The sequence below is a fragment of the Streptomyces sp. NPDC006510 genome (genome assembly GCF_040611955.1).
Lineage (GTDB): Bacteria > Actinomycetota > Actinomycetes > Streptomycetales > Streptomycetaceae > Streptomyces.
The window spans coordinates 1-53,754 of sequence record NZ_JBEXPH010000018.1; the positions used below are offsets into that span (position 1 = coordinate 1).

General features: G+C 69.5%; 57 protein-coding genes and 6 pseudogenes (1 of these 63 only partly in view). 36 read left to right on the plus strand and 27 right to left on the minus strand.

All coding sequences use genetic code 11. From position 1 onward, the window contains the following. The 7 genes from ABZY11_RS08535 to ABZY11_RS08565 all read left to right on the plus strand — a co-directional run. The coding region (locus ABZY11_RS08535; RefSeq protein WP_356478411.1) for a sugar ABC transporter permease at positions 1-870 on the plus strand (870 nt) is incomplete at its 5' end. Then, positions 867-1,733 carry a carbohydrate ABC transporter permease gene (locus tag ABZY11_RS08540; RefSeq protein WP_356478412.1) on the plus strand — a complete coding sequence of 289 codons (867 nt, stop codon included), beginning with the start codon at positions 867-869 and terminating at the stop codon, positions 1,731-1,733. The genes ABZY11_RS08535 and ABZY11_RS08540, both read left to right, overlap by 4 nt. Positions 1,734-1,855: 122 nt before the next feature. After that, positions 1,856-3,208, plus strand: coding sequence for an alpha-L-fucosidase (locus ABZY11_RS08545; protein ID WP_356478413.1), 1,353 nt, complete (start codon positions 1,856-1,858; stop codon positions 3,206-3,208). 45 nt (positions 3,209-3,253) lie between these two features. Then, the gene (locus ABZY11_RS08550) at positions 3,254-4,687 is read left to right on the plus strand and encodes a polysaccharide lyase 6 family protein (protein ID WP_356478414.1); all 1,434 of its coding nucleotides are present in this window, start codon (positions 3,254-3,256) and stop codon (positions 4,685-4,687) included. A 126-nt stretch (positions 4,688-4,813) separates the two neighbouring features. Continuing rightward, a complete protein-coding gene (locus ABZY11_RS08555; RefSeq protein ID WP_356478415.1) occupies positions 4,814-6,241 on the plus strand; it encodes a polysaccharide lyase 6 family protein in 1,428 nt (475 codons plus the stop codon). 110 nt (positions 6,242-6,351) lie between these two features. Next, positions 6,352-7,203 carry a TIM barrel protein gene (locus ABZY11_RS08560; RefSeq protein ID WP_356478416.1) on the plus strand — a complete coding sequence of 284 codons (852 nt, stop codon included), beginning with the start codon at positions 6,352-6,354 and terminating at the stop codon, positions 7,201-7,203. 70 nt (positions 7,204-7,273) lie between these two features. Beyond that, positions 7,274-7,915 (plus strand): SGNH/GDSL hydrolase family protein, encoded by a 642-nt coding sequence (locus tag ABZY11_RS08565; protein WP_356478417.1) that lies wholly within the window; start codon positions 7,274-7,276, stop codon positions 7,913-7,915. A gap of 372 nt (positions 7,916-8,287) precedes the next feature. Here the strand turns inward: ABZY11_RS08565 and ABZY11_RS08570 are convergent, their stop codons facing one another. Further along, complete coding sequence (locus ABZY11_RS08570; protein ID WP_356478418.1) at positions 8,288-8,863, minus strand: GNAT family N-acetyltransferase; 576 nt, start codon at positions 8,861-8,863, stop codon at positions 8,288-8,290. Here ABZY11_RS08570 and ABZY11_RS08575 point away from each other — a divergent pair. Then, positions 8,862-9,239, plus strand: coding sequence for a hypothetical protein (locus ABZY11_RS08575; RefSeq protein ID WP_356478419.1), 378 nt, complete (start codon positions 8,862-8,864; stop codon positions 9,237-9,239). The two genes, ABZY11_RS08570 and ABZY11_RS08575, sit on opposite strands and share 2 nt — an antisense overlap. Positions 9,240-9,288: 49 nt before the next feature. Here ABZY11_RS08575 and ABZY11_RS08580 read toward each other — a convergent pair whose 3' ends face one another. Continuing rightward, positions 9,289-10,071: a helix-turn-helix transcriptional regulator gene (locus tag ABZY11_RS08580; protein ID WP_356478420.1), complete on the minus strand. Its 783-nt coding sequence runs from the start codon at positions 10,069-10,071 to the stop codon at positions 9,289-9,291. 85 nt (positions 10,072-10,156) lie between these two features. Between ABZY11_RS08580 and ABZY11_RS08585 the strand changes: the two genes are divergently transcribed. Both ABZY11_RS08585 and ABZY11_RS08590 read left to right on the plus strand, forming a co-directional pair. Next, positions 10,157-10,960 carry a sulfite exporter TauE/SafE family protein gene (locus ABZY11_RS08585; protein WP_356478421.1) on the plus strand — a complete coding sequence of 268 codons (804 nt, stop codon included), beginning with the start codon at positions 10,157-10,159 and terminating at the stop codon, positions 10,958-10,960. Positions 10,961-11,318: 358 nt separating this feature from the next. Continuing rightward, entirely contained in the window at positions 11,319-13,328 is a 2,010-nt protein-coding gene (locus tag ABZY11_RS08590; protein WP_356478422.1) for an NB-ARC domain-containing protein, read from the plus strand. On the opposite strand, the gene ABZY11_RS08595 is transcribed toward ABZY11_RS08590, so the two are convergent. Continuing rightward, positions 13,325-15,070, minus strand: coding sequence for a translation initiation factor 2 (locus ABZY11_RS08595; protein WP_356478423.1), 1,746 nt, complete (start codon positions 15,068-15,070; stop codon positions 13,325-13,327). The genes ABZY11_RS08590 and ABZY11_RS08595 overlap by 4 nt on opposite strands. Before the next feature lie 112 nt (positions 15,071-15,182). On the opposite strand from ABZY11_RS08595, the gene ABZY11_RS08600 reads away from it, so the two are divergent. Both ABZY11_RS08600 and ABZY11_RS08605 read left to right on the plus strand, forming a co-directional pair. Beyond that, on the plus strand, positions 15,183-15,716 hold the full coding sequence (locus tag ABZY11_RS08600) for a hypothetical protein (RefSeq protein WP_356478424.1): 534 nt from the start codon (positions 15,183-15,185) through the stop codon (positions 15,714-15,716). 91 nt (positions 15,717-15,807) lie between these two features. After that, the gene (locus ABZY11_RS08605) at positions 15,808-17,376 is read left to right on the plus strand and encodes an isocitrate lyase/phosphoenolpyruvate mutase family protein (RefSeq protein ID WP_356478425.1); all 1,569 of its coding nucleotides are present in this window, start codon (positions 15,808-15,810) and stop codon (positions 17,374-17,376) included. Positions 17,377-17,479: 103 nt separating this feature from the next. Here the strand turns inward: ABZY11_RS08605 and ABZY11_RS08610 are convergent, their stop codons facing one another. After that, positions 17,480-18,664 carry a M20 family metallopeptidase gene (locus ABZY11_RS08610; RefSeq protein ID WP_356478426.1) on the minus strand — a complete coding sequence of 395 codons (1,185 nt, stop codon included), beginning with the start codon at positions 18,662-18,664 and terminating at the stop codon, positions 17,480-17,482. A 202-nt stretch (positions 18,665-18,866) separates the two neighbouring features. Here ABZY11_RS08610 and ABZY11_RS08615 point away from each other — a divergent pair, with 202 nt between their 5' ends. Continuing rightward, entirely contained in the window at positions 18,867-19,490 is a 624-nt protein-coding gene (locus ABZY11_RS08615; protein WP_356478427.1) for a TetR/AcrR family transcriptional regulator, read from the plus strand. 95 nt (positions 19,491-19,585) lie between these two features. Here the strand turns inward: ABZY11_RS08615 and ABZY11_RS08620 are convergent, their stop codons facing one another. Next, positions 19,586-19,741, minus strand: a complete 156-nt coding sequence (locus tag ABZY11_RS08620; RefSeq protein WP_356478428.1) for a hypothetical protein — start codon at positions 19,739-19,741, stop codon at positions 19,586-19,588. A 274-nt stretch (positions 19,742-20,015) separates the two neighbouring features. On the opposite strand from ABZY11_RS08620, the gene ABZY11_RS08625 reads away from it, so the two are divergent. Together ABZY11_RS08625 and ABZY11_RS08630 are read left to right on the plus strand one after the other, a co-directional pair. Further along, the gene (locus ABZY11_RS08625) at positions 20,016-20,930 is read left to right on the plus strand and encodes an NADP-dependent oxidoreductase (RefSeq protein ID WP_356478429.1); all 915 of its coding nucleotides are present in this window, start codon (positions 20,016-20,018) and stop codon (positions 20,928-20,930) included. Positions 20,931-21,093: 163 nt separating this feature from the next. Further along, the gene (locus ABZY11_RS08630; protein WP_356478489.1) at positions 21,094-21,339 is read left to right on the plus strand and encodes a hypothetical protein; all 246 of its coding nucleotides are present in this window, start codon (positions 21,094-21,096) and stop codon (positions 21,337-21,339) included. Here the strand turns inward: ABZY11_RS08630 and ABZY11_RS08635 are convergent. Together ABZY11_RS08635 and ABZY11_RS08640 are read right to left on the minus strand one after the other, a co-directional pair. Next, the gene (locus tag ABZY11_RS08635) at positions 21,294-22,937 is read right to left on the minus strand and encodes an amidohydrolase (protein WP_356478430.1); all 1,644 of its coding nucleotides are present in this window, start codon (positions 22,935-22,937) and stop codon (positions 21,294-21,296) included. The genes ABZY11_RS08630 and ABZY11_RS08635 overlap by 46 nt on opposite strands. A gap of 157 nt (positions 22,938-23,094) precedes the next feature. Next, on the minus strand, positions 23,095-24,648 hold the full coding sequence (locus tag ABZY11_RS08640; RefSeq protein ID WP_356478431.1) for an APC family permease: 1,554 nt from the start codon (positions 24,646-24,648) through the stop codon (positions 23,095-23,097). Positions 24,649-24,839: 191 nt separating this feature from the next. On the opposite strand from ABZY11_RS08640, the gene ABZY11_RS08645 reads away from it, so the two are divergent. Then, on the plus strand, positions 24,840-25,556 hold the full coding sequence (locus ABZY11_RS08645; protein ID WP_356478432.1) for a TetR/AcrR family transcriptional regulator C-terminal domain-containing protein: 717 nt from the start codon (positions 24,840-24,842) through the stop codon (positions 25,554-25,556). A gap of 15 nt (positions 25,557-25,571) precedes the next feature. Here the strand turns inward: ABZY11_RS08645 and ABZY11_RS08650 are convergent, their stop codons facing one another. Further along, positions 25,572-27,152, minus strand: coding sequence for a hypothetical protein (locus tag ABZY11_RS08650; RefSeq protein ID WP_356478433.1), 1,581 nt, complete (start codon positions 27,150-27,152; stop codon positions 25,572-25,574). A 140-nt stretch (positions 27,153-27,292) separates the two neighbouring features. Here ABZY11_RS08650 and ABZY11_RS08655 point away from each other — a divergent pair. Continuing rightward, positions 27,293-27,403, plus strand: a pseudogene (locus ABZY11_RS08655) (short-chain dehydrogenase); the annotation flags it as partial. A 200-nt stretch (positions 27,404-27,603) separates the two neighbouring features. After that, the gene (locus tag ABZY11_RS08660; protein WP_356478434.1) at positions 27,604-27,750 is read left to right on the plus strand and encodes an SDR family oxidoreductase; all 147 of its coding nucleotides are present in this window, start codon (positions 27,604-27,606) and stop codon (positions 27,748-27,750) included. A 105-nt stretch (positions 27,751-27,855) separates the two neighbouring features. Here ABZY11_RS08660 and ABZY11_RS08665 read toward each other — a convergent pair whose 3' ends face one another. The 3 genes and pseudogenes from ABZY11_RS08665 to ABZY11_RS08675 all read right to left on the minus strand — a co-directional run. Next, complete coding sequence (locus ABZY11_RS08665; RefSeq protein ID WP_356478435.1) at positions 27,856-29,349, minus strand: protein kinase; 1,494 nt, start codon at positions 29,347-29,349, stop codon at positions 27,856-27,858. Next, positions 29,346-31,385, minus strand: coding sequence for a serine/threonine-protein kinase (locus ABZY11_RS08670; RefSeq protein ID WP_356478436.1), 2,040 nt, complete (start codon positions 31,383-31,385; stop codon positions 29,346-29,348). Before ABZY11_RS08670 ends, ABZY11_RS08665 begins: the two co-directional genes overlap by 4 nt. A 171-nt stretch (positions 31,386-31,556) precedes the next feature. Next, positions 31,557-31,712, minus strand: a pseudogene (locus tag ABZY11_RS08675) (nitroreductase); the annotation flags it as partial. 152 nt (positions 31,713-31,864) lie between these two features. On the opposite strand from ABZY11_RS08675, the gene ABZY11_RS08680 reads away from it, so the two are divergent. Further along, complete coding sequence (locus tag ABZY11_RS08680; protein ID WP_356478437.1) at positions 31,865-32,596, plus strand: 2OG-Fe(II) oxygenase; 732 nt, start codon at positions 31,865-31,867, stop codon at positions 32,594-32,596. 37 nt (positions 32,597-32,633) lie between these two features. On the opposite strand, the gene ABZY11_RS08685 is transcribed toward ABZY11_RS08680, so the two are convergent. Both ABZY11_RS08685 and ABZY11_RS08690 read right to left on the minus strand, forming a co-directional pair. Then, positions 32,634-33,686, minus strand: a complete 1,053-nt coding sequence (locus tag ABZY11_RS08685) for a polyprenyl synthetase family protein (RefSeq protein WP_356478438.1) — start codon at positions 33,684-33,686, stop codon at positions 32,634-32,636. After that, on the minus strand, positions 33,683-34,768 hold the full coding sequence (locus ABZY11_RS08690) for a tetratricopeptide repeat protein (protein ID WP_356478439.1): 1,086 nt from the start codon (positions 34,766-34,768) through the stop codon (positions 33,683-33,685). The genes ABZY11_RS08685 and ABZY11_RS08690 overlap by 4 nt, the downstream gene beginning before the upstream one ends. A gap of 542 nt (positions 34,769-35,310) precedes the next feature. Here ABZY11_RS08690 and ABZY11_RS08695 point away from each other — a divergent pair. The 4 genes and pseudogenes from ABZY11_RS08695 to ABZY11_RS08710 all read left to right on the plus strand — a co-directional run. Beyond that, complete coding sequence (locus ABZY11_RS08695) at positions 35,311-35,691, plus strand: hypothetical protein (protein WP_356478440.1); 381 nt, start codon at positions 35,311-35,313, stop codon at positions 35,689-35,691. Positions 35,692-35,871: 180 nt separating this feature from the next. After that, positions 35,872-36,333, plus strand: a complete 462-nt coding sequence (locus ABZY11_RS08700; protein WP_356478441.1) for a hypothetical protein — start codon at positions 35,872-35,874, stop codon at positions 36,331-36,333. Positions 36,334-36,368: 35 nt separating this feature from the next. Further along, positions 36,369-36,560, plus strand: coding sequence for a DUF6381 family protein (locus tag ABZY11_RS08705; RefSeq protein WP_356478442.1), 192 nt, complete (start codon positions 36,369-36,371; stop codon positions 36,558-36,560). 97 nt (positions 36,561-36,657) lie between these two features. Continuing rightward, a pseudogene (locus ABZY11_RS08710) lies at positions 36,658-36,795 on the plus strand (LLM class flavin-dependent oxidoreductase); the annotation flags it as partial. Between the two features lie 556 nt (positions 36,796-37,351). On the opposite strand, the pseudogene ABZY11_RS08715 reads toward ABZY11_RS08710, so the two are convergent. Then, a pseudogene (locus tag ABZY11_RS08715) lies at positions 37,352-37,747 on the minus strand (caspase family protein); the annotation flags it as partial. A gap of 303 nt (positions 37,748-38,050) precedes the next feature. Here ABZY11_RS08715 and ABZY11_RS08720 point away from each other — a divergent pair. Genes ABZY11_RS08720 through ABZY11_RS08730 form a run of 3 tightly spaced genes read left to right on the plus strand, consistent with a single transcriptional unit; the run spans position 38,051 to position 38,861 of the window. Next, the gene (locus ABZY11_RS08720; RefSeq protein WP_356478443.1) at positions 38,051-38,233 is read left to right on the plus strand and encodes a hypothetical protein; all 183 of its coding nucleotides are present in this window, start codon (positions 38,051-38,053) and stop codon (positions 38,231-38,233) included. A 41-nt stretch (positions 38,234-38,274) separates the two neighbouring features. Continuing rightward, the gene (locus tag ABZY11_RS08725; protein ID WP_356478444.1) at positions 38,275-38,520 is read left to right on the plus strand and encodes a hypothetical protein; all 246 of its coding nucleotides are present in this window, start codon (positions 38,275-38,277) and stop codon (positions 38,518-38,520) included. Continuing rightward, entirely contained in the window at positions 38,520-38,861 is a 342-nt protein-coding gene (locus tag ABZY11_RS08730) for a hypothetical protein (protein WP_356478445.1), read from the plus strand. Before ABZY11_RS08725 ends, ABZY11_RS08730 begins: the two co-directional genes overlap by 1 nt. Before the next feature lie 232 nt (positions 38,862-39,093). Here ABZY11_RS08730 and ABZY11_RS08735 read toward each other — a convergent pair. The 8 genes and pseudogenes from ABZY11_RS08735 to ABZY11_RS08770 all read right to left on the minus strand — a co-directional run. Next, positions 39,094-39,410: pseudogene (locus tag ABZY11_RS08735) on the minus strand (integrase); the annotation flags it as partial. A 181-nt stretch (positions 39,411-39,591) separates the two neighbouring features. Next, the gene (locus ABZY11_RS08740; protein ID WP_356478485.1) at positions 39,592-40,515 is read right to left on the minus strand and encodes a GNAT family N-acetyltransferase; all 924 of its coding nucleotides are present in this window, start codon (positions 40,513-40,515) and stop codon (positions 39,592-39,594) included. A gap of 304 nt (positions 40,516-40,819) precedes the next feature. Then, on the minus strand, positions 40,820-41,233 hold the full coding sequence (locus ABZY11_RS08745) for a hypothetical protein (protein WP_356478446.1): 414 nt from the start codon (positions 41,231-41,233) through the stop codon (positions 40,820-40,822). After that, positions 41,230-41,445: a hypothetical protein gene (locus tag ABZY11_RS08750; protein ID WP_356478447.1), complete on the minus strand. Its 216-nt coding sequence runs from the start codon at positions 41,443-41,445 to the stop codon at positions 41,230-41,232. The genes ABZY11_RS08745 and ABZY11_RS08750 overlap by 4 nt, the downstream gene beginning before the upstream one ends. Beyond that, a complete protein-coding gene (locus ABZY11_RS08755; protein ID WP_356478448.1) occupies positions 41,438-41,911 on the minus strand; it encodes a hypothetical protein in 474 nt (157 codons plus the stop codon). Before ABZY11_RS08755 ends, ABZY11_RS08750 begins: the two co-directional genes overlap by 8 nt. Before the next feature lie 150 nt (positions 41,912-42,061). After that, positions 42,062-43,150: a hypothetical protein gene (locus tag ABZY11_RS08760; RefSeq protein WP_356478449.1), complete on the minus strand. Its 1,089-nt coding sequence runs from the start codon at positions 43,148-43,150 to the stop codon at positions 42,062-42,064. A 404-nt stretch (positions 43,151-43,554) separates the two neighbouring features. Further along, on the minus strand, positions 43,555-43,758 hold the full coding sequence (locus ABZY11_RS08765) for a hypothetical protein (protein WP_356478450.1): 204 nt from the start codon (positions 43,756-43,758) through the stop codon (positions 43,555-43,557). Positions 43,759-43,854: 96 nt separating this feature from the next. Continuing rightward, the gene (locus tag ABZY11_RS08770; protein ID WP_356478451.1) at positions 43,855-44,643 is read right to left on the minus strand and encodes a hypothetical protein; all 789 of its coding nucleotides are present in this window, start codon (positions 44,641-44,643) and stop codon (positions 43,855-43,857) included. Positions 44,644-44,823: 180 nt separating this feature from the next. Here ABZY11_RS08770 and ABZY11_RS08775 point away from each other — a divergent pair, with 180 nt between their 5' ends. From ABZY11_RS08775 to amaP, 5 genes are read left to right on the plus strand one after another with little or no spacing between them, the layout of a single operon-like run. Beyond that, positions 44,824-45,252: an Asp23/Gls24 family envelope stress response protein gene (locus ABZY11_RS08775; protein WP_266424206.1), complete on the plus strand. Its 429-nt coding sequence runs from the start codon at positions 44,824-44,826 to the stop codon at positions 45,250-45,252. A 41-nt stretch (positions 45,253-45,293) separates the two neighbouring features. Further along, positions 45,294-45,524, plus strand: a complete 231-nt coding sequence (locus ABZY11_RS08780) for a hypothetical protein (protein WP_356478486.1) — start codon at positions 45,294-45,296, stop codon at positions 45,522-45,524. Next, complete coding sequence (locus ABZY11_RS08785) at positions 45,521-45,973, plus strand: Asp23/Gls24 family envelope stress response protein (RefSeq protein ID WP_356478452.1); 453 nt, start codon at positions 45,521-45,523, stop codon at positions 45,971-45,973. The genes ABZY11_RS08780 and ABZY11_RS08785 overlap by 4 nt, the downstream gene beginning before the upstream one ends. Next, positions 45,970-46,650 (plus strand): DUF6286 domain-containing protein, encoded by a 681-nt coding sequence (locus tag ABZY11_RS08790; protein ID WP_356478453.1) that lies wholly within the window; start codon positions 45,970-45,972, stop codon positions 46,648-46,650. The genes ABZY11_RS08785 and ABZY11_RS08790 overlap by 4 nt, the downstream gene beginning before the upstream one ends. Before the next feature lie 8 nt (positions 46,651-46,658). After that, entirely contained in the window at positions 46,659-47,255 is a 597-nt protein-coding gene (amaP, locus tag ABZY11_RS08795; RefSeq protein ID WP_356478454.1) for an alkaline shock response membrane anchor protein AmaP, read from the plus strand. 276 nt (positions 47,256-47,531) lie between these two features. On the opposite strand, the pseudogene ABZY11_RS08800 reads toward amaP, so the two are convergent. Continuing rightward, positions 47,532-47,654: pseudogene (locus ABZY11_RS08800) on the minus strand (transposase); the annotation flags it as partial. A 265-nt stretch (positions 47,655-47,919) separates the two neighbouring features. Here ABZY11_RS08800 and ABZY11_RS08805 point away from each other — a divergent pair. The 4 genes from ABZY11_RS08805 to ABZY11_RS08820 all read left to right on the plus strand — a co-directional run bounded on the left by ABZY11_RS08805 (position 47,920) and on the right by ABZY11_RS08820 (position 51,451). After that, a complete protein-coding gene (locus ABZY11_RS08805; RefSeq protein ID WP_164495245.1) occupies positions 47,920-48,075 on the plus strand; it encodes a DUF6131 family protein in 156 nt (51 codons plus the stop codon). A gap of 112 nt (positions 48,076-48,187) precedes the next feature. Continuing rightward, on the plus strand, positions 48,188-48,634 hold the full coding sequence (locus ABZY11_RS08810; protein WP_356478455.1) for an SRPBCC family protein: 447 nt from the start codon (positions 48,188-48,190) through the stop codon (positions 48,632-48,634). Between the two features lie 876 nt (positions 48,635-49,510). Further along, on the plus strand, positions 49,511-50,392 hold the full coding sequence (locus ABZY11_RS08815) for a histone protein (protein ID WP_356478456.1): 882 nt from the start codon (positions 49,511-49,513) through the stop codon (positions 50,390-50,392). A gap of 6 nt (positions 50,393-50,398) precedes the next feature. Further along, positions 50,399-51,451, plus strand: a complete 1,053-nt coding sequence (locus ABZY11_RS08820) for an SRPBCC family protein (RefSeq protein ID WP_356478457.1) — start codon at positions 50,399-50,401, stop codon at positions 51,449-51,451. Positions 51,452-51,529: 78 nt separating this feature from the next. Here ABZY11_RS08820 and ABZY11_RS08825 read toward each other — a convergent pair whose 3' ends face one another. The 4 genes from ABZY11_RS08825 to ABZY11_RS08840 all read right to left on the minus strand — a co-directional run bounded on the left by ABZY11_RS08825 (position 51,530) and on the right by ABZY11_RS08840 (position 53,105). Next, positions 51,530-51,970: a hypothetical protein gene (locus tag ABZY11_RS08825; protein WP_356478458.1), complete on the minus strand. Its 441-nt coding sequence runs from the start codon at positions 51,968-51,970 to the stop codon at positions 51,530-51,532. Between the two features lie 231 nt (positions 51,971-52,201). Then, the gene (locus ABZY11_RS08830; RefSeq protein WP_356478487.1) at positions 52,202-52,513 is read right to left on the minus strand and encodes an FAD-dependent oxidoreductase; all 312 of its coding nucleotides are present in this window, start codon (positions 52,511-52,513) and stop codon (positions 52,202-52,204) included. 113 nt (positions 52,514-52,626) lie between these two features. Then, positions 52,627-52,854, minus strand: coding sequence for a hypothetical protein (locus tag ABZY11_RS08835; RefSeq protein ID WP_356478459.1), 228 nt, complete (start codon positions 52,852-52,854; stop codon positions 52,627-52,629). 95 nt (positions 52,855-52,949) lie between these two features. After that, positions 52,950-53,105, minus strand: coding sequence for a DUF6131 family protein (locus ABZY11_RS08840; RefSeq protein WP_356478460.1), 156 nt, complete (start codon positions 53,103-53,105; stop codon positions 52,950-52,952). A gap of 458 nt (positions 53,106-53,563) precedes the next feature. Here ABZY11_RS08840 and ABZY11_RS08845 point away from each other — a divergent pair, with 458 nt between their 5' ends. Next, positions 53,564-53,754 carry the beginning of a gas vesicle protein gene (locus ABZY11_RS08845; protein WP_356478461.1) on the plus strand. It continues 205 nt past the right edge of the window, so the window shows 191 of its 396 coding nt (coding positions 1-191); its start codon is at positions 53,564-53,566; its stop codon lies off the right edge, out of view.

Consider the following 53,754-nt stretch of genomic DNA (forward strand, 5'->3'; position numbering starts at 1 on the left):
GACCGCCGGGCGGGCCGGTGGTGGACGCCGTGGCTGTTCCTGGCCCCGGCACTGCTCCTCTTCCTGTACTTCAAGTTCATCCCCATGGTCAGTGCGCTGACCATGTCCTTCCAGGACGTCCAGCCCTATCTCGGCAACAGGTGGGTCGGCACCGAGAACTACGCCACGGTCCTCCAGTCCGACGGCTTCCGCGAGGCCGCTTGGCACACGGTCGTCCTCGCCGCCGGGCAGACGGCCGGTTCGATGGCCCTCGGCCTCGTACTCGCGCTGCTGATGGAGGGACAGGGCCGCCGACTGGGCTTCGTGCGTTCCGCGGCGTTCCTGCCGGTGGTGGTACCGATCGCGGTCGTCGCCGAACTGTGGCGGATCATGTACCACCCGACCTCGGACGGCATGCTCAACTCCATCCTCGGCCTGGTGGGGTTGGGCCCCTCCGGATTCATCAACGACCCCGACTCGTCGATGGCCTCCATCATGGTCACCGGCATCTGGCGGGGCGCCCCCTACGACATGATGATCTTCCTCGCCGGTCTCACCAGTGTGGACCGCGGTCTGTACGAGGCCGCGAAGGTCGACGGCGCCTCCAGGATCCAGCGGGTATGGCATGTGACGGTGCCCGGACTGCGGTCGGTGTTCTCGATCCTGTTCATCCTCGCCGCGATCCGCGGACTGCGGGTGTTCACCGAGGTGTTCCTGCTCACCAACGGCGGGCCCGACGGCTCCACCGAGGTCGTGATGACCTTGATCTACAAGCTCGGACTGGAGCAGAACAGACTCGGCGTCGGCGCGGCGGGAGCCGTCCTGCTGTTCATCGCGACGCTGATCCTGACAGTCGTCGTCCACCTGCTGCGACGGAGAGAGAGCAAATGAACGCGCCGACCGAGACCGCGCTCGGCCTGACGGAGAGCCGCAGCCCGGGAGGGCGGATCCTGAAGGCCGTCACCTACCTGCTGGTCCTGATCGTCTTCGCAGGGCCCCTGCTGGCCCTCCTGGTCAGCGCCTTCAGCCAGGTCAAGGACCCCACCCAGCTCAGCGTCATCCCCTCGGGCGCCACCCTGGACAACTTCAGGATCGCCTTCGACGAGGGCGTGCTCGCGTACCTGCTGAACTCGTTCTTCGTGGTCGGCTTCGGCCTGCTGCTCCAGGTGGCCGTCTCCGTCCTGGCCGGATACGCGCTGGCCAGGAAGGTCTTTCCGGGGATGACGCTGGTGCTCGTCGCCATCCTGGCGACACTGATGCTGCCCGAGGAGATCCTGGCCCTCCCGCTGTCCGTGATCCTCTCCGACCTGCCGGTCGTCCACTTCAACCTCATCGGCACCCTGGCCGGAATGATCGTCCCGCTGGGCGCCTGGGGATTCTCCATCCTCGTCATGACCGAGTTCATGAAGGACGTGCCCCGGGAGCTCGAAGAGGCCGCCCGCATCGACGGCGCCGGCGACCTGCGCATCTTCGCCCAGATCATCCTGCCGATGTGCAAGCCCGCGCTCGGAGTGATCGGAGTCTTCGGTTTCACCATGATCTGGGACCAGTACCTGCTGCCCCTCCTGGTCTCCACGGACTCCTCCTCGTACACACTCCCGCTGGCGCTGCGCACCCTGCGGATCGACCCCGCCGTCACTCCCGGAGTGGTGATGGCCGCATCCCTGCTGGCCCTGCTCCCCTCCGTGATCGTCTTCCTGTTCTTCCAGCGTTCCTTCGTGCACGGCCTGTCCTCCGGCGCCCTGAAGGGCTGACCCGGCAAGCCGTCCGCACGCGAACCCTCCCCGTACAACCCAGCCCTCCGGCAGCGCCGGTCGGAGCGCCGACAGCGCACCGAGCACGCCACCGGACGCCGACGACAAGGAACGATGCCCCCATGACCCCGACTGAGACCCCGTCGGCGTACCCGCCCGCGCCCGCCGTGACCACGGCTCCCGCGCCGGCCCCGGAGACCACCTGGTTCACCACCGACCGGTTCGGCATGTTCGTCCACTGGGGCCTCTACTCGCTCGCCGCACGGCACGAGTGGGTCAGGAACCGGGAGGAGCTGACCGACGAGCAGTACCAGGTCTACTTCGACCACTTCGACCCCGACCGCTACGACCCGGTCCAGTGGGCCAGAGTGGCCCGAGCGGCGGGCATGCGGTACGTCGTCCTGACCACCAAGCACCACGACGGCTTCTGCCTGTGGGACAGCGCCCTCACCGAATACAAGGTCACCAACACCCCGCACGGCCGCGACCTCGTCGGACCGTTCGTCGAGGCCTGCCGCGCCGAAGGCCTCAAGGTCGGCCTCTACTACTCACTGATCGACTGGCACCACCCGTCCTTCCCCGTGGACGGCACCCACCCGCAGCGCGACGACGAGGAGTTCAAGGCCGCGGCCGCCGGCCGCGACATCCGCGACTACCAGCGCTATCTGCACGGCCAGGTCCGCGAACTGCTGACGTCCTTCGGACGCGTCGACTACCTGTTCTTCGACTTCTCGTACGCGGGCCGTACCTGGTGGGGCGGCAAGGGACCGGACGACTGGGATTCCCCGAAGCTGCTGGAAATGGTTCGCGAACTCCAGCCGCACATCCTCGTCAACGACCGGACCGGCCTGCCCGGCGACTTCGTCACCCCCGAGCAGTACCAGCCCTCGGGCCCCATGACCAAGGACGGGCGGCCCGTGCTGTGGGAGGCGTGCCAGACACTCAACGGGAGCTGGGGCTACGACCGGGACAACCTGGACCACAAGAGCGCCGACCTGCTGATCCGCATGCTCGTCGACGGAGTGTCCAAGGGCGGCAACCTGCTGCTCAACGTCGGCCCGACCGGTCGCGGCGACCTCGAACCGCGCGCCGTCGCCGTGCTCGGGGAAATCGGCCGGTGGATGGACCTGCACGAGCGGTCGGTCCGCGGCTGCGGGCCGTCCCCGTACACCGCCCCCACCGAATGCCGGTACACCCAGCGCGGCGACCGGCTCTACGTCCACCTGTTCGCCTGGCCGCTGCGCCATCTGCACCTGCCGGGACTCGCCGGCCGGGTGCGCTACGCCCAGTTGCTGAACGACGCCTCCGAGATCATCCAGGTCCACATCGACCCGGACCGGCCCGCGGTGAACACGGAAATGGGCGGGCAGCCCGCCGGCACGCTCACTCTCCAGATCCCCGTCCAGCGCCCCGACACCCCGGTGCCCGTCATCGAGTTGTACCTGGACACCCCGGCCGACCGGGCCGACGGCTGAGACCGGCCCCGGCCCCCGATCCACCACCACACTCACGGAGGCATCATGCAACGCCGCACGTTCCTCATGGGTACCGCGGCAGGGGCGGCACTGGCCGCTGCCCCCACCGGCGGTCTCCTCACCGCGAGCGCGACGGCGTCCCCCGCCGCCGTCGGTTCGCTCGACGAGCTCCAGGCCGCCATCGACCGGGCACGGCCGGGTGACCGCATCGTCGTGGCCGACGGCAGGTACGCCGTCCCGTCGGACCGGCCCCTCACCATCCGGAACAAGCAGGGCACCGAGCGCGCGCCCATCACCATCGTCGCCCGGTCCCGCGGCGGCGTCGTCCTCGAAGGCCAACACAGCTTCGTACTCGACGCGTCCAGCCACATCACCATCAGCGGCTTCTCCTTCCGCCAGAGCAGCACCCTGGACATCCCCCCGAACTGCTCGCACATCAGGCTGACCCGCAACGATTTCCAGCTCGCCGACATCGAGGGCCTGCACTGGGTGATGGTGCGCGCGGACGACAGCAAGGTCGACCACAACCACTTCCACGGCAAGTCCGCACTCGGCATCTACCTCGGGATCGAAGGCGCGGGCACGGAGGAGATGGCCCAGCGCGTCCATGTGTTCAGGAACCACTTCTCCGACCACACCTTCGCCGGGTCCAACGGCGGGGAGCCGATCCGGCTCGGCGTCAGCCCCCGGGCCCTGTCCAGCGCCCACGCCGTCGTGGAGTACAACCTGTTCGAGCGCGCCAACGGCGACCCGGAGGCCATCTCCGTCAAGAGCTCCGACAACGTCATCCGGCACAACACCATCCGCGACAGCTTCGGTGGGATCGTGCTGCGGCACGGCAACCGCAACCGGGTGGAGGGCAACTATCTCCTCGCCGGCACGGAGGGCGTGCGGATCTACGGCAACGACCATGTGATCGTCAACAACCACCTCGCCGGTCTGTCCGGGCGGGCCCTGGTGATCGGCAGCGGTTCGGAACGCGACCACCTGCCGGGCGAGACACCCGAGGCACGCCGCGGCAACGACGCACCCGACCGGGTCCTCATCGCCTACAACACCCTTGTGAACAACAAGGGCACACTTTCCGGCGAGAGCCAGCGCCCCCACGAGCCGCGTGATGTGACCGTCGCGGACAACCTGCTCGTCGGGGACTCGGGCGAGCTGGTCGCGATGGCGAACACCGTACGTTTCACCTGGTCAGGAAACATCCTGTGGGGTGCCGCCGCCGACGGCAACATCCCGTCCGACGGCTGCACCCGCGTCGACCCGAAACTGGTGACGGGCCCGGACGGGGTGGCCCGGCCGGCCGCGGACAGCCCGGCGATCGGCGCGGGCACGCTCCGGCGGTCACCGGTCACCCACGACATCGACGGTGACCCGCGCGGCCGGGCCCGGGACGTGGGCGCGGACCAGTACGCGAAGCGGGCACCCAGGCTCCGGCCACTGACCCCGGCCGACGTCGGTCCCCAGGCCCGCTGAACACACGCCCGGGAGGGACAGCCGGTCCGGTTCGCCGCCGGCTGTCCCACCACCGATCAGCCGGCACGCCCAGCGCGGGGGCTGTACGGACCGGCCCGTCACGTTCTTGTCGCCACAGGAGGCATCATGCAACGACGCACGTTCCTCAGGGCCACCGCGGTGGCAGCACTCGCCGCCGTGCCCCTCAGCACCTCGATGTCGGTCGACGCCTCGGCCGCCGACACAACGGTCAGCTCCCTGGCCGAACTCCAGAGCGCGATCAACTCCGCCGCACCCGGCGACCGGATCGTCGTGGCCGACGGCACCTACACCGTTCCGTCGGGGGGCGCGATCAACGTCTCCGGCAAGAACGGCACCGGCGCCGCGCAGATCACCATTGTCTCGAAGACCCGCGGCGGCGCGGTGCTGCGCGGCGAGCGCAGCTTCGTCTTCGCCGATTCGAGCAACATCACCGTCAGCGGCTTCGCCTTCCGCCAGAGCACCACGATGGAGATTCCGGCCGACTGCGCATCGATCCGGCTGACCCGCAACGACTTCCAGTTCGCGGACACCGGCGACCCGTACTGGGTCGTCGTGCGGGCGAACGACACGAAGATCGACCGGAACCACTTCCACGACAAGACCACCGCCGGCATCTTCCTCGTCGTCGACGGCCCCGGCTCGACCGACATGGCCCAGAACCTCCAGGTCTTCAAGAACCACTTCTCCGACCACAGCTTCGCCGGGTCCAACGGCGGCGAGTCGATCCGGCTCGGCGTCAGCGGACGGGCGCTGTCCAGCGCCCACGCGGTCGTGGAGTACAACCTGTTCGAGCACGCCGACGGTGACCCCGAGGCCATCTCGGTGAAGTCCTCCGACAACACCATCCGTTACAACACCATCCGCAACAGCCGGGGCGGAATCGTGCTGCGCCACGGCAACCGCTCCAGGGTGGAGGGCAACTACCTCATCGGCGGCAGCGAGGGTGTGCGGCTGTACGGCGACGACCACCTGATCGTCAACAACTACCTCGGCGGACTCTCGGGCCGGGCCCTGGTGGTCGGCAGCGGTACCACCCGCGACCACAACTCGGGCGAGACGCCGGACGAAAGGCGGGGCAACGACGCCTGCGACCGCGCGGTGATCGTGCACAACACCCTGCTCGGCAACTCCAGCACGCTCTCGGGCGAGACCCGGACGTACGAGCCCAAGGACGTGGTCATCGCCGACAACCTGCTCGTCGGCGACTCCGGCAGCCTCGTCGCGATGGGAGCGACCACCGGATTCACCTGGCAGAGCAACATGTTGTGGGGCGCGGCCGCCAACGGCAATATGCCGTCCGGTGGTTACACCCGCGTCGACCCGAAGCTGGTGACGGGCCCGGACGGCGTCGCCCGGCTGTCGGCGGGCAGCCCGGCGATCGGCGCGGCCACGCTGGGCAGCCCGGCCGTGGCCGACGACATCGACGGCGACTCACGAGGCAGCACGCGGGACATCGGTGCCGACGAGTACTCGACCGCGCCCGCGCTCCGCCACCCCCTCACGGCCGCGGACGTGGGTCCGAACGCATCGTGAGGTGCCACCGGTGAGTCGGTCCGTCCGCCCGCTCCGGGCGGACCGTTTCCGAGCCGCCCGGGAAGGGTGGGGCGAGAGCCGCCGCGAGGCGACCGAAGGAAGGGAACGCTGTGACAGGCAGGGAGAGCCGTGACCGCGAGGAGCAGGAGCGCAAAGCGGCGGACCATGACCCGGGCCGTGTGCCGACCGGGCCGGGTGCCACGCTGACCAGGCCGGGGCTGTGCTCGGTCACCTTCCGGCGGCTGCCCGCCGCCGAGGTCGCACGCCGGGCCGCCGACGCGGGCCTGGAAGTGGTCGAGTGGGGAGCGGACGTGCACGCCCCTCCGACGGATCCCGACACTGTCCGCGCGGCCCGCGAGGCCTGTGACAGATACGGGCTCAGCTGCTGCTCCTACGGCTCGTACTTCCGTGCCACCCAGGAAGAACTGACCGCCTTCCCCGGGATCGCCCGCGCCGCGGTGCTCCTGGGGGCGCCGCGGGTGCGGGTCTGGGCGGGTGGAGTCGGATCGTCGGCCGCCACACCGCGGGAGCGGAGCGGGACCGCGGCCTGCCTGCGGGAGGCGGCCCGGATAGCCGCGGACCATGGGCTGGAGCTCGCGCTGGAGTTCCACTCGAAGACCCTCACCGACACCGTCGCCTCGACGCTCCGGCTGTTGGACGAGGTGGGCGCGGACAACCTCCGTACCTACTGGCAGCCGCCGCTCGACACCCCCGACCAGGAGGCACTGGAGGGGCTTTCCGAACTCGTCGACCGGGTCAGCGCGGTGCACGTCTTCTCGTGGTGGCCGGGCAATCGCCGACTGCCGCTGGCCGATCGTGCGGACCTGTGGGCCGGGGTCTTCGACCTGCTGAACGAACGGCGCGTTCCGCTGGAGGCTCTCCTGGAGTTCGTGCCCGGCGACGACCCCGCTGTGCTGGCACGCGAGGCCGCTGCGCTGCGGCGCGTCGCGGCTCACCGCTGAGCGGCACATCGCTGAGCGCCTCCCCGCCGAGCGGCTTCCCTACCACCACCTCGACATCAGGACGGCAGGCATGCATATCAAGGAAACGGACACACTCCTGTTCATCGGTGACTCCATCACCGACGCGGGCCGCGACCGTACGGATTCCGCGTCGCTCGGCGGCGGATACGTCCATGAGATCGCGCGGACCCTGCACGCCGGGGCAGGCCACGGCCCCGCCGTCATCAACAAGGGCCTCAACGGCAATCGCGTGTACGACCTCGAAGCCCGCTGGACCACCGACGTCCTCGACCACCGGCCCAACGTGGTCACGGTCAAGATCGGCATCAATGACACCTGGCGGCGCTACGACCGCGGACTCATCAGCCCGGTCGACGAGTTCGAGACGTGTCTCGACCGCCTCCTCGCGGACACCGCACGGAAACTGGCCGCGCGACTGGTCGTCATCACCCCGTTCCTGCTTCCGGTCACCCCGGACCAGGAAGACTGGTTCGAGGACCTGACTCCCCGTACCGACGCCGTCCTGCGCACCGCGGCGGCCAACGGAGCCCAGGTGGTCCGTGCGGATCTCGCGCTGCACCGTGCCGCGGAGGCGAAAGCGGCCGCGGAGCTGGCCCCGGACGGGGTCCATCCGAGTCCGCTCGGCCACCGGATCATCGCGGATGCCTGGCTTGCGGCGGTGGACTCCCGCCTACTCGGAGAGCAGGGGTAGGTCCACCCGGACCTCGATTGATCCGGGGCGGCCGAGGATCTGCGCCGAACCGCTGACGCGCAGAGTCCGTGCCGGATCGAGCGTCAGTTCGCCGGTGACGTCGCCGTGCTCGTGGAGGTAGAGAACGCGCGAATGGGACGCGGGGAGTGTCGCTGCCCGGGATGGCCCGTCGGCGTACCGCAGATGACCGTGGCCTGAACTGTGCCGCCCGGCCGTGGCGCGCCGAGCGGTCTGCTGCCCCGGTGGACCAGGGGTTATGCCGACCACGGGGCCTTGCATCGCGCGGGTCGGTCACCGAGGGACTCGGCCACTGGAGGATTCGGCCCCGCAGGGGATCCAGTCACGAAGGGATTCGGTCGTGAAGGGATGGGGTCAGCAAGCCTCGTCGGCAGCCGGGTTCTCCGACTGGCGGCGGGTCAGTCGCCAGACCTGGTCCTCGCCGGTATGTGCCGGGGCGAGGAGCTCGGAGGGGCGACGGCCGTGCTCGGCGAACCCGAGCCGGGCCGGGACTGCGCGGCTGGCGGCGTTGGCCACGTCGTGGACGACCTCGACATGGTCGACTCCGGGGAGACGGAAGGCCAGTTCGACCAGAGCCCGGGCGGCCCGGGTCGCCACGCCACGGCCGGTGGCGGCAGGGTGCAGCCAGTAGCCGATCTCGCGGCCGTTCGCCGGGGTTTCGCCGCGCCGGAACAGCCCGCAGGCGCCGACGATCGCCCCGTCGAGCACGATCGCGTAGGTGAACTCCTCACCACGCGCCCAGCGTTCCACACGGTTGGCCAGGAAGCGGGTGGTCCTGGCCAGGCTGTGCTCAGCGGCCCAGGGCATCCACGGACGCAGGTGCTCCAGCGACTCCTCGATGACCCGGAAGAGCTCCGGGAGGTCCGCCTCACCGTCGAATCTGCGCAGCGTGAGGCCGTCCAGTTCGATCACCTGTTGTGGAGTGTCCATGCCGGGAGGATGCTACGCAGCCGTCGGCGTGGGCAACGGTATTTCGGAGCGGGCTCCGGCCGCTCACCACCCTTCCGGCCAGGCCGGGTTACGCCGGGGCCGTCGACGCGGCAAGGAGCCCGCAGACCGCGAGCACCACACCGGCATCGCCCCCCCAGCCTTCGTCGGACCGCCCCGGTCACCCGCCGCCCGGTGGGACAACGCAGCCGGCTCCGGGACGCAGTGGATCTACGACCGGACCACGTACGCGTTCCTCGGCGAACGCACGGGCCCGGCCGAAGCCGGTGACGCGGGCCCGGCAGGGGCCGTCGTATGCGCCTCCGCGGTCCTCACCAAGGCCGTGGTCGACCGCGTCGGCGAGACGCCTGCGCCGTGACGGTGGAACGGGTGGCCGCTGCCCACCCGTTCCGACTCCGCGGGAGCCGTCAGCGTCGGCCGCCGACCTGGCGACTCGCGGCGAAACGGGACGGGGGCGTACCGAAGGCGCGGGTGAAGGCGGCGGTGAACGCCGCCGGCGAGGCGTAGCCGATCCGACCGCTGACCTCGCTGACCGACCCGGTGCGCAGCAGCGGGACGGCCGCGAGCAGGCGGGCGCGGCCCCGCCATACGGCTGGGCTGTCACCGGTCTCGGCGCGGAACCGCCGGGTGAAGGCCCGTTCGCTCATGGCCGTCCTGGCGGCCCATGCGGCGTTGGTGGCGTCGGCGTCCGGGGCGGCCAGATACTCGCGGCAGAGCCCCGCGAGGTCGGCGGAGGCGGGAATCCCCACGTGGAACGGGAGCGGGGCACGCTCGGCGATCTCGTACAGGAGGAGTGCGGCGATGTTTCCCTCGCGCCCGGACAGGCTGTATTCGACCTCGAACTCGACGGCGGCCAGGAGCAGTTCGCGCAGCAGCGGCGGAACGTCCACGACCGTGCAGGTGGCGGGCCACCAGGGGACCGCATGCGGCTCGATGTACAGGCTCCGGGTGCTCACCCCCAGCATGCGGACCCGGTGGCGCGTGGCAGGCGGGATCAGTACGGCGCGCTCCGGCGGAACGGTCCAGGTCCCCTCGGCGGTGTCGACGACCATGACTCCGGTGGCGCCGTAGAGGAACTGCGCGCGCCGGTGCTCGTGCCAGTCCAGCACGTGGCCGGGCGGGTAGTCGGTGCCGATCGGCAGGACGGCCCGGTCGACGTGGTCGACCTCGGCCAGCGGGACGTTCTTCACCCGTCCATCCTAGTGGCCGACACGCGAAGGAACTGTGCCGACCATCGCATGCGAGTAGATCGTCGGAGCTGGTGGAGTGGGGGCCATGGACTTCGTGATGTTGATCGGGGTCGGGCTCCTCACCGGGGTGACGACCGTGTTGTTCGGTTTCGGTGGTGGGTTCGTCGCGGTACCTGTGGTGGTTTGGGCGGACGCCGCACTCGGCGGGGACGCGATGCGGGTGGCGACGGCCACCTCGGCCCTGGTGATGGTGGTGAACGCGGGGTTCGCGACGTCCGTCACCCCCCGGCGGGTGCTCCTCTCGCTCCGCGGCAGCGCCATGCTGCTCCTCCTGCTGGCGGCCGGCGCCTCGGCCGGTGCGCTCGCCACGCGCCTCGCTCCGGCCGCTCTGGCCCATTGGGCATTCGTCGCGTACGTCGCTCTCACCATCACCGACCTGCTCCTGCGCCCCGGTTTCCTGCGCCCCAACACCCGGGTCGGGACGACAGCCGATGCCCCGCGCCCGCTGCCGGCCGCCCTCGGCGCACCGATCGGTGCGGTCGCCGCCTTCCTCGGCGTGGGCGGCAGTGTCATGACCGTCCCCGCGATGCGGCGGGCCGGGCACACGATGCACGTGGCGACCGCGCTGGCCAACCCCCTCACCCTGGCCATCGCGCTCCCGGCAACCGCGGTGTCCCTGTGTGTGGCAGCGGTCCCCGCCGCCGCGCACGCACAGGTGCAACTGGTGGGCCTGATCGACCTCCGCGCCGCCTCGGCGCTGCTTCTGGGGGCCCTGCCGGTGATCGCGCTGCTGCGGAGACGCCCGCCGCGAATCCCCGACCGCACCCATGCCTGGGCCTATATCGGCCTGCTCGTCCTGGTGACGGTCGCGATGCTGATCGCGATCTGACCGGCCGTTTCGGACAGTGGAAGTCGTAGCCCGGTCGGCACGGAGCCGCCGGGCTCACGGCGCGAGGCCAGTACCGGAGGCCACTGCTGCTCCCTGCGCAGAAGTGACGGAGCGCGTGGTGTGAGCGTCAGCCGCGCAACGAACTCCTTGCCGCACCAGGTTCTCGTCGATCTCGAACCTGTCCATGTACGCGCGGCGGCGTGCGGTCGACCGGGCGTCCTCACCCAGCGTCGAATCCGGGCGTGTGCGAACCTCTAGAGTGCGAGGCCTGGAAGCGGCAAGTCTTCGGACGGAAGCCGGGTTTGTGTGGAGCACCTGGCTCGGCCGTGCCGGGCAGGGGGATGGGAGCGGGTCCTGAATGAGGGTTGAACTGCCGCCGGAGCCGATGCACTTCGTCAACCGCGAGGAGGAGAAGGAGCGGGCCTTCCGCGCGGTGGAGGAGTGGCGGGGCCGCGCCCGGCCGCTGGTCCTGTCGCTGAGCGGACCGGGAGGCCTCGGCAAGACCGAGCTGGCCTTCCTGATCGCGCGGAAGCTGCGCGACAACTTCTCCGATGTGTTGTCGGTCGACCTGGACGACTTCCGGGAGGGCGGTGAGCTGGACCCCGGCGAGGTGCTCGCGCAGTTGCTCGATTCCCTCGGGGTGGAGCCGGACTCGCTGGCACGCCAGTTCAAGGCGCGCTGCAGGCAGTACTGGAACATGACCGCCGATCGTCGGCTGGTGGTCGTTGTGGACAACGCCCGGTATGCCTCGGAAATCGTCCCATTGCTTCCGGCGTCGGGTACCAGTGTGGTGATCGTGGCGAGCCACGGCCCGCTGTACGACCTGGAGGACGGTGCCGCCGTCGACCTGGTGCTGCCACCGCTGGAGGACCCGGTGGCGATCGAACTGCTGGAGCTGATCGTCCGGGACCGGCGGCTGACCACCGATCCGGAGGCCGCACGGACGGTCGTGCGGATGTGTGACGGCTTGCCGGCGGCCCTGCACGTCGCGGGCCGCTGGGTCCGCTCCCACCCCCTGCGACCGCTGTCACGCCTGATCGCGGAGCTGCGGGCCGAGCTGAACGAAAAGGGAGTCTCCTCCGGGGTGGAGGACGTCTGGGACATCGCCTACCACGGTCTGTCCTCCTCGGCCGCGCTGCTCTACCGGTCGCTGCCCCACCATCCCGGCTCGACGTTCACTCACGAGTCCGCCACCGCACTGCTGGGGCTGGGACCGGAGGCCTGCCAGGACGCGCTGGAGGAGCTGGCCGCGGCAGGGTTACTGGACCTGCGCATGGTGCGGCGGACGGATCACGGCCGGATGAGGCTTCACGGTCCGCTGCGCGCCCATGCCCGGCGTCGGGCCCGCGACCACGAGGCACCCGGGGAGCCGGCCGAGGCGCAGACGCGAGTGCTGCGCTGGTTCGTCCGGCAGGCACAACTGGCCGACAGGTTCGCCGCCGGCCGGCGGCTGACCGTCGCGGATCCCTTCGATCCCGTTCCCGACGCCCCCGACGTGCCCCTTGAGGACCCCGCGGAGTCCGGGGACCACGCGGTCCGTACGGCGCGGGCCGCGCGGGCGGCGCGCTGGCTGTACGAGGAACGGCATGCGTTGTTCGCGTGTGTACGGCTGGCCCACGGGCGAGGACTGGATGCCGAGACCGTGGCCCTGTGCGAGCCGGTGTGGACTTACGCGATGGATCATCCTCACCAGTCCGATGTGACCGAGCTGTTCCGGCTGGGTGTGACCTCCGCGCTCCGGTCCGCGAACGCTTCGTGGCTGGTGCGCATGCGATGTCAACTCGCCCGTCCCCTCTGGGAGTCGGGAAATCTGATCGAGGCCGGACGCGAGATCGACGGCGCGCTGGCGGCCCTCGACCTGTTGGGGGACACCGTGCCGGACCGCAAGCTCCGTGCCTCGGCGATCGAGTTCCGCGGCACGCTCAGCTCCACACGCGGGGACTGGAACGCGGCGGCTGCCGACTTCGCCCGGTCCCGCGAGGTCCACCTGGCGATCGGCAACGACTATGGAGCCATGCTCCAGACCTACCGGATGGGCCAGGCGAGCGCGGAGCTCGGCGACCTGGACGCGGCGGCCCGCTTGTTGTTTGAAGCACACGACGCGGCCATGGCGCAGGACCGCGCGAGGCTGAGCGCACGCACCGGATTCGCGCTCGGCGGCGTCCTGCAACGGCTCGGCCGGGCGGGCGAGGCCCGTCTGCTGTACGAGCGCTCACTGGAGGGAGCACGTGAACGGGGATCCGGCTTCGACCAGGCCCGCGTCCTCGACGCACTGGCCGAACTGGCGGGCTTGGAGGGGGAGAGCGCGGCGGCCGACGAGCACCGCGCAGCCGCGGAAGGCCTCCGCCGCCGGAACGGCCTGTTCTAGATCACCAGTCCGGCTTCCTCGTCCGTGGCCGGACGGAGAAGAACGCGAAAGGCCCGGTCACCGATGACACAGTTCAGGCAGAACTCGTCGTCGGGCATGCCATGGTGGGCGCTGGACCAGGTGTGGACGGCGGACAGTGCGGCGGCCGGGTCGATGCGTATGATCCGGCCGCCCTCGGAACGGGGTTCGACGCGGACGGCGTAGGTGTGTTCGTCGCCGCGGACTCTGAGCACGCAGAGCCCGGAGGCCACAACGGCCGCGGCCGAACGGCAGCCTGAGTACTCGGACAGAGCGTGTTCCGCCCACCCGGCGGCCGTCCACGCGACTTCCCCCGCAGTGGGAGAGGGCGGAAGCGGACGGCGGTACAGCAGACCGGCGGAGCGGGCGAGTTGTTCGCTCGCTCCGCCGTGTTCCACGGCCAGGTGGTGCCCGGGTGGCCCGATTCCGGTGGGGCGCCGGTCGATCCGGACCCCTTCCGCGAAGACCGCGGCGTGCACGTCGAAGGCCGCGGGCGTACGGGTGGCGGCAGCGGGGGAGGGCAGCAGCCGTGGTGGGGCGTGGCGGACCGGCGGGGTGAGGCCGAGGAGCGTGTACACCTCGGTCCGCAGTCGGCTCAATGACTCGCCCTGGCCCGCGAACGCCGCCTGGGCAGCGGCGTTTCCCGTACCCGGCCGGTACGCTTTCAGTGCCTCCTTTACCGCTTCGGCCGGGCCCAACTCCGGTATGCGGCGCAGGAGTACGTCCATCGGGCTGCCGGGGATCAGCTCGACGCCGGATCGGTGGACGTTCACGACCGGTCGGTCGCGCGCCGCGGAGTAGTACAGGGCGGTCGATCCGTGGTCGGTAATGAGCGCGTCGGCGGCGATCAGTACGGATCCCCATTCCTCGTACGGGCCGGCGAGCACCATTCCCGCGTCGAGGGCCGGGGACAGGCGCTCGGTCAACTCGTACCTGCCGAGCAGACTTCGTTCGTTGGGGTGCACGATCAGCGCCAACTGGTATTCGTCGCACGGCAGATGAGCCGCCAGTTCCGCGGGCAGGTCCGGCCGCTGACGCAGCAGGCACTCCGGTCCCCACGTCGATGCGAGAACGATCAGTGTGCGGGACCCGGTGCCCAACGCCGTCCGGTACCGGTCGCGGAGGGACAGCGAGGCGAGGATGCGCTCCAGGGTGGGGTCACCGACGACCTTGGCCCTCTCGGCGGCCGTCGGGGTTGCGGCAGCCAGACGAGCCACCTGATCGGGGTGGGCGAGTGCGTGCAGGGCGATGGGCGCGTCGTCGTCGGACGGCAGCAGATATTCCGGATCCAGTCCGGAGGCCGAGTCGGCGGAACCCTCGCCCGGAATCGACTTGTTGAACCCCGCACCGTGCGGGAGCAGCACGTGCCGTCCGCGCAGCAGGCTCAGTTCGCCCTTCGGGCTGGCCGTGAGGACCAGGTCGTACGTGCGCCGGCACGCATCGTCCCAGGGGAGCGTCCGGCCGCCGACGTCGTCGATGACCGAGAGCGCGTCAACTCCGAAGTCGGATCCCGGTACCAGGGTGAACAGGCGGGTGATGCGGTCATCGCCGGCGAAGACCGGGAGAGCGTCGAGGAGCCGGTACAGGGCTACCGCGGACCGCGCGGCGAGAAGAACCGCCCGTCGCCCGTCGCCCGTCGCCCGTCGCCCGTCGCCCGTCGCCCGTCGCCCGTCGCCCGTCGCCCGTCGCCCGTCGCCCGTCGCCCGTCGCCCGTAAGTGTCCATTCTAGGGGCGGGCGGTTGATCGTATCCGGCGTTTCCGCAGATCGGGGGCGCTCTTTCGCGCCGTCGAACGACATGATCCGATCGTACCGCGCGCCCGTCGTGGTCGCCGAGCGTGATCCACAACGCACATTCGGCAAGTGTGCGGCGCGGACCGGCGGCCTATCGGGAGGATGGCGGAATGAGTGAGTTGGGAATCGCGCTGATCGCCGCCGGAGCAGCCCTTGCGGGAAGCGCCACTACCGGTTGGTACACCCGCAGTGCCGGATTTCGGCAGGCCGAGGCGGCACGCCAAGCCGGTGACCGTCAGGCCGACGCGCTGCTCGAAACGGTGCGGATGACTCTCCGGGAGCAGGCGGCCGTGCGCGTGCTCGACATCCGGCGCCAGACCTACGTCGCATTCCTCGGAGCGGCGGAATCGAGAATCCGGATCGAGCGGACGGGGCGGGGCAGGGGGGATGACGACGCCCGGCTGGAGACCGCCTTGGGCGAAGTGATCCTGGAGGGACCGGTCGAGGTCGCCGCCGCGGCACAGGACGTCGTCGACCGCCTGCGCCGCCACGAGTCGCCGGACAACCTCCTGAGCGCCAAGCTCGCTTTCGTCTCTGCCGCACAGGAGGCGCTGAACGCGCCACCCGGGGCCCGATAGGGCCGATTCGGCGTCTGCACGGGTGCATGGGCCTGATGCCACCGGGACGGTTCGGGCGGTGCCGAACTGTTTCGGTCCTAGCGTCGGAGCCATGACGCACAAGACACACAAGACGCATGAGTTCGGCCGATACGCGGACGTACGGGCGGCGCTCGCCGACCCGGCGCTCGTCCCGCAATTGCCTGCCGCGGACGGCGGTCCGGCCGGGGCGAGCGTTGCCTGGTTGCGGGCCACCGTGGCCCGGTTCGGTTCCGGGGAGCCGCACCGGCGCCGACGGGCTCTGGTGGAGGCCGAACTGGCCCGGCTGGAGCCCGACTCGCTACGGCAGGCGGCCGCCGCGGGGACCGGGGGAGAGGTGCGGGCGCGGGTGGTGCGCACCCTCGCCGAAGCGCTCGGGATGCCGGAGCCCGCGGTGGTGACGGAGGCGGTGATCGCCGTGGCCCAGGCCTACTTCGGGTGCGCGGATGCGGCCGCGGACGAGGACGAGGCGGTGGCCCGACTGGTGGCGCTGTTGATGCCGGGGACGGCGGATGAGGCGGGCCTGGAGGCGGCCGCGAATCGCATCGGGTTGCTGGTCCAGGCATGCGAGGCGACGGCCGCACTGGTCGAAGCCGCGGCCGGACGCGACGCACCGATGGCCCGGGTGCTTCGGGAGGCTCCCCCGGTACGGAGCATGCGCCGCGTCGCCGTCCGGGACACCCGGATCGCGGACCGGGAGATCGCCGAGGGCGATGTGGTGCTGCTCGATCTCGCGGCGGCCCATCGCACACACCCCGTACCGCTCACCTTCGGCGCCCCACCCCGCGTCTGCCCCGGCCGTGCCCACGCCCTCGCCCTGGCCGACGGCCTGCTGCAGCGCCCATCGACCGGCTTCGCCCGCCTGCACCACCAGGCCGGCGCCCCGCTGCTGCTGCCCAACGCCTGGGACCACGCCTCGGCCGCCGCGCTGGTGGCGCAGGGGTTCGCAGCCATCGGCACCACCAGCCTGGGCGTGGCCGCGGCCGTCGGTCTGCCGGACGGGGCCGCCGCCGCCGTCGACGCGACTCTGGTGCTGGCCCGCCGGCTCGGACAGGACTCCTTCCTGTTCACCGTCGACGCCGAAGGCGGTTTCAGCGACGACGTGACGGAAGTGGCCGAGCTGGCCCGCAAGCTGTACGAGGCGGGCGCGGCCGGCATCAATCTTGAGGACGGCCGTCCCGACGGCACCCTCGCCCCCGTGGAGCTGCACGCCGCGAAGGTCGCGGCGGTGAAGGCCGCCGTGCCCGAGCTGTTCGTCAACGCCCGTACCGACACCCACTGGTCGGGCCGCCATGAGGAGGAGACCGCGACGCGGCTGGCGACGTACGAACAGGCCGGTGCGGACGGGGTGTTCGTGCCGGGACTGTCGGATCCGGACCGGATCGCCGAGCTGACCGCAACGCTCGTCGTCCCGTTGAACATCCTGTACGCGCCGACCGGCCCCACCCTCGCCGAACTGGCCGCGCTCGGGGTGCGCAGAGTCAGTCTCGGTTCGCTGCTGTACCGCAGGGCCCTGGCGGCGGCGGTGGACACCGCAACCGCCGTCCGGGACGGGCGGCCGACGGGCCGGAGGGCCCCGTCCTATGCGGAGGTACAGCGGCTGGCGGTGCCCGGTGGGTCTGAGCCCAGGAGGTCCGTGTGATCCAGGTGGCGCCCCGTCCATGCGGCGTCACAGGGCGCACCGATGCGCATCAGCCGCCGTCGCTCATCCGTTGATGCGAGCGCCCGTCGTGTCGATGCGAGCGTCAGCCGTGCCGGGCGGTCACGCAGCGGGCCCGCCACTCCGCGTCGGAGGCGAGGTCCAGGCCGGTCCACGCCATCGCGAGTGCGCCGTCGAGCACCGCGTCGTCCGCTGCAGGGCTCGCGGTTTCGTCGGTGAACTGCCGGGTGTGCGGCATGCCTTGGGCTCCCAGCACCCCGAGACCGGGGTGGATGGCGGGCATGGCGTGGGTGACGTTGCCCATGTCCGTGGAGCCGCCCGTTCCCTGCGGCACCGGACCCGGCTCGGGGACCTCCCGTCCGGTCGCGCGCAGATTGCGGGCGTACGAGGCCATCAGCGCGGTGTCATGGCGCAGTTCGAGGTAGTCGGGCTGGATCGGTTCTACGTCCACGGTCGTGCCGGTGGCCAGCGCGGCCCCGCGGAAGCAGTTCAGCACCCGTTCCCGCAGCTCGGTGAGTTCCTCGCCGGTGGGGGTGCGCACTTCGTACTCCAGCACCGAGCGCTCGGGGATGATGTTCGTGCGTTCCCCGCCGAGCTGGACGATCCCGGCCACCCGGTGTCCGTCCCGCAGTTGCTGGCGGAGCTGGCCCACCGCGACCTGGGCGACCACCGCAGCGTCGGCGGCGTTGAGCCCGCCCTCGGGGGCCGCGGCGGCATGTGACGCCCGGCCGGTGAAGGTGACCTCGAAGCGGGCGACCGCGTTGCTGGAGCCGCGCGGGTCCGCGGTGTCGACGGGGAAAGGGTGCACCATCATCGCCACCGTCACATCGTCGAAGGCGCCGCGTTCGAGCATCAGCACCTTGCCACCGCCCTCCTCCTCGGCCGGGGTGCCGAGCAGCTTCACCCGGAAGCCGAGTTCGTCGGCGGCCGAGGCCAGGGCGATGGCCGCGCCCGCTCCGGCGGCGCAGATGATGTTGTGCCCGCAGGCGTGGCCGATCTCCGGCAGCGCGTCGTACTCCGCGCATACCCCGACCGTCAGCTCACCGCTGCCGTACTCGGCGGTCAGCGCGGTCGGCAGATCGCACACCGCGCGATTCACGGCGAACCCGGCGTCCTTCAGCAGCAGCGCGAGTCGTTCGGCGGCCCGGGTCTCGGCGAACGAGGTCTCCGGATCGTCGTGCAGCTCGTGGCTCAGCTCCAGAAGCCGGTCCCGGTACTCGTCGAGCCGGGCGGCGACGCGGTCGCGGAGCGATGAGTCGGCTGCGGGCATGGGAGATCCCCTCCACTCGAAGTCGGTATGCGAAAATAGAAACTGATCGTTTCCTTAATTGACTTCCATGTCTACCTGCCCGTCCGGGAAATGGCCAGGCCGGTTCTCGTGGCAGGGTGCGCCACGGCCGGATAGAGTCCTGAGAGGAAACCTTCCGTATCCTATTGACATAGGGTGCTCGCATACCCCGAAATGGGACGCCATGGCGAAGAGCACTCAGCGGCCGGTCGGCCGGCCCCGCAGCGAGGACGTCCGCGACCGGGTCATCGGCGCGGCCGACGAGCTGCTTGCCGAGATCGGCTATCTCGGCATGACCATGGACGAGATCGCCGTACGCGCGAAGGTGTCCAAGAAGACCCTCTACCGATGGTGGCCGCACAAAGCCGCGGTGACCGCCGAGGTGCTCGTCGCCCGTGCCGACGTACGCGCCGTTCCCGACCTCGGCGACACCCGCACCGAACTGTTCGTCGTCCTCGACCACATCGACGAGTTCACGCGCGCCCGTGACACCTTCACGCGGCTGTGCCTGACCGAGGCCGCAGCCGACGAATCGGGCGTCCTCCAGTCCTTCCTCGATGTCGTCCTGCGGCGCCGGGACCAGGTCCGGGCCGCCATGCAGCGCGGGATCGCCCGTGGTGATCTGCCCGCGGACATCGACGTCGACGCACTCCTCGACCTGTGGAACGGTTTCTTCGTCTACCGACGGTCCTTCCGCCCCGCGCCCGTGCATGAGGACACGGTGCGCCAGCTCGTCGACCTCGCCCTGGCCGGGCAAGTGCCGCGCCTGCCCTCCGCAGGCCAGGGCACGGGCGATTGGGCCGACTGACCGGTCCAGGTCGTCGGCACGCCGTGGCGGTCCGTGCGTGGAGCCCTCCGCGGTGAGCGCACGCGGGGGGCTCCACCGTACGGATACCGCCTGTTTCAGCTCTCATCGTCCTCCGCGCGACGCTCACCCTCGGCCTGGGACGGCTGGGTGCGCATGGTGGCGGGGTGTCGCTCCTCGGCCGGATCCCTGTCCTCGTCCAGCCTCTCGCCCTCGGCTTGCGACGGAGTCGAGTATTCGATGTTCTCCCTCATGGCCGCCTCCGCGGTCGGAACGCGTGCCTACAAAACGAGCCTATCGCTTCCCTCCGGTCGGCGGCCCGGACCCGTCGTACCCCCATCCGGGCACCCGTGGCCGGGCTCCCCCGACACAACACTGCTCGGCGGGGATGCCGCGCCTAGGGTGTCGAGGGGTGCTCGGGCCGGTCGTCGGCCCGGTTGCGATCAGCCTCCGTGGCGGCCGGTGTACGGCCGGACGTCGCCCGCACGGCCCGCCTGGACAGGCGGCTCATCGAGGTAGGAGACACAGATGGAAGCGATTGTTTTCGAGGAGTTCGGCGGACCCGATGTGCTGCACCTCGCGCAGACAGCCGATCCGCACCCCGGCCCGGAGCAGCTCCGGGTGCGGGTGCGGGCCGCCGGTGTGAACCCGGTCGACTACAAGATCCGCAGGGGCTGGATGGAGGCGGTGTTCCCCACCACCCTCCCGGCGACGCCGGGCAGCGAGTTCGCCGGGGTCGTCGACGAGGTGGGTGACGGAGTCACCGGATTCGCGGTCGGTGACGAGGTCCTCGGCTGGACTGCCACCGGCGCCTACGCCACCCTCGCACTGGCCGACATCGGTGCCGTCGCCCACAAGCCGTCCGAGCTGAGCTGGGAGCGTGCGGCCGCCCTGCCCATCGCGACGGAGACGGCGGCGCGCGTGCTCGACGAGCTCGGGGTGGGCGACGGCGACACCCTGCTGCTGCACGGCGCGGCCGGAGGCGTCGGCTCGGCCGGCGTCCAGCTGGCGCTGGCCCGCGGTGCGACGGTGATCGGGACGGCGTCCCCGGCGAACCACGCCTATCTGCGTGAGCTGGGTGCGATTCCGGTGGCGTACGGGGACGGGCTGGTCGGCCGGGTACGAGAGGCCGCCCCGCAAGGCGTGGACGCGGTCTTCGATGCGGCGGGGCAGGGCGCACTGCCCGACTCCATCGAGCTGCGTGGCGGCACGACCGAGCGGATCGTCACCATCGCCGACGCGGACGCGGCGAAGTACGGAGTGGCCTTCTCGGGCGGAAGCATCGAGCGGGCGAACGAGCGGCTCGCGGAGAACGCCCGGACCGCCGCGGCGGGCCGCCTGACGGTGCCGGTGGCGCGGACCTTCGGGCTCCACGATGCGGCGAAGGCGCAGGAGCTGAGCGAGGAGGGGCACGTACGAGGGAAGCTGGTGCTGCTGCCCTGACCGCCGGGCATCGGGCGACGCGAGCCGGGACGGCCCCCGCCGCCCCTGTCGGTGCGCTGGACCCACGCCCCGACGGGTGCTCGGCTCGACGTCGGCCTTCTGGATGAGGGAGAAGACGGCGATCGCGGCCGCGTCCAGGTTGGGGGAGACGTAACAGGGACAGATGGCCCAGCCGGCGATCGCGGTGATGACGCGGTCGCGCTGCTGCGACTTCACCCGCGCCGACCACACCGACAACTGGTCCCGGCGGCTCGGCGAGGAGCACGCCGTGCGCGCCTGGCGCTGCCGCGACCTGTGGGACTCGGGAGCCACCGTCGTCCTCGGCTCCAGCCTTCAACTCCTACTCGTCCATCGTCGCGCCGGTCACTCCCGGACGGGGTCGCCGAAGACGGGCTGCCCGCCGACATAGGTGGCCTCGACGCGCAGCGAAGCGAGTTCGGCCGGGTCCACGGAGAAGGGGTCGCGGTCCAGCACGATCAGGTCCGCGAGATGGCCCGCCCGCAGAACGCCGGTGTCGTCGAACCGGTTGACGTATGCGGAGCCCGATGTGTACGCGCGCAGCGCGGTCGTCAGGTCGAGTCGCTGATGCGGGAGGAAGGGCGGCCTGTCCCCGTCGGGAACGATCCGGTTGACCGCCACATGGATGCCTTCCAGCGGGTCGGCCGAGCTGACGGGCCAGTCGCTGCCGGCGGCCAGCGGGGCGCCGGCGCGGTGGAGGTCGCCGAAGGGGTACTGCCATGCCGCGAGTCCGTCGCCGAGGAACGGGGTGGTGAGCTCGTCCAGCTGCGGCTCGTGCGCCGCCCACAACGGCTGGAGGTTGGCGATCGCCCCCAGCTGTGCGAAGCGCGGCACGTCGTCCGGGTGCACGACCTGGAGGTGGGCCAGGTGGTGGCGGTTGCCGCGCGGCCCGTTGGCCTTCCGCGCCGCCTCGACCGCGTCGAGTGCCTCGCGGACGGCCCGGTCGCCCAGCGCGTGGAAGTGGACCTGGAAGTCCAGGGAGTCGAGCTCGGTGACGTACTCCCGCAACGCCTCGGGGTCGACGAAGCTGAGGCCGGAATTGGCCGTGGCGCAGCCGCAGCCGTCCTTGTACGGGGCGGTCATGGCCGCGGTGCGGTTCTCGGCGATGCCGTCCTGCATGATCTTGACGGTGTCGGCGCGGAAGCGGCCCGTGCGCAAGGCCCTGCGGCGTTCGACGAGGTGGGGGATCTGTTCGGCGCCGGCGTCCCGGTCCCACCACAGCGAACCGTTGACCCGGGCGGTCAGCAGCCCGCGGCCGGCCGCCGCGACATACGCGGCCGAGACATCGGGGTGTCCGCCGTACTCGCCGAGCAGGGCGTCCTGCCAGGCGGTGATTCCGTACGAGTGCAACAGCCGCTGGGCGCGCAGCAGACCGTCGACCAGGTCCTGAGCGGTGGGCCGGGGCGCGGCGCGTCCGACGAGTTCGACCGCGCCCTCCTGCAGCATGCCCGACGGTGTGCCGTCGGCTTCGCGTTCGACGCGTCCGTCGGCGGGGTCGGCGGTCGAGGCGGTCACACCGGCCAGCTCCAGGGCCCGGGTGTTGGCCCAGGCGCCGTGGTGGTCCCGGTTGACCAGCAGTACGGGCCGGTCGGGCACGATCTCGTCGAGCATCTGCCGGGTCGGCAGGCCACCGGGGAAGCTCTCCATCGACCAGCCGCCGCCGGTGATCCAAGGCCGTTCGGGGTGGGCGGCCGCGTAGTCCGCGATCCGGCGGCGGTATTCGGCAGGGTCCGTCGTCCCCGTGAGGTCGCAGGTTCCCAGCTCCAGACCGCCGAACACGGCGTGGACGTGGGCGTCCTGAAAGCCCGGCAGCACCGCGCGCCCCGCCAGGTCGACGACCCGGGTGTCCGGGCCGATCAGCTCGCGCACCTCCTCACCGCCGACTGCGGTGATCCGCTCTCCGGTCACCGCCAGCGCCGTGGCGCCGGTGTGCGAGGGGTCCATGGTGATCACGGCGCCTGAGGTGAAGACGAGATCTGCGTGGCTCATCGGGGGGTACTCCTTGAGGTGCTGGTTCATGGCCGGGCAGCGGCGGCCGGGCACTGGACGCTGTCGGGCACGGGGCTTCGCAGGTCTGCTGCCGGGTGGGAGTGGCGAGGCGGGGGCCGAGCCCGTTCCGTACAGGGGGATGCGGCCCGCCCGCTCGTCAGATGGTCGGGGCGACGCCTTCGGTGGGCGCGGGCGCTGGCGGCGTCCGGGGCGCGGACGGCCGGTCGCGGTGGAAGTAGGGGGCACGCCGCCCGTACTTGGCCCACAGGGCGGCCGGGACCCCGGTGACGAGGATGACCACCGGCACCAGGGTCAGGAAGCGGCCGTTGTCGGCGGCGAACGCGAAGTGGTCGGAGGACGTCCACAGGCTGTAGACCATGTAGCAGCCGAGCCCGAGCAGCGCGAGTCCGCACACGACCGGCACCAGCACCGTGACCAGCAGCATGCGCGGGTTCCGTCGCGCGTCCGGAGCGAAGGTGATCGCGCAGGCCAGGGCGGCGAAGGCGTAGTAGAGGGAGATCAGGATGCCGACGGAGGTCACGGATCCGACGATGATGTCCTGCAGGCTGCCCAGACCGGCCGACAGCAGGGCCAGAACCATCGACAGCGCGGCGATCCGCAGGGTCGACAGGTGCGGGGTGCGGCGGCGGGTGTGCAGTGCGGCCCAGCCGGCGCCGAGCACTCCGTCCCGGCTCATCGCGAGTGTCTGGCGTGCCGATCCGATCAGCACCGACTGCACACACGCGACGATGGAGCACAGCAGGACGACGGTGGTCACCGCCCGGCCGGCGTCCCCGGCCGCCATCTGCCCGATGTAGGGCAGGCCGCGTTCCCCGTTGGCCACCAGCTCCTCGGGGGTCAGGGCGCGCTGGAAGGCCACGGCCGCGAGCAGGAACAGTCCGGCGACCGCCGCGAGCGACCACATGCCGGCCCGCGCCGAGGTACGTGCGTCGGCGTTCTCCTCCGTCACCGAGAACGCGGTCTCCCAGCCCCAGTACATGAACACCGCCAGCAGGATGCCCGTCGCCATCACCGAGGGCGAGGAGAAGACGGTCGGGGAGAACCACCGGAGGTCGAAGGAGGCCGCGCCACCGGCGACGACGGCCCACAGACAGACGGCGAGGAGCACCACGAACTCCAGGCTGATGAGGACCAGTTGGAAGCGTGCGGCGACCTCGATGCCGAGGATCGCCAGCGCGGTGAGACCGGCGGCAAGGACCAGGCCCGCCGCCATCGAGGCGAACACGGGAGCGTCGGCCAGGTTCACGCCCGCCACCCGGTGCAGCCCCATCGAGTCGAGCGCGAGCAGTGTGTACTGCCCCATCAGCGGGATGGCGTAGGACAGGAACAGCACCTGGGTGACGACGGTCACCCAGCCGATCATGTATCCCGGCATCGGTCCGACCGCCTTGCCCACCCACACGTATGCCGTGCCGCAGTTGGCCTCGCGCTGGTTCAGCTTGGTGTAGGCCAGGGCGATGCCCAGGATCGGCAGCAGACCCAGCAGGAAGGCGGCCGGGATCCCCACGCCCACCGAGGCGCCGATGATGCCCAGGCCGACGCCGATGCTGAAGGTCGGGCTGATGTTGGACAGGGAGAGCACGACCCCGTCCAGCACCCCGAGCACCTTGGGCAGCGCCACGGGGTGTCCCGACGGGGTGCCCGCGGTCGCGGTGTCGGGTGCGGGGGAGGGGGGCGGGTGACCGGGCATGGGCGTCTCCTTGGCCTCTGACATCGCGGTGCGATCTGCCGGGTGTGGTGCGGGTGGCGGCAGCGTGGCAGGGAGGCGAAGACAAAGTCAACGGTGATGACAACATGGTTGACTCACGTGTGGCGCGGGAATGGCGTACCCGGGCGCGACTGGCGGCACAATGGGGCTGACCGGAGCGAGGGGAGTGCGCAGTGGAGTCACGTACGGGGAAGCAGGCCGCGGCGGCGAGCGGGAAACGTGCCGAATCCGGCCGGCCGCGGCCGTCGCTCAGTCCTCGGCTGATCGTCGAGGCGTGTCTCGATCTGATGGACACCGAAGGCGCCGACGCCCTGACGTTCCGCCGGATCGGTGCCCAGCTGGGCGCCGACCCCACGGCTCTCTACCGGCACTTCCGCAACAAGGACGATCTGCTGCTGGCGGTGGCGGATCATCTGCTGGAGGAGGGCCTCGAAGGATTCGAGCCCTCCGACGACTGGCAGCAGACGCTGCGCAGGCTGTTCATCCGCATCCACAAGGTCTATCTCTCGCACCCGCGCGCCGCCGTGCTCGCCACGGTGCGGATCACGCGGCGCCCGGCCGAGATGCGGGTGATCGAGATGACCCTCACCGCGCTGTCCGACGCGGGGTTCCCGCCCGAGCAGGCGGTGCGTCACTACCGTGCGCTGGTGGACTTCATCCTGGCCTGGTCGTGCATGGACGCCACCTACTGCACGCTCGACGCACACACCCGCCGCGGGGACGAGTCCGCCTGGTCCGGCGAGTACGCGGCCGTCCCCGCCGCCACCCACCCCCATATCGCGGCGGCGGCCCCCTACTTGGCCTCGGTGGAGGACGACGCCAACTTCCTTTTCGCGCTGGACCTGATGCTGGACGCCATCGGCGCCCGCGCTCCCGCGGGCCCGGCCTGATCCGAACGGGAGGTCCTAGACGGCCCTCAGGCCGATGCGGTCGATGGCACACGTCCCGGGGACCTTGGTGCTGTCGGGGTGCTGCCCGAGGTGGGTCAGGCGGAGCGTGTTGGTCCCCGCCCGCAGGGACACCTGGGTGAACTCCGGCTCGGCGTAGGCCGTGACCGGGCTGTAGAGGTCGAGCGGCGATCCGATCGTGGTGCCGTTCACCGACAGCCGGTAGATTCCCCGGGACTCGTGCCGCTTCACCCGCAGTCGCAGGGTTCGCGGGCCGGCCTGCGGCAGCCGGAACTCGCAGGTCAGTGCATCGCCGGGCGCCGCCGGTGTGAACAACAGCCCGTGGCCGGCGCCGCATTGGGGGTCGGCGAAGACCTCGGCGCGGCCGCCCGGGGCGGAGAACGCGAGTTGTTCCGCCTCTGCCACCCAGTCCAGCGGGCGTGGCGTCCAGTCGCCGCGCGAGTCGCAGAGCACCACACGGGTGCGGTCGGTGGCGGCCTCCGTGTCGGTGTAGGCGACCAGGCGGCCGTCGGGCGAGAAGGCCGGATGGGGGTGACCCGGATGGGCGGACCCCCAGCCCACCAGGCCGAGCGTGCGCGGTGGGTGTACGCCGGCCAGGTCCACCAGGGCCACCGCGCCCACCTGCCCGAACGCCGAGCCGTTGCGGCCGTTGGTGTCGGTCACGGCCCAGCGGCCGTCCGCGGTGAGATCGCAGTGGTTGTACGCGCCGTTCGCGCCCGAGGGCCCCGGCGCCACCAGCCGGTCCGGCCGGTCGTCCGGGTGGACCATCCACAGTCCCGAGGCGCTGCCGCCGATGGCCACGGCGAGGCAGCCGGTTTCGGCACGGGACTTCCACACGTTGTGGGTGCCGACCGGGACGCCCGCGGCGGCCTGGTCCCAGATCAGCTTGCCGTGCGGCGCGTGGACCGGATGCAGCGCCCAGGCGAGGATGTTGCCGCCGAGCGAGTAGCCGATCCATTCGGGATCGTGGGCGCTGTACTGGAAGTGGGTGGCGAACACGTCCCCCGAGAAGACCTCTCTGCCCCGGCCGCCCGCGAGCTCGATCTCCACCGCCGTGGTGGGACCGGCCGTGATCGGTGCCGGGTAGTGGCTGCACAGCACCCGGTCGCCCGCCGGATGCAGATTGACGACGACGCTGAGCGCGCGGCCCGGTGGCGGTGAGTAGAGTTTCACGGGCGAGGGATCGGCCAGATCGATCAGCCAGACCGCGTTCTGCGCGCAGGTGACGAGGCGTCCGGAATGGATGTTCCACCAGACGAACGGATTCCGGTCGTCCGCCGGGGTGGCGAACCGCGCCAGGAACCGCTCCTTGCCGGACCGCAGATTCACCTCCCACAGACTCGTGGCCCCGGTCTCCCGCTGACCGAGCACGATGCGGTCGGCATCGACGAAGCCGTTGTGCGTGGGGTACGTGAAGTAGCGCCGCTGGTCGAACGAACTGAGATGGCGGAGCTCGAACTGTTCCTCGGCCGTAGCGGCGACGGCCGCGCTCACGCCTCCCGTCCCGGCGGTGAATCCTGCGGCCAGTGCTGCCAGCCCGGCCATGCGGCCGAACCCTCTGCGGGTGATCTCACTCATGGCGTCCTCACTTGTGCGTGCTCACGGTGGGTGGCGCTCAGCTTCGAACCCGCCAATGGGTGAAGTCAAGGTACTAATACGAATTAGTAACGGCTCGGCGATGGCCGGGCGGCCGTCCCGAGGAGGGGTGCGCCGTGCTGGTGCACGGCCGGAATCCCGTACCTGCCGACGAGGTTGCCGCGGAGCTGAAAGCCATCGGCGCGGTGGCGGACGTCGTGCTGGGCGACCTCGCCGATGACGAGGCCGCGGAGAAGGTGGCGAATCGGGCCCGTGCGTGGGGTGTTGACGTGCTGGTGAACAACGCCGGCCCGTTCGCCGAACACGACTGGGAGTCCGCGGAGCCGACGGCAAATACGGTGAGTCCCGGGGTGATCGTCACCGACGGCACGCGGAAGATGTCCGAGGACGGAGCGGCCGACCGGGGGAGTGGTCCGAACTCGAGCCGTCGGTGGTGGCCGAGTACGCACCGAACCCGACGGGACGGCTGGGTACCGCCGACGACGTCTCGGCGGCGGTGGCATTCCTGGCCGGCCCGCGCGCCGGCTACGTCCACGGGATCGACCTGTGCGTCGACGGGGGCATCGCCCTGATGCCGTAAGCCGTTTCGTGGTGCCCGTCGGGTGGGCGGGACCGGGTCCGGGCAGGTGGTGAGGTTTGCGTACGGGATGCCGGACCACAGGTACGGGTGGTATGGCTCGTGCGGCTACTTGGGCACCTTCGGGTATACCGTTCGGGCGAACCTCGCCACATAGTCGCAGTCCCCGGTGAGGTAGTTGTCCCCTTCGGTGGCGAAGACGACGGCGTATCCGAAGGACGTCGGCCACGACACCTCGCAGGCGGACTCCGAAGCGTTGGTGTACGCCTTCGCGTCCGGGATACCGGAGAGGTCCACCGGGTCGGTCCGGCGATCCTTGCGGATCACCTCGATCCGGTTCGGTGCGTACGCCAGTGTGTAGAAGCCGTCCATGTCGGTGTCGGGGTCGCCGAACTCGGCCGTCTGCCACTTGCAGGACTTCATGGACTCCGAGCCACTGCTGTACCCGCCCGGCGTGCCCGTGTCCACGAGCACGTGTTCTTGGATGATGTCCCTGTCGAGGATGTCGCACGGGTCGGTGCTGCCGGCCACCGGCTTGGCGCTGGGGGTGGCCCGGGGGCCTCGGCCGGCGGCGGAGTCGTCCGGCCTGCCGGAAGGGCCCAGCCAGGCCACGGCGCCCCAGACGGCGGCCGCGGCCAGCGCCAGACCGCCGATGGCCGGCAGGGCGATCCGCCCGAGCCTGGGCGACGAGCCGCTGCCGGTACCGGGAGCCGAGGGGATCTCGTCGGGCGGCAGCACCTTCGTTTCCGCCCGGCGCTCCCGCACCATCGCGCTCACACCCGCCGGGAGCCACTCGGTGTCGTCCGTGGACGTGGCCAGTTGCTCCAGGGCCTCGGCGACGGTCGGGCGGCGCTCCGGCTCCGTGGCCAGACAGCTCTCCAGGAACGGGACGAGTTCGGCCGGTACACCGGTCAGGTCGGGAGCCTCGTGGACGGTCCGGTAGTGGATCGCGGCCGCCGTGCCCTGCCCGAAGGGGCTGTGCCCCGTGGCCGCGTACACCAGGACGCAGGCGAGGGCGAAGACGTCGGAGGCGGGCCCGGTCTCGCGGCCGAGGCACTGCTCGGGGGACATGAAGCCGGGCGTGCCGATCACGGAAGCCGTCAGGTGTGCCGAGTCGAGCGCCCGGGCGATGCCGAAGTCGATGACGCGCGGACCGTCGTCCGCCAGGATCACGTTGGCGGGTTTCAGATCACGGTGCACGAGCTGCGCGGCGTGGATCGCGGCGAGCCCCTCGGCCAGGCCCGAGCCGAGTACCCGCAGCGCGGTGTACGGGAGCGGGCCGTGGGTCCGCACCGCCTGCTGGAGGGACGGCCCCGGAATGTAGGCGGTGACCAGCCACGGCGGATCGTCGTCCACGCCCGCGTCCACGACCTGGGCGGTGTAGAAGCCGCCGACTTTTCGGGCCGCTTCGGCCTCCAGGGCGAACCGCCGCCGGAATTCCGTGTCTTCGGCCAGCTCCGGGTTCACCAGCTTCACCGCGACCATCCGGCCGCCCTGCGACCGGCCGAGGAACACCTGCCCCATGCCGCCGCGTCCGAGCCGGCCCACGAGGCGGTAGGGCCCGACGCGGCGCGGGTCCCCGGCGGCCATGGGTTCGCTCACCCGACGGTCCACAGCTGCACGGTGGAGAGCATCTTGGCGTTGGTGTAGGCGGTGGCGAGCGTCCGGCCGTCGGGGTGGAAGGCCACGTCACCGACGCCGCTGCGGCCCGCCGGGACGGAGACGACCTCCTTGTGGGACGCCAGGTCCCACAGAGCGATATGGCCCTGTACCGCACCGGCGCCGCCGGCTCCGGCGACGACGGAGCCGTCCGGGCTGATCGCCAGGCTCTGGTTCTGGTCGTTCGCGGTGCCGATCCTGGCGGTCAGCTTCCGTGTGGCGACGTCCCACAGAGCGATCCCGCCGAAGGTGGCGGCCAGGGTCCTGCCGTCCGGGGAGAACGCGACGGTGGTGACCCCGAAGGCATCCGTGCCGTCCAGCGGCAGTGTCGCGACCGGCGACCAGGACGAGGTGTCGAACAGGACCACTCCGCCCTTGAGTTCGCCCCCGTACCCCGCGGCCAGGGTCTTGCCGTCCGGGCTGAAGGCGATGCTCCGCACCGCGAACATGCTGCTGCCCCTGCCCGCACCGACGATCAGATCCTTGACCTTCTTCCCCGAGCGTACGTCCCACAGCAGGACCTCTCCGAAGCTGTCGCGCGGCCCGCCCTGGGCGCCGGCCACCAGCTTGCCGTCCGGGCTGAACGCCACCGCCTGCATCGCGTACATGCTGCTGCCCTTGAAGGGCGAGGTGAGCGCCGCGATCTCCTGGCGCGAGGCGGTGTCCCAGACCGTGATCCCGCCGCCGCCCCGGTAGTCGGTGTCCCGGTCCCGCCCTCTCAGATAGCCGAGGGCGAGCAGACCGTCGCCGCCGAACGCGACGCAGTGGGCAAGCCCCACGACCTTCGGCGTCAGCGTGACGGTCTTCGACCGGGAAGCCGAGTCCCACAGCGTCACGCTGCTCTTGAGACCGGTGGCCAGCTGCTTGCCGTCCGGGCTGTAGGCGAGGTGGATGGAGGCGTCGGTCTTGCCGACGTCGATGGTCTCGGCCGGCTTGAGCTTCGGGCCGACCGGCTTCTCCCCGGCCGGTCCCCCGCCCTTCGACCCGCTTCCGGACGTCTCCTTGCCGTCGCCGGAGCCGGAGTTGAGCCAGATCCCCACGGGAACCGCCACAGCCGCGGCCGCCGCCACACCGCCCGCCAGGAACGCCCGCCGCCGCATGGTGCCCGCCGCCGGGGCGGCCCGTTGCTCGTCCACCATGGCCGCGACCGGCGCGGGCAGCCACCCGGCGCCCTGCCCGCCGCCCGGGGCGAGCTGCTGGAGCAGATGGTCCAGGCCGGGCCGCTGCGCGGGATTCTTCTCCAGGCACGCCGCGAGCAGCCCGGCCAGCGGCTCCGGGACGTCGGTGAGGTCCGGCTCGGCGTTGACGATGCGGTGGAGCACCTCGGCCCCCACAGCGCCCGCGAAGGGACCGCGTCCCGTGGTGGCGAAGACGAGCACCCCGGCGAGGGAGAAGACGTCCGACTCGGGCCCGGCATGCTGCCCTCGCGCCGCCTCGGGCGACATGAACGCGCCGTGCTCGGCGCTCACCGTCATCGACGGATGCGCGGCGTCCAGGGCGCGCGAGAGGGCGAAGTCGGTGATCCGCGGCCCGTCGTCGGCCAGGATCACGTTGCTCGGCTTCAGGCCGCCGTGCACGAGCCGGGCGGTGTGGATCGCGGCAAGGCCCTCGGCCAGCCCGGAGCCGAGCACCCGCACGGCCTGGTGGGGCAACGGGCCGTGCGCGCGCACCGCCTCGTGCAGGGAGGGGCCCGGGATGTATGCCGACGCCAGCCACGGCGGGTCCGCGTCGGGGTCCGCGTCCACCACCTGCGCGGTGTAGAAGCCCCCCACCCTGCGGGCCTCCTGCGCCGCCTGCGCGAACCGGCGCCGGAACTCCTCGTCCCTCGCGAGCGCGTCGTCGACCACCTTCACGGCGACGAGCCGTCCGCCGCGGGACCGGCCCAGGAACACCCGGCCCATTTCCCCTCGCCCCAGCGCGGCGACGAGCCGGTACGGTCCGGCCTGGCGGGAGTCCGCCGCCCCCAACTGCTCCCTCATGCCAACATCCATTCCGTCGCGCTTGCGGTCAACGCAGCAGAATAGGCGCCTGATCCTCTTTGAGGAAGTGGCGATCAGAGGTGTGCGCAGGAACGAATGTGGCACACAACTTCGGGTTTATGTGGGCGAGTTCAGGGTTTCGGCTTCCCGCATCGGCACCGCGTCAGGACGTCAGGGCGCGATCGTCAGTACCTCGGCCACGGGGTGGCGGGGTGTGCGCGGCCCGGCGGGGCCGTATCCGAGGCGCACGATCATCTGTGGGTGGCCCGTGCCGAGGGCCGGGTCGCGCAGAAGATGCCGGAGTTCCGGCCATTCGAGGGGCTGCGTCGCGAAACGCCTTTTGCTCGCAGCGCACGTCGTACAGCGCACATCGCACGTCGTGCAGCGCAATGTCCGAATAGCGCCGGATCCGATGCCCGGTGCCGGTCAGTATTCATGGCACCGGAGTCCGTGTACCGAGGAAACCAGGAACCAGATCCATGATCGACACAACACACCCGGCCGGAGCCCTGCGCGACCTGGTCGACGCCACCGACTGGACCGCACTCACCGACGAGATCGACGCATACGGCAGCGCGCCGACCGGGCGACTGCTCACTCCTGCCCAGTGCCGGGAGATCGCCGGTCTGTACGAGGAGACCGAACGCTTCCGCTCCACCGTCGACATGGCCCGCCACCGCTTCGGCTCCGGTCAGTACCGCTACTTCACCCACGATCTCCCCGCAGTCGTGCGGGAGTTGCGGGAGGCGTTCTACCCGCACCTGCTGCACATCGCCCGTGACTGGTCCGCGAAGCTGGGCAAAGACGCGCCGTGGCCCGATGAGCTGGCCGGGTGGCTCGGCATGTGTCACGCGGCAGGTCAGGCCAAGTCCGCCCAGATCCTGCTGAGTTACGGTGCCGGGGACTGGAACGCCCTGCACCGCGACGTATTCGGCGACATGATCTTCCCGCTCCAGGTCGTCACCGGCCTCGACGCGCCGGGCATCGACTACACCGGTGGCGAGTTCCTCATGACCGAACAGCGCCCCCGCGCACAGTCCCGCGGATCGGCCACCACCCTTCCCCAGGGCCACGGGCTGGTCTTCACCACCCGTGACCGGCCGGTCGCCTCCAGGCGCGGCTGGTCGACCGCGCCCATGAAGCACGGAGTGAGCACGGTCCGTTCGGGCCGGCGCCGCACCCTCGGCCTCGTCTTCCACGACGCCGAGTGAGGTGCCCCGGTGCGTCGGGACGGGTGGCCGGACCAGGTCACCCGGTGCGGTCGATGAGGAACGGGAGAAGCGCCAGGATCTCGCCGAGCGCGGCCGGGGCGAGCGGAACGGTCTCCAGACTTCGGCGGGCGCAGGCCAGCTGCTGGTGGGCCTCGGCCAGGGCGGCGGACCGGCCACCGGCCTCCTCGACGAGATCGGCCGCCCGCCGGGCCTCGGTGTCGTCCAGCGGATTGCCGGTGCCGAGCAGCAGGGCGAGCCGTCGGGCGGCGGGACGGTCCGTGGCCAGGGCCGAGAGGACGGGGTACGTCTTCTTCAGCCGGCGCAGATCGCTGTGCACGGGTTTGCCCGTGACCGCAGGATCTCCCCAGATCCCGAGGAGATCGTCCACCACCTGGAACGCCACCCCGAGATGCCGGCCCGCCCGGGCGAGTGCGTCGACGGTCGTGGCCGGAGCACCCGCGAACACCCCGCCCAGGCCCGCCGCGCAGCCCAGCAGCGCCCCGGTCTTGTGTTCGGCCATCCACCGGTACTCGTGCGGCTGGACCGCTTCGGGCCCGTGCCACGGCCGGGACTCGAAGAGCAGGTCGTCGGCCTGACCGCGTACCAGGTCGGTCAGCGTCCCGGCGAGATGCCGGACCGCCGCCGCGCTGTGCCTCCCGGGTGAGTCGGCCAGGGTCTGCACGGCCAGCGCGAAGAGCGCGTCGCCGGCGAGGATCGCCGGTCCGGTTCCGTACGCCTTCCACACGGTGGCGCGCTGTCTGCGGGTCTCGTCGCCGTCCATGATGTCGTCGTGGAGGAGCGAGAAGACATGGATCAGTTCCACGGCCACCGCTCCGACTACCGCGTCCTGTGCCGGTGCGCCGGCGGCCTCGGCGCTGAGCAGCGTGAGGGTCTGGCGGATCCCCTTGCCCTGTGAGCCCGGGGCGGGGCTGCCGTCCGCCGCGGCCCACCCGAGGGAGAAGGCGGCCATCTCCGCGTGCCACGGATGCAGGCGCCGGACGGCCTGTGCGAGCGCCGGGCGTACGAGGTCGCGGCAGCGGGCGAGCACCTCCGGCGGCGCGGCCTGTCGGGTTGCGGGCGGTGTCGTCATCGTCGTCCGCTTTCCTCGTCCGTGTCGCCGCTCTCCTTGCCCGTGTCGCCGTCGACCGGCGCCACGCCGAGTTCGGCGTACGCCTTGTCCACCATGTCCCGGGCGTTGAGCAGGCCGATCCGGCTCAGGGTGCGGCGCAACTCGTGCAGGTCCGCCGCGGTGTCGTTCCGGTCGCGGCCGAGCCGGGCCAGTGATTTGACGAGACCGAGCCGGGACAGCGCCTCGCCCCGGGGTTCGGTCATGGCGCGGAACTCCGCGAGCGCTTCCTCGTACATCTCGCGCGCCTCCTCGTACCGGCCGGCGCGGAAGAGGACGTTGGCGCGCATCTTGTGGTTGTAGGCGAGCGCACTGGACAAATTCATCTCACGGCAGGTGAGTTCGGCCTCCGTGAGCAGAGCGAGGGCACGCTCCGGATCGCCGTCCCGCAGGGAGATGATGTCGGCCATGCCGCGCAGGGCCCACGCCCGGCCGCGCCGGTCGTCGGCGTTGCCGGCGAGCTCGGCCGCCTCCTCGAACATGGTCAGGGCCGTGTCGAGCGAGCCCGTGTTGCGGTGGATCTGTGCGATGCCCTCCAGCGCCCACACGGTGTGACGCGCCTCGCCACGCGCGCGTGCTTCGGCGAGCAGTTGTTCGTGCAGTGCGGCAACGGTCCGGTAGTCGCCCTGTATTCGGCCCGTCTCCGCGAGTCCGGCGAGGGAGTAGCCGCGGGCGACGATGTCCCCGCCGCGCTTGCCCATGTCGGCCGCGAGCCCCAACAGCCGGAAGGCGAGCCTGAGTTCGCCGCGCTGCCTGGCCAGTGTCCCGCCGCTCCACAGCGCCCAGGCCATCGCCCCGAGGTCACCGGCCGAGCGGGCGGACCGGTAACTGGCCTTCCAGGCCAGGTCGGCTTCCGTCACGTTGCCGAGCCTGCGGTGCGCCTCGGCGACGGCGAGCCCGCACCGGGCCACCTCCTGCTGTGAACCGGAGAGTTCGGCCTCCCTCAAGTGGCGTACTCCTTCTGCCAGTACATCTGTGAGAGAGGAGTTCACCGACATCTTGGTGAGGGCGCCTTGGTACTCGGGCGCCAGTGCCTTGCTGTGCATGGGAGCCTTTCGTGCGCGGCCGGATCGGAGCAGGGAGTAACTATGCATTCAATGTATACGCTGAATGCATAGTTGCCTGGTGGACGTACCCGGGTGCTCGTGGGGGTCGGACGTGGGTCGCCGCTTACGGCGAACCGCCTTGCTGTGGATCAAGACGACGGTCGTGCGTCGGAGGTTGCTCCGCGATCAATGGAAGTCGACATTGCCGCTACGGCGGGGCTGCGGCCCCGTGTCCCAGTACGCAGCCATCGGGCCGGAACCGCCCCGCCGTCTCCACCCCTAATGTAGCGACGAGTGTTAGCGGTTACTGTCACAGCAACACGCCCTGGCCATAGTGGGGAGCGGGGGCATTTGAGCTCCTCTTGCGCCCTATGGCAATCGCTTACATGCTGACGCGCAGCCCCCACAACACTCCGATTCCGTTGATCCCCAGGGGAGTTTCCGGATGCGCCCTGCCCGGACACCGTTCACGGACCGTCCGGCTCGGAGGGCCTCATCGCCGCACGCATCATCAGCCGAAGCAGACCGGCCAAGGGGATGACATGAACGCTGCGATCACTCTGGTACTCAAGCGGACCGCCGTGAACGGGACGACACAGACGATGACCGGGGACATCGTCGAGACGGCGACCGGGGCGCCGGTGGCGCACATCGGCAGTTTCGGGCTGCCGTCCGCCTCGGGCCGGTTCAAGAAAGCCGATCAGGGATTCATCGAGCCCTATCTCTCGGCGGGGTGCGGCCGGCGGATCACGGTGACGTACGGCAAACCGGTCGGCACCGAGGTGGGCGTCGACCATACCGGCAGCCTTCCCACGGTCCCCGATCCGCCCTCCGGAAGCTGCCTGAGCGCCACCTCGCAGACCACGAGCCGGGGGCAGCAGGTCACGGTGGTGGGCAATGCGGCCGCACCCGCCACCGGCTGAATCGTTGAATCCGGAACCACGGCTGGTCCGAAACCCGGTTCCGTCCCGGATCCCCTGATCCGCTACGGAACCGGCGGACGGGGTGCCGCCGTGCCCGCGGTCCGGGATCTTCCTCGCGGAGCGGCACCGGTGCCCAATGGCTAAGCTCGACGAGGGGCCCAGTACGGGACGGAGGCTCCCATGACGACGACTCTCGAACCGCGCGATGTCCCCCCTCGCCTCGCCACCGGTGCGTTCATCCTGAACTCCGGCCTGGGCAAGCTGAAAGCCGACGCGGAGACGGCCCAAGGCCTGCACGGCATGGCCTGTGTCGCCTATCCGTTCCTGAAGAGGATCGAGCCCGAGCGGTTCACCCGGCTGCTCGCCTGGTCGGAGATCGCGGTCGGTGGAACGCTGCTCGCCCCCTTTGTGCCGACCAGGCTGGCCGGGCTGGCGCTGACGGGGTTCTCCGGGGGTCTGGTCGGCCTGTATCTCCGGGTTCCCGGGATGCGGGAGCCCGGAAGCCTCCGGCCCACCCAGAACGGGATTCCGATGGCCAAGGACTTCTGGATGCTGGGCATCGGCCTCGGCCTCCTGGGCGCCAATGCCCGCTGGTCACACGCGGCCACGTCCAGCTGTCCATGGCACCGGTCCCGGGGCTGACACACCGGTCGAGCCCGCACATCCAAGGAGTGATCATGAGCGAGTCGGACGAACTCCGCAAACGCGTGCAGCAGATGCGAGCCAAGGCGAAAGGCCTGAAGGACGAAGCCGAGCGCGCCACCGACCCCGAGGAGCGCCGGCGTCTGAAGGAGAAGGCCTTCAGGATCGAATCGGAGAGCGAGCAGGTCAGCGGCATGGCGAGTGGCGACATCTACCCCATGGAGTGAGGCCGGGAGGGACCGGCCCGTTCCCCCGCCCCCGTGCCGGCGGGACTCCGTACGGGAGCGGGGGAATGCCGACCCGCTCCGGACGTTGAACAACGGTGTGAGCTCAGTGATCGCATCCACCCGGTTCTCCGTGCTCGACCGTTCCCGCATCCGTGAGGGGCACGACGGCCCGGAGGCGCTGCGCGACTCGGTGCGCCTCGCCGAGGAGGCCGAGGCGCTCGGATACCACCGGTTCTTCCGACGGACCTTTCTGACCCGCACTCATGCGAGTCGAATCTGTGGTCTCCCGGCAGGACGCCCACGAGGACCTGGCGGCGCTGCGCGACCGGATCGAGACCACTCCGTGGCGCGGGAAACGCGGCCGTACCGCGCTGCGGATACTGCGTGCGCACCTGAATTTCGCCGAAAGGGCGGGAGGCCGTCGGCACGCCGCCAGCGAGCGGCAAACGGCCGAGGAAGCCGGGATTTCCCGGCAGACCCTGCGCATCGCCTACCAGACCTTCCTCAAGCCACTTGGATGGCTTCAGCGGTTGCGGGTCGGCCGCGGCCGCGAGGGCTCCGCCTGGTACCTCGGTGACGGCCACCCCATCCCGGATGCCGCCGAGCGGGCGGCCCACCTCCAGGCGCTGGAGCAGCTCGGCGAGCACCGAGCCGCAGCCCGGTTCGTCGTCCACGACGACGGCCGCTTGGTCCTGCTTCCCGCCCCGCGGCGACGAGACCCCCCGCGAGCGCGCACCGGCCGGGAGCTCGCGGCTCGCACCGCCGGAGTGGCAGCAGCCGAGCACAGCGACGACATGCGCGCCGCGCGCTGCGATCTCGTCGAGGAGGGCGCCGAGTTCGGCTTCCTGGAGCAACGGCTGTCCGCCCGAGTCCAGGCTGTCGGCGCACACGAGCGCCTGACTCCGGCCGGTCGCCGCACGGGGATCGTCGCTCGCGTGCTCGCTGCCGTGCCCGCTGAACCTCAGCAGCGCGGTGTCACCCGGACCGCTGCGTCCCAGATGCTTCCTGATACGGTCGACCACCGCCGCCTTGGTGTCTTCCTTGTCGCGCAGCAAGAGGATCTCCGGATCGGGCCCGCCCTGCTGCCGGAGCCAACTCTCCGCCCCCGCCACGTCGTTGACGCAATCGCTCAGCGGCTGGTCCGGATAGTCGTCGATGCCCACGAGAAGCGCGCACACGGTTCGCATGCGGTGATCGTGCCAGCCCGGCCGGGCCGGGGGCAGGGCGATTCCGGGGCGATCGCCGCGCAGCTGTGCCCCACCACATGCACCGCCGCCGCCTTGGATGTTGACTGCTGAGGGAGATTCACCAGGATCGTTCTGAGGCACACCCGTCGCACATCCTCAGGAAGGATTCGGCGTGACTGTCGGGGACACAATCCGTACGGCCCGTCGTGGCAGGCGAAAGGGCCGCCACCGCCACCACCGGGCGTGCCACCGCAGCCCGGTCCCCATCCGTACCCGGGACCGTATCCGCCCCACGGCCCGTACGTGCCCTACCGCTCGCTGCGGCAGCAGTTCCGCGACGGTGACTGGCCGCCGCTGACGAAGCTGCTGCGGCGGCTGCCCATCCACGGCTGCGTGTGGGCCCTGCTCCTGTTCTGCTTCACGCCTCTGCTCCTGCTCATTCCGGCCTACCCGCTGGCCCGCTCCGCCCGCGCCATGCGCACCTGAAGTTCCCCCCGCACGCCCGCCGCCGCATCATGGATCCGCAGGTGACGCGCGTGCAGCGGATCAGGTCCTGGGCGGCGCTGGCCACGTCGTTGCTGATCCTCGTTGCCTACGGCACCGCGTCGGACTTCGCGGAGGTTCCGGAGCAGTACGCCCTCCGGCTCGCCGTCACCCCGTGGCTGCTGCTGCTCTCCGCGCCCCTGGTGATCCTCGGCCTGTTCCGGATCGCACCCGAGGTAGCGCGGCCGGGCATGCGAGCGCGCCTGCGCCCCGCCATGCGCTCCGCCTGATGTACGTCGTCGCGTTCACGGCGGTTCTGCTGCTGTTCGTGGCCATTGTGTTCGCGGGACAGAGCCTGGAGAACCAGTGGTTCACTCCGCTCATCGCGCTCGCCCCGACCGCTCCGGAGGTGTGGACGGTGTTCTTCGTCTTCATTGGGTCCGCGACGATGGTCCGCACCGTGTTCGGCACCTCCGAGGTGCACTCCGCGCTTCCGGCGCTGCTGACCGGTGTGCTGGTGTGGGAGCCGGCGGCCATCAACCTGGTCATGGATGCCGCCGGGCCCGCCGGTCATCCGGATCTGCGCCCTGATCGCCGGCCCCGTCTCGGTCTCGGCCGTGGCGTGGGGTGAGAGATCGACCGCCTGCGCACGAGGTACGGAGTGACCCTGCGGGGCCGGCCGGTGCCGTGACAGGCAGCGTTCACGGCACCCCGGGGAGGCGACAACCGGTCAGTGACTGCCGGTGAGTTCGCCGCTGAGGCTCTTGCGACGGTCACGAACATGACCACGCCCCACCCGGCGGGCATCCGCCTGGGGTCTTCGGCGCGACGGGGTGCCGGTCGAAGGCCGCGAAGGAGTCGCCTCAGCACTCGATGATGTTCACCGCGAGCCCGCCCCGTGCGGTCTCCTTGTACTGCACGTTCATGTTGGGCCCCGAGCCGATCAAGTCCTTGACGGTCAGTTTTTGGTCCAACCTGCCAGCAGGGACGTCCGAGGGATTTTACGCTGGTGACCTTGCTCCAGCCATGCGTCCATCGCCGTCAGGCCCCGGTGGCCGCCACCCGGCATGAAATGAGCGTAGTGGTCGAGCGTGATCTTCGGGGAGGAGTGCCCGAGCCACGCCGCCAGGCTGACGACGGACTCCCCGGCCTCCAACTGCACGCTCGCGTAGGAGTGCCTTGTGTCCGCAGAGGCCGGTGCAGTCGGAGTCCTGTCGTGATTGGGAAGACGGGTTTTGACGCCGCGTTCGCGACGATGGGGGCAGTGCGTGTTGCATTCCAGGCTCGCTGGTGTGATGCATTCACTCTGTTGGTCGCGGGTGAGTGGGCGGGACGCCGTTGCGGGAGCCCCGTGCCTTCGGTCAGCTCCAGATCATGCAGATCCGGCGTGCGAAGTTGACGTATCCGATGCGCTGGAAAGCGTTCGCCATGGGGGTATTGCCGAGATCCGTGGCTGCCCGGATGCGGGGGACATCCTGCGCGCTGAGGATCCGGGTGCCTTCGGCAAGGATCTCGTCGATGTAGCCGTTGCCCCGGTGTTCGGGGAGTACGGCGAGGTAGCCGATGACGGGGTTGTAGTCGTTGCGGGCCGGGGTGACGAACCCCACCGGCTCGCCGTCCGGCAGCGTCGCGATCCGCCACCAGTCCTGCGGGCTCCGGTAGTGCGCGAGTTCCTCCTCATAGTGTCTGGCCGCCGCTTCGCGGGGGGACATCCGGGTCAGGTCGTCCCTGCTGTGCGCGTCCAGCGTTCCGTCCAGGACCCGAGTCATCAAGGCGAGGATTTCCTCGGTGTCGCGGACCGGCCGGAACGCCAGACGCCCCTTCGGCTCGGGGAGTGGCGTCCCGGGACGCCACTCCAGAAGCAGCCGTTCGACGAACTGGCGGGCACCGGTCCGTTCCAGGGCGAGCATGCGGTCCTCGACGATGCGCCCGGTCGCTCCGCCCTCGCGCCAATCGGGTGGGACGGCTCGGTTGTACTCGGGTGGACGGGCGTCGGCTGGGACCACTGCGGCCGTGGCAGCCCGCAGCAGCCGCACGCCGATGTCCACGCGATCGCGATCCGCGCTGCTGTCGTCGATGTCGAAAATGTCCAAAAGGAATGGTGTGTCGTCTCCGGCCCGACCCCACCATGCGACCCTGGCCAGCAGGCGTTCGCCGCGAAGGGCGACCCACATCCATTCCGGACGTCGGCGGCCGGCGGCAAGGTCGTCCGCCAATTCCTCGTTGAGGGTGTAAGGCAGTTGGGAGAAGAGGACGAGTTCTTCGCGTCCGGTGATCGGACGCATGGTCAGGTCGTTCTGTTTCACGGTCAAGGCACGCTCCGGTGAAGGCGCCCGTCCGCTCCGAGGTCAGATGTGGTCCGCACCCCGGGAGGACACAAGCGCGGTGATCATGGGGATCATGGGCTTATCCCTCCTCTCGCTGTCGTGGCCCCTCACTCTCGCGGTGGGGGTTCCGCCGTAAGGTCTAGCCAAGCGCCGCCCCGTCCGCAAGCCCTTTTCGATTGCCCCGCGTCCGAGAGCGCCCAGTGAATCCCGGTGGGTCAGCCGCACGTTCCGATTACTGTGGTTCGCGGTGCGGGAAGGCGGCTCACGCGGCTTGTGCCGAGGGCGGATTCACGGAGTCGGACGATCTCTTCGTGCTGGGCGGCGAGCCGTGCCAGGGCTGGGCACGGAAGTCCATAAGCTCGTTGATCGTCTGCTCGGATCCGGTCAGCCGTTTCCTGAGCTTGGTGCTCTCCACCTTGAGTCGGACGATCTGAGCTTCACGGGGGTCGGGGATGTCTCCGGTCTGTTGCAGGGCCTGGCGGCGACGCTCGAACTCGGCACGGAGCCGGGAGTGGGAACGGGTGCCATAGAAGGCCGTGCGGTCGACGCCCGCTTCACGGGCGAGGGTCTTGATGTCGCACTTTCCGCCGGGCGGGAACTCGCCGCGCAAAAGGCGGTCCATGGCGGCCCGGATACGGTTCTCGTTCTCAGCCCGCTGGGCTCGGGAAATTCTCACGCGGACTCCTCGTCCTCGGTCACGGTGGCGGCGTCGATCTCAGCGACGACCCGGAGGGCCCGGTCGTAGTTCGCTTGGAGCCCGGTGCGTTCGGTCTTGCGTGTGGTGCCGAGCTGGCCGAGAAACATCTCGGTGCGTTCGGCGTGCTCGGCCCAGACGGGCCGGTGGCAGGGATGGTGAGTAACCTGCGGGCAGCGGGCCGAGTCACACATCCCGACCAGGGGACGATCTGCCATCGGGGTGCCAGCCAGCTTGAGGCAGAGTGCCCGGGACGGGTCGGTGAGCCAGCAGTAGTTCGCCGGGCTGAGGTGAAGTACCTTGGCCCGCTTGGTCAGCAGATTGAGCACGTCGCGGTCGCTGCGCTGTGTCCTTCGGGGCCGCGGCCGAGGCCGCATCGAGCTGGGCGTCGATGCCGACGAAGAAGTCGGTGAGGCTGCGGGCGCCGGGACCGGCGGGCAGAACACCCTCCTGGTAGTTTCGGAACTCCTCCAGTACCAACTGGAGATTGCGCTCGCTCTGGTACTTGTTGACCTCGGCCAGAAGTTCGGCCTGAGCCCCGCCAGGACGCGAGGCATAGCCCTCCGTTGTGGCCGCGGCGATATGTTTCATGTGGATCTTGGTGGCCAGGACGCCGCCGGGCCGGTAGGCCATCTCCAGGGACAACGTCCGCCGCAGCATCCGCAGGTTGACCGGTCCCTCGGGATCGGCGCCAGGCCAAGTCGCTTCCCGGCCTCGGAGTTGACCCAGTTCTTGAACCACTTGAAGCGGACGTTGAAGGAGAACCGGCCGATCAGCAGGGCCCCTTCTGCCGGGGCGTCATGCAGTTGCTCAAGGAGTTCGATCGCGCGATAGACCAGCTCGATGACAACCCACTCGTCGGCGGTGCCGCCCAGCGGCTGCCCCTTTGACAATCTTGCTTGCGATCCGGTAGCGGGGCAGGCCCGGGACGGACTCATCGGGCGGTCGTCGGCAGCCGATACGCAATTCCATCAGCTCACTCGCGCGCATGCCTGAGATAGCGGCAGCGGTGATGATCGCCGCGGTGCGGACGATGCCGACCAGGGCGACGGCCTGGAGCCGGGACAGCGGCAGGGTCCAGGGCAGTGACGCTGTTCCGTCGGCCGCGGGGACCAGGTCGACATCGCGGCCGAATGGTCTCTCGACGCCGACCTGCGCGAGCGCGTCTTCCAGCGCCGGCCGCATGGTGGGTAGCCATGGATGGCAGAACTGGCTCAGCCCGGCCCGGCGGGCGAGGGTGCCCATGGCCACCGGGAGAAGAGGATCGTCCTCGGCCCAGCCCTTTTCGAGGCGCTTCGAGATGTAATGGTCCTCCGGCATGGGCAGGGCTGTGCACGTTCGCGTGTACTCGGCGAGGATTTCGCTGAGCTTCCGGACCGGGAAGCGGTTCTTGGGGCCGACGCGCCGGAGTCCTTGGGCACGTCGTGCCGAGTGAAGTTCGGATTCGCGGATCTTGTGTGCCAGATCGACAGCGTGCGGGCCCAGTACGGACGTCAGGTAGAGGGCGGCCGCGAGCATCGGCTGCGTGATCTCGTCCGCGACCGGTTGGGTCTTGTTCTCGTCTCGGCCGCTGGGTATCTCGGCGACGGCGGAGGCGGTGGTGCCGCCCCAGGGCCGCAGCTCGGCGGGGACGCGGTCGGCGGTGAACAGGTCGTGGTAGTTCACCAAGTCGACGACGAACTGGGCGGCGGATCGCCTGGTCGCGTGGCTGTTCTCGCCGATCAGGGCTCCGTCTAGCACGTAGCGGCGGTGAGCCAGGTATGCCTCGCAGTCCCGGGTGGTGGTCTGCTGCAGGCTGCTGGTCGCCCGTTCGCTCAGCCAGTTGAAGAAGCGGACGAGTTCGTCGAGACGGCCGCGACAACTGGTGACTTGGAGGGGGTTGCGGAAGGCGCGGGGCAACGGGGCGACCGTTTGGTGGCGGGTGAGAGCATCGCCAGGATCAGTTCCGTGGCCACCAGTCGCCAACGCGAGTCCGTGATCAGGGTGAAGTCCCGGATGTCGTCCTCGAACACCGGGCGAGCGGCGTTGTCCGGAAGGGTAAGACCGGCTTCGTCGCAGACATCGGCGCCAGCAAAGACGGCAGAACGCCCGCCGAAGGTGGGAGCGAGAGCGGTGCTCAAGCGGTCATCTCCTCGGGCCACAGGGGAAGTTCGTCGTCCCTGTCGGTGACATGGGTAGCGGCCGAGATGATCACGGCCGGATCGAAGTATCCAGGACTTGCTGGATGCGGGTGGCGCAGGGGCCGAAGACCGCCATGAAGTGGGCGGCGGGCATCTGCTGCCACTGCCGGGAGAAGAACGCCTTCAGCCGCAGCGGGTTGACCGCATGCCGTGGTGCGAACTCCGCCAGGGGACACAAAACAGGCAGACCCAGGGGCGGGCCGGACAGGGCTTGCCCTTCGGGCCGTGTAGTTCGGACAGTTGATAGCCGCAGGCGGCGGTGAACACATCCCGCTGCCCGCCGACGAGTTCGGCGATCACGTCGTCGTCCAGTGCAAGGTCCGCCACTAGCCTTAGGCTAGGGGTTGCGAAGTAACTTGCCCCCATTGGGGCGTCAGGAGATGCACCCACCTGGCCTCGCCATACCCAAGTGAAACGGCGAAGTTAGGCCGCGGTTTCTGCGATGAGGACGGCGGCGGTTACCGGGCCCGAGGTGTCACTGGTGGCTGCGTCGGCTACCGCCGCCCGGACGGCGCGGGCTACTTCCAGCGGATGGTACCCGGGAGCGACCGCAAGCTGGACCTCGATGTGCCGGCCTGGTGGATGGTCATGTTGCTCCACTTTGACCGGGCGGCTTCCCAGTACGGCGGTGAGGTGGGCCACGCCCGGAACAGCCGCTGCGACATCGGCCAGCTCCCCGAAGGGGCCCCGCATGGGTCCCGTTCCGGCCGTGGGGAGCGAACTTCGCGCGGCTGCAGCCTCTGGTGGGGGCCCCATGGCGTTCTCTGCGGTCTGTGGCCTGACGCCTCTCTCCGGGCCCTCGTGGAGATCCGTGACGCGCAGATCAACTGACTCAGTGGCCAGGCCGAGTCCTTCAGCGGCCACGTTGAGCAATGCGCTCCTCAACTGCTCCGCCGTGCGGGGAAGTGGCTCCCCCATGAATGCGGTGAATGCGGCCTCGATCCTGAGCGGGCCAGGCGGCAGCGCGCTTGCCGGCGGGCGGACGGACGGCTCGGACACGGGCCCGAGCGATGCCGGTCCGATGCGCAGGCTTTCCAGCCAAACGCCGGGAATCTCGGCGGCCATGCGCCCAAGGGCCCGGACGGCCGCTTGCTCGGTGATCCATGTCCCGTCGTCAGGCCCGCCGAGAGGGAGCAGCCGACCCAGGTCGAGATGGCGCCGTACTGCCTGCATCCACGCCTCAGTTTTCACCGGACTCTCAGCCTCTTCCATGGCCGCGGTTCTCTTCCTCCCGCATTGCGCCCCGATTCCGCAGGAGCTCTGGGCAGGGGCACTTCGTACCACTCGTTGAACCACTCCGTCTCATGACTCACACCTCTGATAGATCCCAGTAAAACGAATATAATCTGTTTAAAGAGTGCTAGGTGATCTCCTTCAGGGAGGAATAGCCCGATGACTGAGAACACCGGCGGAAAGCACGGCAGTGCGCCCGGCTCTCGCGGTCGGACGACCATTGCCGACGTGGTGGTAGAGAAGATCGCCGGAATGGCGGCACGCGATGTGCTCGGCGTCCATGCCCTGGGCAGTGGATTCGCACGCTCGATGGGATCCATGCGGGAGCGGATGCCCGGCGCAGGTAGCGGCAAGTCCGTCACGCGCGGGGTCAGTGTCGAGGTGGGAGAGGTGCAGGCGGCCATCGATCTGGAGATCGTCGTCGACTACGGCGTCTCAATCACGGACGTGGCCAGTGACGTGCGCGAGAACGTGATCTCCGCAGTGGAGCGGATGGCGGGCCTGGAAGTCGTGGAAGTCAACATCGCGGTCAGCGATGTGAAGCTGCCCGACGAGGAGGACGAGGGGGAGCAGCAGCGGGTCCAGTAGCCAAGGGGGAGCAGCCCGCTTGAGTGAAGGAGCGCGTGATGATGAGCAAGGCTGTGGTCGGCTTGATTGCCGGAATGGCACTGGGCTTCGCTGGGTACTTCGGTGGCTTCTGGGCCTTCCTGCTGGTGCTGGTAATGGGCGCCGTCGGACTTGTCGCCGGGCGCTTGATGGAAGGTGATCTCGAGCCGGGTGACTTCATCCGCCGCCGCCATGACGACCACCAGCGGGTGCGCGATAGCCGACGACAGGCTCAGGGAGACTGGCGGCAGTGACCACTGACGTCGATCGTCGTCCGGGCGTTCCTCGCAGAGAGCGGGGTGCGACCACCGTCTCCGACCACGTCGTCGCGAAGATCGCTTCCCACGTGGCCCGCGAGGCGCTGAGCCGGTTCACCGATTCGGCCCGCTGTGTACCGCCCGGCCGCCGGACACCACACGTGACGACGTCTGTGCGGCGGGCACCGGAGCGGAACGAGCACGCCGCAGGACGAGTCGGCGATACCACCCATGGCCGTCCGGACATGCTCGGCGAAGTACGGATGCGTATCGCCGTGGAGCTGGGCTATCCGTCCGACATCGGGGCTCAGTGCGCTGCGGTGCGCCGCGAGGTCATCGAGCAGCTCAGGACATGGGCCGGCATGGACGTCTCCGAACTCACGGTGTCGGTCGAGAGGCTGTACTCGGTGCACTCGCGGCATAGAGACCGGGAGAGAGTGAGATGAGCGCGAACACCAGGCGGCAGCCGACCGGCGATGGCGACATTCCCTCCGGGACTGGACAGGCGACTTCATCCGCAGGTACCCCCACTGGGGGCGCGACAGCAGCGGTCCACGAATCGGGCCGGTCGGCGCGCCGCTTCTGGTCCGCGCGACGGATTCCCGCAGCCATTGTGGCGCTGCTGTCCGTCGCAGGCATGGGGCTGCTCCTGTACGACGTGGTCTCGGTGCGGGCAGACCAGCCCGGGATGAGCTGGCGACGGCGGCTCGCCGAGGAACTGGCCACACGACCGCTGCATGACATCTGGATGATCGTCGGGGCCGCAGTGGCAATGGCCCTTGGCCTGTGGCTTTTCCTGCTGGCGGTGACGCCGGGACTGCGCAGAGTGCTACCCATGCGGCAGCCCACCGGAATCGCCAGAACAGGGGAGGTCCACGCCGGGCTCGACCGCCACGCAGCCGCACTGAATCTGCGCGACCGGGCCGTACGGGTGTCTGGTGTGCAATCGGCACGGGTCGATTTCGGCCGCCGGAAAGTCAAAGCCCGGGCACAGGCACATTTCCGCGATCTCAACGAGGTCCACGCGGATCTGGACGCCGCGCTGAGCGAAGCCGTAACGAACTTGGGTCTCGCCCGGAAGCCCACGCTGGACGTGCGCGTCCGGCGCCCGAAGAAGGGGTGAGGTGTCCCATGCTCAAGGCAGTGAACCGGGTGTTGCTGGGACTGCTCGGCCTTGGACTGTTCGCCCTGGGCGGCGGCGTGTTGCTCGGTGGGCTGGATCTGCGGCGCCACTGGGGGTTCGACATACCGGGCTGGTGGCCCTTCCGAGGCCCGGAGGATGTCGTACTGGGCACCTGGGGACGCGCCCGGTGGCGGGCGGAGGGATGGTGGTGGCCGGCCGTCATTGCGGTGCTCGTCGTGCTTCTCGCGCTGCTGCTTTGGTGGCTTCTGGCGCAGCTGCACAGACACCGGCTGGGCCAGGTCCTCATCGAGAGCGAAGGCGACGCGGCGGCCCGACTCAATGGCCGTGCGCTGGAGGACGCAATCGAGGAAGAGGCGCAGGTGCTGGATGGGATCTCGCGGGCTCATGTGCGGCTGACGGGTCGGCGTGCTGCTCCGGCCGCACGAGTACGGCTGTTGCTCAAACCTCACGCAGAACCGGCGCGGACTCTGGAGCAACTGAGCGGGGAAACGCTCGCACACGCACGGGACTCGGCAGGCCTGGACCGCCTCCCGTCGGAGGTCCGGCTCAGGGAAGTCCGCCACCGCGCCCGCCGCGTCGCCTAGGTGTTCTGTCCATGGGGGTTGGTGAGGGCTATCACACGGGTGTGGTGATCTTGAACGAGTGAGGCCTTCTGGTTCGGTGTGGATTGCGATACCTCCACCGGCAGGAGGCTCTCCTGCGGGGCTGCCAAACGATCGGTGCAGCTCACGTTGTTGAGGTATCTGGTGGGCTGCTGAGAGACGGCCTGCCTTCGAGGGTGATGTCGAAGGCGTTCAGTGCGCGCTTCTGCGGCCTTTGTTGGGGAAGGAGCGCGGGCCTTGACCGCCCGGCAGAGGATTCTGCCGCTGGCGCACGGTCTTCGGCTCGAACGCGCCTTCACGGTCCCTGGGCACGATGGTCTTCATGGGGGTCGAAATGTCGGTCAGTACCGTCTTGGAGCGGGTTCCGTTACGCGAGATGCCGCCATAGAGCTTCGTGCAGACGGGGCCATACCCCTCGATTTGAATCGCGCTTTCAGGATGATCGTCGGAAGCTGATGAGTCGCGTCATGGCGCCGCTGGTGACGAGCGCCCGGGCGATGATGACGGCCATGCGGAAGCACGGATGTGCCTGTCCTCGTGACATAGCCCCTTCCCTGGTCTGGTGGACGAGCTCCTCGCGCGGTCTGCATCGCCGTGCATACGTGTGAGGCGCATACTGAAAAGACCTGTGAGAACGGAGGACGCCATGATCATCCTCGGCGTCATTCTGCTGGTCATCGGTCTGGTGGCCGGCATATCGATCCTGTGGACCATCGGTATCGTGCTCGTCGCGATCGGCATCGTTCTTTGGATCCTGGGTGCCGTCGGGCATGCAGTGGGCGGTCGACGGCACTACTGGTAGTGCCGCTTACTCCCGCTCCTTGTGCACGCGGCCACTGTGATGTCCAACGGCGGCTGTGATTCCGGCGTGCTCGGATGCCGCGTGCTATTCAGCGTCCCGGATGGGAGCACACATGGCTGTACGTCATCAGCTCATCGCCCGGGAACCGTCCGTGCTCTGGGCGGTTCTGGAGGACGAGAGCCGTTACGCGGACTGGGTGGTGGGGACCTTGGACTCCGGCCCGGGCAACGGGCATTGGCCGGAAGTCGGATCGTCGATCAAATACACGGCGCGTGTGGGGCCGAAGGAGTTCCACGGACGCACGACGGTCCGTCGTCTCGACGCCCCGCGCTCACTGGAACTCGAAGTGCACGGGGGGTCGTTGGGTACAGCACGGATCGCTTTCGACATCCGGCCGTGGGGCGAGAAGACCCTGGTCATTCTCGACGAGCATCCGCTGCGCGGCCTGGGAGGGAGCCTCCACAACACAGTTGTCGACGCCTTTGCGCAGATCCGGCACCGCAGCATGTTGCGGCGACTTGCGGAAGTCGTCGAAGGAATGCCTCAGGGCACGGGGTGAGTGACAGGCTGAGAGGACCAGCCCCAACTGCTGGTCAGCTGACTGGGTCCAGTAGCTCAGCGAGACGCTCGGCTGGGGTTGACCAGTCGAGCGTCTTTCGTGGTCGGCTGTTGAGTTCGGAGGGCACCACCTCCAGCTGCTCAGGAGTGTGGGACGAGTCAATGTCCCTGGGGGAAATGCCGTCGCAGCAGGCCGTTGGTGTTCTTCTTCGAGCCGCGCCGCCCGGGGCTAGCCGTATAGCGGAAGTAGACCGAATATCTGTGGACTTGGTGCACGGCTGGTGGGCCGCCATCTCCACGCCCTGGCCACAGGGCAGGGAACGCCGAAGGTGCGGCGGAAGAGATTGGCCGGTCGCGGCGAAAGCGTTACGTGTGGCCAGGAAACCGTGGCCACACAGCAGATGGAGGATGGGCCCGTGCCGTCGTCCGATAACCCCCAAATCATCGATCCCCACAGCAGCCGCCACCCCGGCTGATGCGCCCGCTAGCTCCGCTCAAGGTGCGAGGCGCTCGATAGCGATCAGACTTGAATGCATGGCAGAAGAACGACAGCCCCGCGGCGAAAGCCACGACTTCCGAAACGCGGCGGAGCGATTTGGAAACGCGCACCGCGAACACGTCAAGCTGCGTATTGCGGGGCCTGATGCCTTGTTGCAACTTCGTCGCCGCTGCAGGCACTCACATTGAGGCCGCCGGAGTCTGGCCATGGGACTGATCACGGGACTGCTCACGCTCCCCATCGCACCGGTCCGCGGTCTGATCGGGGCGGCGGAAGCTCAGCGACACTGCCGAGCGCGAACTTTACGACTTGGGAAGAGGAAAGGCTACTCGACCGGCTAGGTCGGCCCCGCACCGAACGATCGAAGGTGACGCACTCATGGATGACACAGCCAAGGTGACCCTCGCGGCCGCAGTAGTGGGCGGCTATGTGCTGGGCCGGACGAAAAAGGGCCGGCTGGCCCTGACCATTGCAACGTACCTGGCAGGGAGACGATTCGGCCTGGAACCCCGACAGCTTGCCGCCGAAGGGGTGCGCAGACTAGGAGAGATTCCCCAGTTCGCCGAGCTGCAGGAGCAGCTGAAAGGGGAAGTCTTCGACGCAGGCCGCAAGGCAGTGGCTGCCGCCGCTGACCGGGGCATGAGTTCGCTGGCCGACGCCATCAGCGACCGTACGGCCCGGCTGGGTGAGAAGCAGGATGAGGGGGAGGAAGAGGGGGACGAGGAGGAGTACGAGCTGGAAGAGGGAGGCGCGGAGTACGAGGAAGAGGAGGAACCGGAAGAGGAAGAGCCGGAGGCCGAGTACGAAGAGGGTCAGGCTGAGGAAGAGGAGGAACAGCCAGAAGAGGAATACGAGGAGGAAGAGGAAGAGGAAGAGCCGGAAGCGAGGCAGCCGAAGCAGCGCCGCAGTTCTCGTCAATCAGCCCAGCCCAGAGGAGGCGCGGCGCGCAAGAAGGCTGCTCCCGCCCATGGAGAGAAGCCTCGGACGGCCAAGAAGTCTGCCGCCCGGAAGGCGGCCCCGGCAAAGAAGACGGCTGCGAAGAAAACTGCTCCGGCCAAGAAGTCCGCCGCCCGGAAGACGGCCCCGGCAAAGAAGACGGCTGCGAAGAAAACTGCTCCGGCCAAGAAGTCCGCCGCCCGGAAGACGGCCCCGGCAAAGAAGACGGCTGCGAAGAAAACCGCTCCGGCCAAGAAGTCCGCCGCCCGGAAGACGACGTCGTCGAAGCGAGAAGCGTCCAAGCGCGCCGATCGTCGGAGGTAGCCAGTCATGACCAGGACGGAAACAGACCAGCCCACGGCGCAAATGTCGGGTGCGGACCGGCTTCGCGAAGAGGCGTCCAACTTCCTCAGTGCACAGGTGGAGAGGCTCGCCGAGAAGGCGGGCGAAAAACTGACCGATGTCACTGGGCAGCTCAACGATGTGGCCGAGAGTGGATCGCTTCCTGCGATCGGCTCCCGTATTCTCCAGGGAGATTCCCCGCTGAAGGCATTCGTCGGAGAGAAAGCCAAGGGCGTCAAGGACAATGTCGTGGGGAAGGTCCAGGAAGCGTTCGGCGGCGGAAAGGGGAAACGCAAGTCGAGCGGCGGCAAGGTCATGAACATTATCGAGGTTCTCGATGTGGGAGTGCCCCTGCGTGTCGCGTACGACCACTGGACGCAGTACGACCAGTTCAGCAGCTTCGCGAAGGGCGTTCGCGACGTCTCGAAGAACGATGAGATGTCCAGTGACTGGAAGGTCAAAGTCGGCCCTTCCTCACGCAGCTTCAAAGCGACTGTCCAGGAACAAATTCCCGACGACCGCATCGTTTGGACATCCGAGGGAGCCAAGGGTACTACCCGTGGTGCGGTCAGCTTCCATGAGTTGGCGCCCAGCCTGACTCGAATCGTCCTGGCCGTGGAGTACTACCCGTCCGGGTTCTTCGAGAAGACGGGCAACCTGTGGCGCGCCCAAGGGCGCCGGATGCGACTCGACTTCAAGCACTTTCAGCGATACGTCACCCTTGCCCAGGAAGAGCCCGAGGGCTGGCGCGGTGAAATCCGGGACGGTGAAGTCGTCGTGTCCCACGAAGACGCCATGGAAGAAGAGGCCGCCGAGCAGGAGGACGCACAAGGCGAGGAGTCCGAAGACGAGGACTACGAGGGGGAGCCCGAGGACTACGAGCCCGAGGACGAAGACTACGAGGACGAGGACGAGCCTGACGACGAAGACTACGAGGACGAGTACGAGCCTGAGGGTGAGGACGAAGAAGAAGGCGAATATGAGGAAGAAGGGGAGGAAGAGGACGTAACCCCCTCCCGGGGGCGGGAACGACAGAGGTGACGCCGTGACTGGCGTCGCCTTCAGGCAGGGGGCCTACCCGTTCGGGACCGCAGACCACCAATTTTGTCGGGCCGCAGCCTATCCAGATGGGTCGTGATCCGCCGCAGGACTTTGCGCGGCTTGGGCATCGGCCGGTGCGGCGAGGCGGGACTGCGGACTGCCGGAGCAGACGGATGAACCGGCTGACGAGACTGAGATCGCCTCGAAATCCCTGGTCGCGGACTTCACGGAAGATTTGGCTGGCTGGCGTTGTGACAGCCCAGCGAACCTCTTGTAGATGTACGGCTTGAAGTCGTCCAGCAGCGCCCGGCGGGAGGTGACCTTGACCAGCAGATCATCGACATCTGGAATTCTGGCATGGCGTCGGACTGCGTAGTAGGCGAGCTGCAAACCCCGGCTGATTCCATGCAACGGGCTTCCCTGGGAGAGGAGTTCGTGCACGGTCTGGTGCCGTTCGCGGATACCGGCGACGATGCGGCGCGGATGGCCATTGACGTCCGTGGTTCCGTCCGGGGCCAAAGGTGGCTCTGCTTCGGAAGAGGCGCGCCAGGAACTTCCGCGGGTGGGACTGCAACTGCCCCGCCACGCGTACTGCACCGGCCACCTCGAAGGGCAGTTCCGTGTCGGTCACGAAGGACGCGTTGAGCCCTGCCTGCCGTGCGACCTCTGCCTCGTCCCTGACCGCATCGATGTGCTGCGGATCCCGTGTGCAGGCGTAGGCGGGTGAGTGCTCCAGGGCGGCGTCGATGTTCAGTTCGGCGCAGAGAGCGGCCGTCCGGTCGAGCGCCTCCTGTTGTCGTAGTGCGTACAGCTGGCGCTGCGGGCGCCGTGCTTCGCATCCAACTGCGCGAACACCAAGCCATGCGCAGCCGACAGTTTGGCGGTGGTGTATCCGGTCACGCCCGCGGCGATCCGGTCCGCCTCCAGGACAACAACGTCCACACCTGCCCGGACCAGTTCCCATGAGGTGCAGAGGCCGGCGATGCTGCCGCCGATGACTGCGACGTCTGCGGTCAGGTCGGTGCTGGGGGACAGCCGGTACGCGGCGTGGTGGCGATCCAGTACGCCTCGTCAGCAGTCCGGTGTTCTGTTGCCATGGCTCCTCAGCTTCCGCTTTGACCGGGACATTGCGTGGCCCGTTGTGCACGTCGTGATGGGGAGGGTCAGGTCATGAATCAGTCTGCAGCCGTCTGAGGCAGGATGCTGGTGCCGTAGAGGTCGAAGAATCCCTGCTGGTCCGGTCCGATCTGGTTGACGTGCGCCTCGTCAAAGTCGGCCTCCACATAGGGGCGGACCGCCCGCACGTGCACATCCACGTCGTCGCCACAGACGACGTGGTCAGGGTCTATGCCTTCGGCGGCCAGTTCGGAGGCCTGCTCGAAGTGTTTCGTGGTCGCCAGCACCTGAAATCTGCGGCGGCCTCCAACCAAAGGCCAGAAAACACCTCCAGCGGAGAAAGGCTCCTGTACAAGTCGCTGAGTGGCGAGACTCTGCCCGGCTACCAGTAGTGCCTTCGACCAGCGACCGCGTGCCCCAGGGACCCCAAGATCCACAAGACAACCCCGATAGCCGCGAGAACTATCCCGATTGTCCACAGTATGGAGATCCCGGTCACGAAACCGACGACAAGCAAAATGATTCCGAGAATGATCACGGTGTTCTCCGATCTCGCACATACCCTCTCTTTTTTACTGTGATCCCTGCGCACTGCAAGGGCAACTGCTCAGGGAATGGGCACGTGCGCCTGCCACGACCTGTTCTCCAACGGCGGGCCGTCGGAGAACAGGTCAACAAGAGTGAACACCGGCGTTCCACCACTTGCGAAACGCGCATGATACTGATCGCCTTTTGCGTTTGTCATCAGCGCCGAGGGCCTCAGTGGAAGCGATTCCTTCTCGTGCCAACCACCCCACCACTCACGGCGTTTCTTATGCGGCAGCGATGGCGCTACGCAGCCAGTGGGGAGGCTAGGGCACGCGGTTAGGAGGCTGCGCCCGGCGCTGAAGCAATGTGCGAGCTCCGAGATGCGGTCAGCCCAGGCCGTATATCATGGAACGGCGTCTTGTGAAGGTGACGCGGGCATCATGTCGTCTCCGATTCCGGAGCAGGAACATGGCCGTAGGCGAAGAGGGCGAGACAGGGCGCGTCCGGCGTCCGTCCAGCAAGAAGCCCGTCAAGAAGACCGCCAGGAAAACCAGCACCGGACGGGCCAGCAGCCGCGCGAACGAAACGAAGCGTGCGGCCCGTCGGGTTTCGGCCCCGCGGGCCATGCGGTATGCGGCTGAGCAGCTCCAGGAGCTTTT

Bases quoted from the DNA above. Each gene is read 5' to 3' on its own strand.
- ABZY11_RS08820 (WP_356478457.1), top strand. From the start codon at position 50,399: ATGACCAGGACGGAAACAGACCAGCCCACGGCGCAAATGTCGGGTGCG.
- amaP (WP_356478454.1), top strand. From the start codon at position 46,659: ATGCTCAAGGCAGTGAACCGGGTGTTGCTGGGACTGCTCGGCCTTGGA.
- ABZY11_RS08810 (WP_356478455.1), top strand. From the start codon at position 48,188: ATGGCTGTACGTCATCAGCTCATCGCCCGGGAACCGTCCGTGCTCTGG.
- ABZY11_RS08555 (WP_356478415.1), top strand. From the start codon at position 4,814: ATGCAACGACGCACGTTCCTCAGGGCCACCGCGGTGGCAGCACTCGCC.
- ABZY11_RS08585 (WP_356478421.1), top strand. From the start codon at position 10,157: ATGGACTTCGTGATGTTGATCGGGGTCGGGCTCCTCACCGGGGTGACG.
- ABZY11_RS08685 (WP_356478438.1), bottom strand. From the start codon at position 33,686: ATGACGACACCGCCCGCAACCCGACAGGCCGCGCCGCCGGAGGTGCTC.
- ABZY11_RS08595 (WP_356478423.1), bottom strand. From the start codon at position 15,070: ATGGACACTTACGGGCGACGGGCGACGGGCGACGGGCGACGGGCGACG.
- ABZY11_RS08690 (WP_356478439.1), bottom strand. From the start codon at position 34,768: ATGCACAGCAAGGCACTGGCGCCCGAGTACCAAGGCGCCCTCACCAAG.
- ABZY11_RS08570 (WP_356478418.1), bottom strand. From the start codon at position 8,863: ATGGACACTCCACAACAGGTGATCGAACTGGACGGCCTCACGCTGCGC.
- ABZY11_RS08565 (WP_356478417.1), top strand. From the start codon at position 7,274: ATGCATATCAAGGAAACGGACACACTCCTGTTCATCGGTGACTCCATC.
- ABZY11_RS08695 (WP_356478440.1), top strand. From the start codon at position 35,311: ATGAACGCTGCGATCACTCTGGTACTCAAGCGGACCGCCGTGAACGGG.
- ABZY11_RS08805 (WP_164495245.1), top strand. From the start codon at position 47,920: ATGATCATCCTCGGCGTCATTCTGCTGGTCATCGGTCTGGTGGCCGGC.
- ABZY11_RS08680 (WP_356478437.1), top strand. From the start codon at position 31,865: ATGATCGACACAACACACCCGGCCGGAGCCCTGCGCGACCTGGTCGAC.
- ABZY11_RS08790 (WP_356478453.1), top strand. From the start codon at position 45,970: ATGAGCGCGAACACCAGGCGGCAGCCGACCGGCGATGGCGACATTCCC.
- ABZY11_RS08755 (WP_356478448.1), bottom strand. From the start codon at position 41,911: ATGCTGCGGCGGACGTTGTCCCTGGAGATGGCCTACCGGCCCGGCGGC.
- ABZY11_RS08630 (WP_356478489.1), top strand. From the start codon at position 21,094: ATGGCCCAGCCGGCGATCGCGGTGATGACGCGGTCGCGCTGCTGCGAC.
- ABZY11_RS08575 (WP_356478419.1), top strand. From the start codon at position 8,862: ATGCCGGGAGGATGCTACGCAGCCGTCGGCGTGGGCAACGGTATTTCG.
- ABZY11_RS08640 (WP_356478431.1), bottom strand. From the start codon at position 24,648: ATGCCCGGTCACCCGCCCCCCTCCCCCGCACCCGACACCGCGACCGCG.
- ABZY11_RS08770 (WP_356478451.1), bottom strand. From the start codon at position 44,643: ATGGAAGAGGCTGAGAGTCCGGTGAAAACTGAGGCGTGGATGCAGGCA.
- ABZY11_RS08780 (WP_356478486.1), top strand. From the start codon at position 45,294: ATGAGCAAGGCTGTGGTCGGCTTGATTGCCGGAATGGCACTGGGCTTC.
- ABZY11_RS08730 (WP_356478445.1), top strand. From the start codon at position 38,520: ATGTACGTCGTCGCGTTCACGGCGGTTCTGCTGCTGTTCGTGGCCATT.
- ABZY11_RS08590 (WP_356478422.1), top strand. From the start codon at position 11,319: ATGAGGGTTGAACTGCCGCCGGAGCCGATGCACTTCGTCAACCGCGAG.
- ABZY11_RS08705 (WP_356478442.1), top strand. From the start codon at position 36,369: ATGAGCGAGTCGGACGAACTCCGCAAACGCGTGCAGCAGATGCGAGCC.
- ABZY11_RS08610 (WP_356478426.1), bottom strand. From the start codon at position 18,664: ATGCCCGCAGCCGACTCATCGCTCCGCGACCGCGTCGCCGCCCGGCTC.
- ABZY11_RS08545 (WP_356478413.1), top strand. From the start codon at position 1,856: ATGACCCCGACTGAGACCCCGTCGGCGTACCCGCCCGCGCCCGCCGTG.
- ABZY11_RS08700 (WP_356478441.1), top strand. From the start codon at position 35,872: ATGACGACGACTCTCGAACCGCGCGATGTCCCCCCTCGCCTCGCCACC.
- ABZY11_RS08775 (WP_266424206.1), top strand. From the start codon at position 44,824: ATGACTGAGAACACCGGCGGAAAGCACGGCAGTGCGCCCGGCTCTCGC.
- ABZY11_RS08550 (WP_356478414.1), top strand. From the start codon at position 3,254: ATGCAACGCCGCACGTTCCTCATGGGTACCGCGGCAGGGGCGGCACTG.
- ABZY11_RS08605 (WP_356478425.1), top strand. From the start codon at position 15,808: ATGACGCACAAGACACACAAGACGCATGAGTTCGGCCGATACGCGGAC.
- ABZY11_RS08620 (WP_356478428.1), bottom strand. From the start codon at position 19,741: ATGAGGGAGAACATCGAATACTCGACTCCGTCGCAAGCCGAGGGCGAG.
- ABZY11_RS08635 (WP_356478430.1), bottom strand. From the start codon at position 22,937: ATGAGCCACGCAGATCTCGTCTTCACCTCAGGCGCCGTGATCACCATG.
- ABZY11_RS08540 (WP_356478412.1), top strand. From the start codon at position 867: ATGAACGCGCCGACCGAGACCGCGCTCGGCCTGACGGAGAGCCGCAGC.
- ABZY11_RS08650 (WP_356478433.1), bottom strand. From the start codon at position 27,152: ATGAGTGAGATCACCCGCAGAGGGTTCGGCCGCATGGCCGGGCTGGCA.
- ABZY11_RS08740 (WP_356478485.1), bottom strand. From the start codon at position 40,515: ATGCGTCCGATCACCGGACGCGAAGAACTCGTCCTCTTCTCCCAACTG.
- ABZY11_RS08625 (WP_356478429.1), top strand. From the start codon at position 20,016: ATGGAAGCGATTGTTTTCGAGGAGTTCGGCGGACCCGATGTGCTGCAC.
- ABZY11_RS08815 (WP_356478456.1), top strand. From the start codon at position 49,511: ATGGATGACACAGCCAAGGTGACCCTCGCGGCCGCAGTAGTGGGCGGC.
- ABZY11_RS08670 (WP_356478436.1), bottom strand. From the start codon at position 31,385: ATGAGGGAGCAGTTGGGGGCGGCGGACTCCCGCCAGGCCGGACCGTAC.
- ABZY11_RS08615 (WP_356478427.1), top strand. From the start codon at position 18,867: ATGGCGAAGAGCACTCAGCGGCCGGTCGGCCGGCCCCGCAGCGAGGAC.
- ABZY11_RS08750 (WP_356478447.1), bottom strand. From the start codon at position 41,445: ATGTGTGACTCGGCCCGCTGCCCGCAGGTTACTCACCATCCCTGCCAC.